Annotated in this window: 56 protein-coding genes (1 of these 56 only partly in view); 31 read left to right on the top strand and 25 right to left on the bottom strand. The window is 60.1% G+C overall.

What is annotated here, in order from left to right:
- Positions 1–190: 190 nt before the first annotated feature.
- Positions 191–400, bottom strand: a complete 210-nt coding sequence (locus N1078_RS11715; RefSeq protein ID WP_274088359.1) for a DUF3820 family protein — start codon at positions 398–400, stop codon at positions 191–193.
- A 156-nt stretch (positions 401–556) separates the two neighbouring features.
- Here N1078_RS11715 and N1078_RS11720 point away from each other — a divergent pair, with 156 nt between their 5' ends.
- Positions 557–928 (top strand): glutaredoxin family protein, encoded by a 372-nt coding sequence (locus tag N1078_RS11720; protein ID WP_274088360.1) that lies wholly within the window; start codon positions 557–559, stop codon positions 926–928.
- A 37-nt stretch (positions 929–965) separates the two neighbouring features.
- On the opposite strand, the gene N1078_RS11725 is transcribed toward N1078_RS11720, so the two are convergent.
- From N1078_RS11725 to N1078_RS11750, 6 genes are all read right to left on the bottom strand, one after another.
- Positions 966–1,289: a copper-binding protein gene (locus tag N1078_RS11725; RefSeq protein WP_274088361.1), complete on the bottom strand. Its 324-nt coding sequence runs from the start codon at positions 1,287–1,289 to the stop codon at positions 966–968.
- 27 nt (positions 1,290–1,316) lie between these two features.
- The gene (locus N1078_RS11730) at positions 1,317–1,817 is read right to left on the bottom strand and encodes a cupredoxin domain-containing protein (protein ID WP_274088362.1); all 501 of its coding nucleotides are present in this window, start codon (positions 1,815–1,817) and stop codon (positions 1,317–1,319) included.
- A gap of 84 nt (positions 1,818–1,901) precedes the next feature.
- Positions 1,902–3,314 carry a multicopper oxidase family protein gene (locus N1078_RS11735; RefSeq protein ID WP_274088363.1) on the bottom strand — a complete coding sequence of 471 codons (1,413 nt, stop codon included), beginning with the start codon at positions 3,312–3,314 and terminating at the stop codon, positions 1,902–1,904.
- Positions 3,315–3,330: 16 nt separating this feature from the next.
- Positions 3,331–4,734: a TolC family protein gene (locus N1078_RS11740; RefSeq protein WP_274088364.1), complete on the bottom strand. Its 1,404-nt coding sequence runs from the start codon at positions 4,732–4,734 to the stop codon at positions 3,331–3,333.
- Positions 4,727–5,062, bottom strand: coding sequence for a hypothetical protein (locus tag N1078_RS11745; RefSeq protein WP_274088365.1), 336 nt, complete (start codon positions 5,060–5,062; stop codon positions 4,727–4,729). Before N1078_RS11745 ends, N1078_RS11740 begins: the two co-directional genes overlap by 8 nt.
- A 121-nt stretch (positions 5,063–5,183) precedes the next feature.
- Positions 5,184–5,600 (bottom strand): hypothetical protein, encoded by a 417-nt coding sequence (locus N1078_RS11750; RefSeq protein ID WP_274088366.1) that lies wholly within the window; start codon positions 5,598–5,600, stop codon positions 5,184–5,186.
- A gap of 109 nt (positions 5,601–5,709) precedes the next feature.
- Here N1078_RS11750 and N1078_RS11755 point away from each other — a divergent pair, with 109 nt between their 5' ends.
- The gene (locus tag N1078_RS11755; RefSeq protein WP_274088367.1) at positions 5,710–6,111 is read left to right on the top strand and encodes a hypothetical protein; all 402 of its coding nucleotides are present in this window, start codon (positions 5,710–5,712) and stop codon (positions 6,109–6,111) included.
- Positions 6,112–6,192: 81 nt separating this feature from the next.
- Here the strand turns inward: N1078_RS11755 and N1078_RS11760 are convergent, their stop codons facing one another.
- Positions 6,193–6,690: a hypothetical protein gene (locus N1078_RS11760; RefSeq protein WP_274088368.1), complete on the bottom strand. Its 498-nt coding sequence runs from the start codon at positions 6,688–6,690 to the stop codon at positions 6,193–6,195.
- Between the two features lie 198 nt (positions 6,691–6,888).
- On the bottom strand, positions 6,889–7,803 hold the full coding sequence (locus N1078_RS11765; protein WP_274088369.1) for a LysR family transcriptional regulator: 915 nt from the start codon (positions 7,801–7,803) through the stop codon (positions 6,889–6,891).
- Positions 7,804–7,912: 109 nt separating this feature from the next.
- On the opposite strand from N1078_RS11765, the gene N1078_RS11770 reads away from it, so the two are divergent.
- The 4 genes from N1078_RS11770 to N1078_RS11785 are packed head-to-tail and all read left to right on the top strand — an operon-like array spanning position 7,913 to position 10,442.
- Positions 7,913–8,728 carry a DODA-type extradiol aromatic ring-opening family dioxygenase gene (locus N1078_RS11770; protein ID WP_274088370.1) on the top strand — a complete coding sequence of 272 codons (816 nt, stop codon included), beginning with the start codon at positions 7,913–7,915 and terminating at the stop codon, positions 8,726–8,728.
- An 18-nt stretch (positions 8,729–8,746) separates the two neighbouring features.
- Positions 8,747–9,541 carry an SDR family NAD(P)-dependent oxidoreductase gene (locus N1078_RS11775; protein ID WP_274088371.1) on the top strand — a complete coding sequence of 265 codons (795 nt, stop codon included), beginning with the start codon at positions 8,747–8,749 and terminating at the stop codon, positions 9,539–9,541.
- A gap of 58 nt (positions 9,542–9,599) precedes the next feature.
- Positions 9,600–9,890 (top strand): DUF2218 domain-containing protein, encoded by a 291-nt coding sequence (locus tag N1078_RS11780; RefSeq protein WP_274088372.1) that lies wholly within the window; start codon positions 9,600–9,602, stop codon positions 9,888–9,890.
- 27 nt (positions 9,891–9,917) lie between these two features.
- A complete protein-coding gene (locus N1078_RS11785) occupies positions 9,918–10,442 on the top strand; it encodes a cytochrome b (protein WP_274088373.1) in 525 nt (174 codons plus the stop codon).
- 469 nt (positions 10,443–10,911) lie between these two features.
- Here N1078_RS11785 and N1078_RS11795 read toward each other — a convergent pair whose 3' ends face one another.
- Positions 10,912–11,694, bottom strand: coding sequence for an IclR family transcriptional regulator (locus N1078_RS11795; protein WP_274088374.1), 783 nt, complete (start codon positions 11,692–11,694; stop codon positions 10,912–10,914).
- A gap of 238 nt (positions 11,695–11,932) precedes the next feature.
- Between N1078_RS11795 and N1078_RS11800 the strand changes: the two genes are divergently transcribed.
- From N1078_RS11800 to N1078_RS11810, 3 genes are read left to right on the top strand one after another with little or no spacing between them, the layout of a single operon-like run.
- A complete protein-coding gene (locus tag N1078_RS11800) occupies positions 11,933–13,081 on the top strand; it encodes an efflux RND transporter periplasmic adaptor subunit (RefSeq protein ID WP_274088375.1) in 1,149 nt (382 codons plus the stop codon).
- Between the two features lie 14 nt (positions 13,082–13,095).
- Complete coding sequence (locus N1078_RS11805) at positions 13,096–16,236, top strand: efflux RND transporter permease subunit (protein ID WP_274088376.1); 3,141 nt, start codon at positions 13,096–13,098, stop codon at positions 16,234–16,236.
- Positions 16,233–17,657, top strand: a complete 1,425-nt coding sequence (locus tag N1078_RS11810) for an efflux transporter outer membrane subunit (RefSeq protein WP_274088377.1) — start codon at positions 16,233–16,235, stop codon at positions 17,655–17,657. The genes N1078_RS11805 and N1078_RS11810 overlap by 4 nt, the downstream gene beginning before the upstream one ends.
- Positions 17,658–17,883: 226 nt before the next feature.
- Here N1078_RS11810 and N1078_RS11815 read toward each other — a convergent pair whose 3' ends face one another.
- Positions 17,884–18,501 carry a helix-turn-helix domain-containing protein gene (locus N1078_RS11815; RefSeq protein WP_274088378.1) on the bottom strand — a complete coding sequence of 206 codons (618 nt, stop codon included), beginning with the start codon at positions 18,499–18,501 and terminating at the stop codon, positions 17,884–17,886.
- Between the two features lie 133 nt (positions 18,502–18,634).
- Here N1078_RS11815 and N1078_RS11820 point away from each other — a divergent pair, with 133 nt between their 5' ends.
- Together N1078_RS11820 and N1078_RS11825 are read left to right on the top strand one after the other, a co-directional pair.
- Positions 18,635–19,585 (top strand): ornithine cyclodeaminase family protein, encoded by a 951-nt coding sequence (locus N1078_RS11820; protein WP_274088379.1) that lies wholly within the window; start codon positions 18,635–18,637, stop codon positions 19,583–19,585.
- A gap of 297 nt (positions 19,586–19,882) precedes the next feature.
- Entirely contained in the window at positions 19,883–21,214 is a 1,332-nt protein-coding gene (locus N1078_RS11825; protein WP_274088380.1) for an MFS transporter, read from the top strand.
- Positions 21,215–21,278: 64 nt separating this feature from the next.
- On the opposite strand, the gene N1078_RS11830 is transcribed toward N1078_RS11825, so the two are convergent.
- Complete coding sequence (locus tag N1078_RS11830) at positions 21,279–21,512, bottom strand: hypothetical protein (protein ID WP_274088381.1); 234 nt, start codon at positions 21,510–21,512, stop codon at positions 21,279–21,281.
- A gap of 73 nt (positions 21,513–21,585) precedes the next feature.
- Here N1078_RS11830 and N1078_RS11835 point away from each other — a divergent pair, with 73 nt between their 5' ends.
- Positions 21,586–23,250: a VRR-NUC domain-containing protein gene (locus tag N1078_RS11835; RefSeq protein WP_274088428.1), complete on the top strand. Its 1,665-nt coding sequence runs from the start codon at positions 21,586–21,588 to the stop codon at positions 23,248–23,250.
- Positions 23,247–25,541 carry an ATP-dependent DNA helicase gene (locus N1078_RS11840; protein ID WP_274088382.1) on the top strand — a complete coding sequence of 765 codons (2,295 nt, stop codon included), beginning with the start codon at positions 23,247–23,249 and terminating at the stop codon, positions 25,539–25,541. Before N1078_RS11835 ends, N1078_RS11840 begins: the two co-directional genes overlap by 4 nt.
- A 188-nt stretch (positions 25,542–25,729) precedes the next feature.
- Here the strand turns inward: N1078_RS11840 and N1078_RS11845 are convergent, their stop codons facing one another.
- From N1078_RS11845 to N1078_RS11855, 3 genes are all read right to left on the bottom strand, one after another.
- Complete coding sequence (locus N1078_RS11845) at positions 25,730–27,664, bottom strand: DEAD/DEAH box helicase (protein WP_274088383.1); 1,935 nt, start codon at positions 27,662–27,664, stop codon at positions 25,730–25,732.
- A gap of 116 nt (positions 27,665–27,780) precedes the next feature.
- Positions 27,781–28,383, bottom strand: a complete 603-nt coding sequence (locus N1078_RS11850; protein ID WP_274088384.1) for a glutathione S-transferase family protein — start codon at positions 28,381–28,383, stop codon at positions 27,781–27,783.
- A 29-nt stretch (positions 28,384–28,412) separates the two neighbouring features.
- On the bottom strand, positions 28,413–29,570 hold the full coding sequence (locus N1078_RS11855; protein WP_274088429.1) for an aminotransferase-like domain-containing protein: 1,158 nt from the start codon (positions 29,568–29,570) through the stop codon (positions 28,413–28,415).
- A gap of 94 nt (positions 29,571–29,664) precedes the next feature.
- Between N1078_RS11855 and N1078_RS11860 the strand changes: the two genes are divergently transcribed.
- The 3 genes from N1078_RS11860 (at position 29,665) to N1078_RS11870 (ending at position 32,076) form a co-directional block, all read left to right on the top strand.
- A complete protein-coding gene (locus N1078_RS11860; RefSeq protein WP_274088385.1) occupies positions 29,665–30,099 on the top strand; it encodes a MarR family winged helix-turn-helix transcriptional regulator in 435 nt (144 codons plus the stop codon).
- A gap of 169 nt (positions 30,100–30,268) precedes the next feature.
- Positions 30,269–30,880: a LysE family translocator gene (locus N1078_RS11865; RefSeq protein WP_274088386.1), complete on the top strand. Its 612-nt coding sequence runs from the start codon at positions 30,269–30,271 to the stop codon at positions 30,878–30,880.
- Complete coding sequence (locus tag N1078_RS11870) at positions 30,880–32,076, top strand: benzoate/H(+) symporter BenE family transporter (RefSeq protein WP_274088387.1); 1,197 nt, start codon at positions 30,880–30,882, stop codon at positions 32,074–32,076. The genes N1078_RS11865 and N1078_RS11870 overlap by 1 nt, the downstream gene beginning before the upstream one ends.
- A gap of 89 nt (positions 32,077–32,165) precedes the next feature.
- Here the strand turns inward: N1078_RS11870 and N1078_RS11875 are convergent, their stop codons facing one another.
- Entirely contained in the window at positions 32,166–33,056 is an 891-nt protein-coding gene (locus tag N1078_RS11875) for a LysR family transcriptional regulator (protein WP_274088388.1), read from the bottom strand.
- 190 nt (positions 33,057–33,246) lie between these two features.
- On the opposite strand from N1078_RS11875, the gene N1078_RS11880 reads away from it, so the two are divergent.
- Complete coding sequence (locus tag N1078_RS11880; protein WP_411912013.1) at positions 33,247–34,377, top strand: MFS transporter; 1,131 nt, start codon at positions 33,247–33,249, stop codon at positions 34,375–34,377.
- 26 nt (positions 34,378–34,403) lie between these two features.
- Positions 34,404–34,970: a cyclophilin-like fold protein gene (locus tag N1078_RS11885; RefSeq protein WP_411912012.1), complete on the top strand. Its 567-nt coding sequence runs from the start codon at positions 34,404–34,406 to the stop codon at positions 34,968–34,970.
- Between the two features lie 49 nt (positions 34,971–35,019).
- On the opposite strand, the gene N1078_RS11890 is transcribed toward N1078_RS11885, so the two are convergent.
- Entirely contained in the window at positions 35,020–35,952 is a 933-nt protein-coding gene (locus N1078_RS11890) for a LysR substrate-binding domain-containing protein (protein WP_274088390.1), read from the bottom strand.
- A gap of 108 nt (positions 35,953–36,060) precedes the next feature.
- On the opposite strand from N1078_RS11890, the gene N1078_RS11895 reads away from it, so the two are divergent.
- Positions 36,061–37,251, top strand: coding sequence for an MFS transporter (locus N1078_RS11895; protein WP_274088391.1), 1,191 nt, complete (start codon positions 36,061–36,063; stop codon positions 37,249–37,251).
- An 86-nt stretch (positions 37,252–37,337) separates the two neighbouring features.
- Here N1078_RS11895 and N1078_RS11900 read toward each other — a convergent pair whose 3' ends face one another.
- Positions 37,338–38,183, bottom strand: coding sequence for a PilZ domain-containing protein (locus N1078_RS11900; RefSeq protein WP_274088392.1), 846 nt, complete (start codon positions 38,181–38,183; stop codon positions 37,338–37,340).
- Positions 38,184–38,476: 293 nt separating this feature from the next.
- The gene (locus N1078_RS11905; RefSeq protein WP_274088393.1) at positions 38,477–39,040 is read right to left on the bottom strand and encodes a TetR/AcrR family transcriptional regulator; all 564 of its coding nucleotides are present in this window, start codon (positions 39,038–39,040) and stop codon (positions 38,477–38,479) included.
- Positions 39,041–39,265: 225 nt separating this feature from the next.
- Between N1078_RS11905 and N1078_RS11910 the strand changes: the two genes are divergently transcribed.
- The 6 genes from N1078_RS11910 (at position 39,266) to N1078_RS11935 (ending at position 42,829) form a co-directional block, all read left to right on the top strand.
- Entirely contained in the window at positions 39,266–39,691 is a 426-nt protein-coding gene (locus N1078_RS11910) for a hypothetical protein (RefSeq protein ID WP_274088394.1), read from the top strand.
- Entirely contained in the window at positions 39,627–40,019 is a 393-nt protein-coding gene (locus tag N1078_RS11915; protein ID WP_274088431.1) for an oxidoreductase, read from the top strand. The genes N1078_RS11910 and N1078_RS11915 overlap by 65 nt, the downstream gene beginning before the upstream one ends.
- Positions 40,020–40,083: 64 nt before the next feature.
- Positions 40,084–40,536: a hypothetical protein gene (locus N1078_RS11920; protein WP_274088395.1), complete on the top strand. Its 453-nt coding sequence runs from the start codon at positions 40,084–40,086 to the stop codon at positions 40,534–40,536.
- Between the two features lie 71 nt (positions 40,537–40,607).
- Positions 40,608–41,423, top strand: coding sequence for an oxidoreductase (locus tag N1078_RS11925; RefSeq protein WP_274088396.1), 816 nt, complete (start codon positions 40,608–40,610; stop codon positions 41,421–41,423).
- A 117-nt stretch (positions 41,424–41,540) separates the two neighbouring features.
- Positions 41,541–42,122, top strand: a complete 582-nt coding sequence (locus tag N1078_RS11930; RefSeq protein WP_274088397.1) for a 2-hydroxychromene-2-carboxylate isomerase — start codon at positions 41,541–41,543, stop codon at positions 42,120–42,122.
- Positions 42,123–42,127: 5 nt separating this feature from the next.
- Complete coding sequence (locus tag N1078_RS11935; RefSeq protein ID WP_274088398.1) at positions 42,128–42,829, top strand: SDR family NAD(P)-dependent oxidoreductase; 702 nt, start codon at positions 42,128–42,130, stop codon at positions 42,827–42,829.
- A 133-nt stretch (positions 42,830–42,962) separates the two neighbouring features.
- Here N1078_RS11935 and N1078_RS11940 read toward each other — a convergent pair whose 3' ends face one another.
- Entirely contained in the window at positions 42,963–44,039 is a 1,077-nt protein-coding gene (locus tag N1078_RS11940; RefSeq protein ID WP_274088432.1) for a 3-deoxy-7-phosphoheptulonate synthase, read from the bottom strand.
- A gap of 168 nt (positions 44,040–44,207) precedes the next feature.
- Complete coding sequence (locus tag N1078_RS11945) at positions 44,208–44,627, bottom strand: PilZ domain-containing protein (protein ID WP_274088399.1); 420 nt, start codon at positions 44,625–44,627, stop codon at positions 44,208–44,210.
- Positions 44,628–44,665: 38 nt separating this feature from the next.
- Between N1078_RS11945 and N1078_RS11950 the strand changes: the two genes are divergently transcribed.
- The 5 genes from N1078_RS11950 (at position 44,666) to cysB (ending at position 48,611) form a co-directional block, all read left to right on the top strand.
- Entirely contained in the window at positions 44,666–45,013 is a 348-nt protein-coding gene (locus N1078_RS11950; RefSeq protein WP_274088400.1) for a thioredoxin, read from the top strand.
- Positions 45,013–45,960 (top strand): putative 2-dehydropantoate 2-reductase, encoded by a 948-nt coding sequence (locus N1078_RS11955; RefSeq protein ID WP_274088401.1) that lies wholly within the window; start codon positions 45,013–45,015, stop codon positions 45,958–45,960. The genes N1078_RS11950 and N1078_RS11955 overlap by 1 nt, the downstream gene beginning before the upstream one ends.
- A 13-nt stretch (positions 45,961–45,973) precedes the next feature.
- Positions 45,974–46,879 carry a 5'-nucleotidase gene (locus N1078_RS11960; protein WP_274088402.1) on the top strand — a complete coding sequence of 302 codons (906 nt, stop codon included), beginning with the start codon at positions 45,974–45,976 and terminating at the stop codon, positions 46,877–46,879.
- A gap of 145 nt (positions 46,880–47,024) precedes the next feature.
- On the top strand, positions 47,025–47,525 hold the full coding sequence (locus N1078_RS11965; RefSeq protein WP_274088403.1) for a universal stress protein: 501 nt from the start codon (positions 47,025–47,027) through the stop codon (positions 47,523–47,525).
- A 111-nt stretch (positions 47,526–47,636) separates the two neighbouring features.
- The gene (gene cysB / locus N1078_RS11970; RefSeq protein WP_274088404.1) at positions 47,637–48,611 is read left to right on the top strand and encodes an HTH-type transcriptional regulator CysB; all 975 of its coding nucleotides are present in this window, start codon (positions 47,637–47,639) and stop codon (positions 48,609–48,611) included.
- 62 nt (positions 48,612–48,673) lie between these two features.
- Here the strand turns inward: cysB and N1078_RS11975 are convergent, their stop codons facing one another.
- The gene (locus tag N1078_RS11975) at positions 48,674–49,558 is read right to left on the bottom strand and encodes a bile acid:sodium symporter family protein (RefSeq protein WP_274088405.1); all 885 of its coding nucleotides are present in this window, start codon (positions 49,556–49,558) and stop codon (positions 48,674–48,676) included.
- A gap of 150 nt (positions 49,559–49,708) precedes the next feature.
- Positions 49,709–50,470, bottom strand: coding sequence for an SDR family oxidoreductase (locus N1078_RS11980; protein WP_274088406.1), 762 nt, complete (start codon positions 50,468–50,470; stop codon positions 49,709–49,711).
- A gap of 224 nt (positions 50,471–50,694) precedes the next feature.
- Between N1078_RS11980 and N1078_RS11985 the strand changes: the two genes are divergently transcribed.
- Positions 50,695–51,702, top strand: a complete 1,008-nt coding sequence (locus tag N1078_RS11985) for an NADP-dependent oxidoreductase (RefSeq protein ID WP_274088407.1) — start codon at positions 50,695–50,697, stop codon at positions 51,700–51,702.
- Between the two features lie 109 nt (positions 51,703–51,811).
- Here N1078_RS11985 and relA read toward each other — a convergent pair whose 3' ends face one another.
- Positions 51,812–54,052 carry a GTP diphosphokinase gene (relA, locus tag N1078_RS11990; RefSeq protein WP_274088408.1) on the bottom strand — a complete coding sequence of 747 codons (2,241 nt, stop codon included), beginning with the start codon at positions 54,050–54,052 and terminating at the stop codon, positions 51,812–51,814.
- A 161-nt stretch (positions 54,053–54,213) separates the two neighbouring features.
- On the bottom strand, positions 54,214–55,062 hold the 3' portion of the coding sequence (gene rlmD, locus N1078_RS11995; RefSeq protein ID WP_274088409.1) for a 23S rRNA (uracil(1939)-C(5))-methyltransferase RlmD. Its footprint extends 504 nt past the window's final position; 849 of the gene's 1,353 nt are visible here — the last part of the coding sequence; its start codon lies off the right edge, out of view; its stop codon occupies positions 54,214–54,216.

The raw sequence follows: 55,062 nt of genomic DNA on the forward strand, positions 1-55,062 counted from the left end.
CGAATCGTGTTGCGCGCCAACCCGGTGCGCTTGGCTATCTCATGCAGCGACAGCTTGTCGCGGAAATACATCCGGCGGATTTTGCCCATCATTTCCATACTGATCACCCTGTGTTCTCCTGCTCAAAAATTGAGCAGAAGCAGTTGAACACCTGGGTCAGTTTTCAGTCGGCAGAACAGCCTCTACTGGGTCAGTTTTCGGTCAGCGGCAACAAGCCTGACAAGCCGTTGTGATCAATCTCCTGCATCAGCGCCAACAAGCGGCCGATTTCACCCTGAGGGAACCCTTCGCGGGCGAACCAGTTAAGGTAATTACCAGGCAGGTCGGCGAGTAAGCGGCCTTTGTATTTGCCGAAGGGCATTTCACGGGTTACCAGCAACAGCAGATCTTCGGGCTTCATCAGTCACTCGCGAGGTGGCATGTGCGCACTCTGGTTGGGCGCGCATCAGGCCGCAAATTATGCCGTTCGGCTTAGACCCAGGCCAGCGCCTACGCCAGTGGCGCAAACTCGGGTAAGCTGCGCGCCCGTGTTTATCGACCCAAGGTTTGCCCCAGCATGATTATCAAGGCACTGCGCATCGGCCTCGGCCAGTTGATCATCTTCTTCGACTGGATCAGCCGTCCAGCCAAGCTCAAACGCACGCCAGAGGCTCAAGCGGCAGTTGAACAAAGCGCCGCCAATCTGGCGTTGTATCAATTCCATGCCTGCCCGTTCTGCGTAAAAACCCGCCGCACCCTGCACACACTCAATGTGCCGGTTGCTCTGCGTGACGCGAAGAACGACGCCCAAGCGCGCAGCGACCTGGAACAGCAAGGCGGCAAGATCAAAGTGCCGTGCCTGCGTATCGAAGAGAACGGCCAGAGCACCTGGCTGTACGAGTCCAAGGCAATCATCGCCTACCTTAACGAGCGCTTCGCCGCTGTCTGATCAGGTAATCGGGGCCGCAACGGCCCCGATTAATCCATTAAGGCTGCACAGCCTGTAACTCGCTTGCAACGAACTGGCTGCCCTGCTGCTGCGCAACAAAACTCACCTTGTCGCCGACCTTGAGCCCCTCAAGCTGAGCGGCGTCCTGCACCTTAAACACCATGGTCATCGGCGGCATGCCCAGGTTGGCCAGTGGGCCGTGGCGCAGCGTCACCTTCTGGTTGGCCGTATCAATTTTGCGTACTTCACCTTGGCTGGTGGCCGCCGCACTGCTAGTGGCGGGCGCGTCAGCTTGCTCGCTGGCCATGACAGGGCCGGCCAACAGGCTGGTTAGGGCGATAACACTGAGTCGTTTTTTCATCGTTAATCCTCTTGCTTGGTTAAAGGTTTATTCGGCCAACACGCGAATCTTGCCGACCATGCCAGCCTGGTAATGGCCGGCGATCAGGCAGGCGAAATCAAACTCACCGGCACGATTAAAGGTCCAGATGATTTCCCCGCCCTGGCCCGGCCCAACGTGGGCCATGTAAGGCTCGTCGTGCTGCATACCGGGAAATTTGGCCATCATCGCGGCGTGCGCATCCAGATCGGCCTGAGTGCCGAGCACAAACTCGTGCATTAACTGGCCCTCGTTGCGGTGCACAAAGCGGATGGTTTCGCCTTGTTTGATCTGCAACTGATCAGGGCTAAAGCGCATCTGATCGCTCATGCCAATCTTGATGGTGCGCGTGACCTGCTCACGATCACCGGCAATGCCCCAGGGCTTTTGCTCCTTAACCACCATCATGCTGTGCTGCATAGCATGCTGGTCGCTGTGAGCCAGCACCGCGCCACTGGCCAGTAAGCCAATCAGAGCCAGCGCCAAGGACAAAGGTTTTATCTGCTGCATTAATCCACTTCCTCTTAAGTACGAATTCGACTGGGCGCGGCTAAAGCAGTACACCGCCCGGCCCCGCCCACAAACTTTTGCGTCTCAATGTTCGGCATGGCTGCCGGGCTTACGCACCTGTACTTCAACCGGCTCAGCGAGCGGCTGTTTAAGCGGCATCGACTGCCCACCTGCGGCGGTTGAGCGCGCCGGTTTGGCCACCTCACCGGTCCACTCATACGCCACGCTGCCGGCGGGGTGTTTGAACCAGCCAGGGTCGCGGTAATCACCGGCCGGTTGGTCTTTGCGCACCTTAAGCATGGTGAACATGCCGCCCATTTCCACCGAACCGAAGGGGCCGTCACCGGTCATCATCGGCGCGGTGTTGGCCGGCAGCGGCATCTGCATTTCCGCCATATCAGCCATGCCGCGCTCACCCATCACCATGTAGTCAGGGATGATTTTGGCGATCTTGCGTGTCATTTCACGGTGGTCCACACCAATCAGCGTCGGCACGTCATGGCCCATGGCGTTCATGGTGTGGTGGCTCTTGTGACAATGAAACGCCCAGTCGCCCTCCTCGTCGGCGAGAAACTCGACCTGACGCATTTGCCCCACAGCGATGTCGGTGGTGACCTCCGGCCAACGCGCGCCCACAGGTGTCGGCCCACCATCGGTGCCGGTCACCTCGAACTCGTGGCCATGCAAATGGATGGGGTGATTGGTCATGGTCAGATTGCCGACACGCAGGCGCACCTTGTCGTTCTGCCGCACCACCAGCGGATCAATGCCGGGAAAAATGCGGCTGTTAAAGGTCCACAGGTTGAAGTCGAGCATGGTCATGATTTTTGGCGTGTAAGCGCCCGGCTCGATGTCATAGGCATTGAGCAAAAAGCAGAAATCCCGATCCACTTCGCTGATCAGCGGGTGATGGCCCTTGGGGTGGGTGACCCAAAAGCCCATCATGCCCATGGCCATTTGGGTCATTTCGTCGGCATGCGGGTGGTACATAAAGGTGCCGGGGCGGCGTGCTTCGAACTCGTAAACGAAGGTTTTCCCCACCGGAATCGCTGGCTGGGTCAAACCCGATACGCCGTCCATGCCATTGGGCAGACGCTGGCCATGCCAGTGGATGCTGGTGTGCTCGGGCAATTTGTTGGTGACGAAGATGCGCACCCGATCGCCCTCCACCACTTCAATAGTCGGTCCCGGCGATTGGCCGTTGTAGCCCCATAAATGGGCTTTGTAGCCGGGTGCCAACTCGCGCACCACAGGCTCGGCGACCAGGTGGAACTCCTTAACGCCGTTGTTCATGCGCCAAGGCAGCGTCCAGCCATTGAGGGTGACCACCGGGTTGTAAGGACGACCGTTTTGCGGTTGCAGCGGCGGCATGGTGTCGGCGCTGCTTTGCGAGACCGCCTCGGGAATGCTCGCCAGTGACACCCGGCTAACCGCCGTGGTGGCGACAGCGGCGGTAATGGCGCTGGCACCGAGGAAAAAATCACGTCGTGAAACCATGGGAATAAGTCCTTAATCAGTGCCCAGCGGGCTCGTCGGCAACGGCTGTGGTCGCCACAGTGGAGGGCAAGCTCGGCGCACCCTGCATGGCCATCTGCAAATCTGCGTTGACGATCCAGAAGTCGCGCTGCGCCTGCAGGTAACCATCGACCGCGAGGATCTGCTTGCGCGCATCAGCCAGTAGCTCAAAGGTGCTGATAAACATGCCGTTGTATTGCAGGACGTTTTCCTCGGCGATGCGCGCACGCAGCGGGAGCACCTCGTCGCGGTAATGCCGGGCAATGTCATGGCTGGCCTGGTAACCCAGATAAGCCTCGCGCACTTGCGAGCGCGCATTGATTGCCGTCTCGGCAGCACGGTTGAGCATTTGCCGGTACTGCGCCTCGGCCTTGGCCACCTTGGCCCCACTCCAGTCGAATAGCGGCAACTCGACGCTGATCTCGTAGCCACGCTGAGTCGGCTCCTGATTGGAGCGGTTATTCACCACACCCAGCTCCAGCACATTGATAAAGCGCGTGGTTTTGCTCAGCCCCAAGTTGCTGGCCAGACGCTCAGCATCCAGGCGCACGGCCTGAATATCCAAGCGCTGACTCATGGCCAGGCGCTCAACATCGGGCAATGGCTCGGCCGTTGCCGGCAATTCCGGCAGGCGTTCAGGTAAGCGAAAGTCGAGCTGCTCGCCCCACAACCCGAGCAAGCGGGTTAACTGCTCGCGCGTCTGCACCCGCGCCTGCTCGGCGCGGATCAGGTTAAGCCCGGCATCGGCATAGAAGCTTTGCTCCTGCGCCTGCTGCAGCAGGCTGTAATTGCCCACTGCCACCAAGCGCCGCACCAGCTCGGCACCCGCCTCCGCGGAGTCCACCACCTGCTGCATAAAACCCAGGCTTTCCTGCGCAGCCACCGCGCGGTACCAGGCTTTGCGCGTTTGCGTGGCCAACTCGAACAGTGCCAGGCTGGTCTGGCGTTGCATCTGTTCGAAGCGCTTGGCTTCCATACCCGAGGTCAGCGGCATGGCAATCAAGCGTGCCAGGTTGATATGCAACCCGCGCTCGTACTCCACCTCGCTGCCTTTTTCCAAGCGCCCGAAGGAGAAGCCAGGGTTAGGGATACGCCCCACCTGCACCCGCTCCGCTTCGCTAATACCCAGCGCATCGAAACTCGCCTGCAGGCCACGATTATTCAACAAGGCAACCTGCACCGCCGCCTCGACGCTAAGCGGCTGCGCGAGTAACTCACTCACCCGTTCGGCGACCTGGCTGCGTTGCTCGGGGGTTTTCACCCACGTCACCTGCTTGTCCAGTTGCTGGCCTGCCTGCTCGACTGCCGTGAAGCCACCATCCGGGGTAAAGCTTGCGCAACCACCGAGCAGCACAACAACGGCGCACAGCCCAGCCCGCACAACCTGTGAAAAATCACTCATGGGACATTCCTCCATGCTGGCTATGCGGGTTAGTCGCCGCTGGCTCAGCAGATGGCATGGCCGCGTTGTCGGCGGGCTGCTCCCAAGGCTCCTGCGCATAGGTACGCCAGCCGCCGATGCGAGCAACCCGCTCATTGGCCTCGGGCCAGTCACTCAGCGGTTGCTCACTAAAACCCTGGTAGGCCTTGAGCGGTGATTGATAGTGCAAGGCCGGTGTGACGGCCTCGCCATTGAGCGGGTCGGGCAGCTCAGCCCAGCTGCGCAGTGGCAGCATCAGCAACGCCAAGCAGATCAACGCCTGCCGGCGAATTAAGGGAAAACGCATCATCAAATACTCTCGCGTGCAACGGCGCGCCTGCGCAGAACAGGCGAACACCGGCGAATAGCTCAATACGCGTCGTACGGGCCATAGCAATCGCTACAGCGGGCAGATCAACGCGCGGTTTGGCTTAGGCGAGAAACAGGCGTGGGGGCCTATCGGGGGTTTCGGCGATAAAACCGACAAACTGCTGCAGACGAGCCAAGGACGGCTCAGCGGCATGTTGCGGCGGACTGGTGACGACAACGGCGCTCAACGCCACCGCACCGACACAAAAAGCGCAGAGGCTGCACAGACTGTTATCGCTGGTGGGGGCAGTATTACTGGTCTGGTCGTTGGTGTGATGCGCGCGGGTGGCAGAGGCCTCAGTAGCCTGAGTCATCTGCATCGCGCCCGGATGATGCGCAGCCATTTGCGGATCAACCTGGCCGGCTGCGCCGCTCTGCTGCGAAACCGCACATAACTGCATGCTTATGGCGGCCATGCTCTGCGCCGGGAGGGCGAGCATTAGCATCCAGATCAGGGCAGTACGCAGGGTTTTGGACATGGTGCGAGGTGGTCTTCAGCACAGGTGGTGAAGCGGATTATCCACCCAATGCATGATTTGTCTATGCCTCATATGGGCAAACGCCCACCCAGCTGGCTATGATCGGGCCATGACCAGCACCCCTCCGCTGCGCCAACCCTGCCCTCCCGGCGTCTGCGACTGCGGCCGCGAGCAGCTGTTGGATACATTAGGCAACGACTTGCGCATCCTGCTGCTGACCCGCGCAGAAGAAAAGCGCCTGTTTGAGCGGCTGGAAAACCTTGAAAGCCTGAGCGACCTGGAAAAGATGCAACGGCGGCTGCACGAACAACTCGGCATCCACCTGACAGTTGCACCGGGCTTTAACGAAGTACGCAGCATGCGCGGTATCGGCATCCATATCGCCGAGCTTCCAGGCCTGTGCCGCAAAACCCGCCAGGCCATCCCCACCGCCATCCGCCGCGGCCTGGAAAAACGCCCGGAAATTGCCTACAGCCTGCTCAACGCCCACGACCTGTTTCGCGACATTTGACCGCCTGCGCAAGAGCACGGCAGCGGCGACTCGTGCAGCTGTGTTTAACCGACGGTTCAACGCCGCTGTCGGTCTTATTTTTTAAGCGCGAGCGCCTGGAGTGCCGCGCGCATTCTTCTGCTGCAGGATCATCGACGCTTCGTTATAGGCATGCTGGAAGGTGTCGCCGCCGATCCACTCAACTGCCGTGTCTTCGTCTTCATCATGGAAGATCCCGCGATAGGTGATCAGCAGGCCCATCATAAAGTCGGTGGCGGCGTCTTCCGTTTCCTCAGCGACCACCAGCTCCAACACCGGGTATTGCAGGAACACCAAGCACATCGCCAGCAGGCTGATGCCTTCGGCGGCTTTCATCGTTTGGAACAGATCGTCGAAGTGCGCCGGGTCGAAGCCGTTCTCTTCGATGTCTTTGAAGTCGAAGGTGCTGAGGTCAATTTCGACATCATCGAACGGCTCGTTGATCAACGGATTGGCCAGCAGCGGATGCACCACATGGGCTTTGGACTGGCCCGAACGGTTCTGTTTAGCCTTGGCTTTAGCCCGCCGGGCACGTTTTTGCTGTTTATCTGGGGAAGCCATGGAGGCGAGGTCCTTGTACGGTGCAGCCATTGTTATGGCCCGGGGTAATCGGGCGCACAGTGTATTCAATCTTGGCGCGGGCGACGGGCAAAACGCATGGATTTATTTTCCGCGCTGAACCTGCGTAGCCGCCCCAAAGCCCAGCACAGTTACAGAGCCAGCCAATCGATGCGGTCGGGGCGTTTATCAATCAGCGGCTCATGCACGCGGCAATCCGGGGGCCTGAGCGAATGCCTCGGCAAGATAATCGATCATCAGGCGCACCTTGGCCGGCGGGCGACGGTCCTGCGGATAAACGGCATAAATCCCCCCAGGGGCATAAGGCGGATGGTCGAGCGGCAGGGCAATCAGTTGGCCGTGCTGTAGCGCGTCGGCCACGATAAAGTCCGGCTGATAAATCACCCCTTGGCCCGCCACCGCAGCGGCCAGCAGCACGTCGCCATTATTGGCAGCAAGATCACCCCTGATCGCCACGCGCACACTGCCATCGTGACCAAACGCCCATTCTTTGCCACCGGCCCAGGACGACAGGGTGTAACCCAGGCAATTATGCTGGGCCAGCTCGGCCACGCGGCGGGGCACGCCGTGGTCGTCGAGATAACGCGGCGCGGCACAAACCAACATCGCGCAATCACCCAACTTGCGTGCCCGCAATGGGCTGTCGGCCAATCGGCCGATACGCACGGCCAGGTCCCAGCCGCCATCAACCAGGTCTACCCGGCTGTCGGTCAGCCCCAGCTCGATATTCAGCGCCGGATGCCGCCGGTTAAAGGCCGGCAGCAACGGCGCGATGAAACGACTCCCGAACGACAGCGGCAGGCTCATGCGCAGCAAGCCGCGGGCCTCGACCCGTTGCGAGGCGACGCTGGCTTCGGCTTCGTCGATCTCGGGCAAAATGCGCAGGCAAGCCTCCAGGTAATCACCGCCGGCCTCGGTCAGGCTCAGGCGACGCGTGGTCCGGTGCAGCAGTTTGACCCCCAAGTGATCTTCTAGGGCATCCACATGTTTGGTGGCCATCGCCGGCGATATCCCCATCTGCCGGCCCGCAGCCGAAAAGCTGCCGGCGCTAATTGTCCGAACGAAGATGCGCATGCCAGTGACACGGTCGAGCATGTCTATTTCCTCCTATTAGCAGGAAGTGAACGCATTATTTGATGGATTATCAATGTAAATGATTCAAGCGATACTCTCTGCACCTGAATTAACCGTGCGGTAAGTGACCATGACCACTCACAACAACACCCGGATGCCGACGCTGTTCGTGCCCCATGGTGCGGGGCCTTGCTTCTTTATGGACTGGAGCCCGCCCACCGCATGGAACTGCATGGCCGACTTTCTGAAAAACCTGGCCGCCACCCTGCCCGCGCGCCCTACGGCCATCGTGATGGTCTCGGCTCACTGGCTGGAGCCGACATTCAGCGTGACCAGCGGCGCACAACCGGCACTGATTTACGACTACAACGGCTTCCCTGAGCATACCTACGAGCTGACCTACCCGGCCCCCGGTGCGCCCAACTTAGCGGCGCGTATCAGTGAGCTGCTCGGCCAGGCGCACCTGCCCGCGCAACAGCACCCCACGCGGGGCTTCGATCACGGCATGTTCATCCCGCTCAAATTGATGTTCCCGGGTGCCGACATTCCCGTGGTGCAACTGTCCCTGCGCCATGATTTAGACCCGCAAGTGCATCTGCACGCCGGACGCGCGCTGGCCTCGTTGCGCGACGAAGGCGTGCTGATCGTCGGCAGCGGCATGAGCTTCCACAACATGCGCGGTTATGGCGACCCACGTTTCGGGCCGATTTCCGAGACCTTCGACCGCTGGCTGGTCCAAGCGGTTGAGTCCCCGCCGTTGCAACGCGAGCAAGCACTGGTCGACTGGGCACAAGCGCCCTCGGCGCGGTTGTGCCATCCGCCGCGTGCCGAGGAGCACCTTTTGCCGCTGATGCTGGCGGCAGGCGCGGCCGGTGACGACGCCGGCCACTGCATCTTCACCGACCACGTGATGGAAACCGCACTGTCGGCCTTCCGTTTTGGCTAGTTTCAACAGGAGTTACCCATGATCATCAACCTTTCCGGCAAAACCGCGATTGTCACCGGCTCCACAGGGGGGATCGGCCTGGCCATTGCCAAGGGGCTGGCCGAAGCTGGCGCGAGCGTCGTCATCTGTGGCCGCCAACAGGACCACGTCGATGCCGCGCTGAACCAGCTACGCCCTACCCAGGCCGGCGCTCAAGCGCGCGGCGTGGTCGCCGACCTGGGCACCGCAGAGGGCTGCCAGGCGCTGATCCGTGCCGAGCCGCAGGCCGACATCCTGGTCAATAATTTGGGGGTTTACGGCGCCAAAGCGTTCTTCGACATCAGCGACGAGGACTGGGAGGATATCTTCCAGATCAACGTGCTGAGCGGCGTGCGTTTGGCCCGCCATTACGCCCTGGGCATGCAAGCGCGCGGCTGGGGGCGGATTCAGTTCATCTCCAGCGAATCCGCGCTAAACATTCCCAGCGAAATGCTCCACTACGGCGTCAGCAAGGCCGCCCTGCAAGGCCTTTCGCGCGGCCTGGCCAAGGTATTGGCCGGCAGCGGCGTGACCGTCAACACCATCCTGCCGGGGCCAACCCGTACCGAGGGCGCTATCGCCTTTATCGAAAACATGGCGCGCGAGCGCGGCGTGTCTGCGACAGAAATGGAAGCGCTGTTCCTCGTCGAAAATCGCCCATCGAGCCTGATCCGCCGCTTTGCCAGCCCCGAGGAAGTCGCCAACCTCTGCGTCTATGCCGCCTCGCCCCAGGCCAGCGCGACGACGGGTTCAGCCTTGCGGGTCGAAGGCGGTATCGTCGAAAGCATTGCCTGACATTCGCTCGCCTTCGTCGCGCAGCCGCCGACGAGGGCGAACCTAGAGGAGCTTTAGCATGTTGAGTTCTACTGCACAGATCACCACAAACAATCCGCAACGACTGATCACCCGCCTGTGTAAGCACTGGAGCCACAAGTTCCCGGTCAGCTTTGACGAGCAGCGCGGTGAAATTCAGCTTGGCCTGGGCCCCTGCGTGCTTGAAGCCCAGCAAGGCAGCTTGCATGTGCGCGTGCAGGCCGCTGACAGCGAGCAACTTTTGCGCCTGCAAACAATCGTAGGTGAGCATTTACAACGCATGGCGGACGCGCCGTTACCCGAATTTACCTGGGACCGGCAGGCGCCGTGACCTTACCCGTAGTACAAGGAGAGCAACATGAATGATTCAGCCCAGCGTTATGGCGGTATTTCTCGGCTTTTGCATTGGGCCATGGCCCTGTTGATCGGCTGGCAACTGCTCAAATTGGGCGACCGCATTAATGATGGTGAACATTGGATCGGCCAGACCCTGGTGCCCTGGCATGTTTCCATCGGCAGCCTGCTGCTGATACTGATCGGAGTGCGCTTGCTCTGGGCGCTGAGCCAGCGGCAACAACGTCCGCAGCCTGTCGGCCCAACTGCGCCGCTGGTCAAAGCCGGGCATGGCCTGCTCTATGCCAGCATGCTGCTGATGCCCCTCACCGGCCTGTGTGTGATGCTCGGCAACGGTTACGGCCTAAAGGTCTTTGGCGTACAACTGCTCGCCAAAACCGGCCTGAAAACCGACTGGCTGATCAGCCTCGGCAACCTGCACTCGCCACTGGCTTGGCTGTTGCTGGCACTGGTGGTGGGTCATATAGGTGCGGCGCTGTTTCACCACTTCATCAAGAAGGATGACACGCTCAAACGCATGGCCGGCTAAGCCAGCCAACACGCTTTTTGCGGGGCAGATAGCGGTTCAATACGTGAATGGTTGAGTGATGGTGAGCGCAGGGGTAACCCTAGGCGCTCACCATCAACAGTCGCTGAAGTGAAACCAGAGCGTGTAACCGCCCAAATAAACCCTGCTATGGGTTCCAAGAATCTCAGCGCAAGGAGCGACAAGCTCAACGCAACGCCGAACTCATGCGGCTAACCGGGCGTTTGATGCCCGCCCCCAAGACCATCACCAGCTTTCGACAAAACAGCAGCAACGCTATCGCGACGTCTGCCGTCAGTTGGTTTTAATCTGCCAGCCGTTGGGTATCCGCTCGCCATCGATGGCAGCGTGATCTGCGCAAGCGTGGTCTTGTAAAGAACATCACGAGAAACACGTCCCCCACACCCTCGCGCACTCTCTTTCGATTTTTGCTGTTTCAGCCGCAGTCTTTATGGCCGTATTCGGTTCGCCCTTACGACTTTGCCGGCGTGCACCCGATCGCCCGCTCGATATTGTGTTTGCACGCCAGCAGCGCCTGTTGGAATTGTTCGCTGCGCGACACCATGCGCGTCGAGGGGGCGACTATGGCAATGGTGTAGCGCCCCAGATAGGTATCCAGCAACACGGCAAAGGAACACAGCCCCTCGATGTACTCGCCCCGGTCAACCGCGAGCCCGCATGCCTTGATCTCCACCAGTTGCTCAAACAGCGCCTCGCGCGTCAGGGTCAAGGGGGTGAACACGGGCAAGGGATCGGGCAGTAAGGCGCGCACCGCCTCTTCGCTTAACTCGGCCAGCAATAGCTTGCCACTGGCGGTGGCGGTCGCTGGCGCGTTGATGCCGATGGGGAAGACCACGCGCAATTCGCGCTCGGCAACGATGCGATCCAGCACATAGGTTTTATCGCCGGCCAACGAAGACAGGCAAGTCGACTCCTGGAGCTGTTCCGAGAGCGCGATCAGGTGGGGCCTGACCAGCGAAATGATGTCCGTCTGCGCCTGATTGATCAGTTGTCCGAGCGCAGGACCGAGGCGAAAGCCGCCGCCAGGCCCCAACGCTTCGACGAGTAGCTCCTCTTCCAGGGCATTGATGATGCGCTGCACCGTCGAGCGCGGCAGGTCGACGACCTGAGCGATGGCGGCGAGGCTCAACCCTTGCGGGTGGTTGCCCAGGGCTCGCATCACGGCAGCCGCTCGGGCAATCACTTGAATGCCGACGTGCTTGCCGCCTTCGCTGGCTTGGTCAGTTTGCGTCATTGGGTCCTCTCTTATTCTGTGCCTACGCGCCATGCGTGCCGCCGCCATTGTCCAGCGGACCTGCCGTAGATGCCAGCTACAACGCTGACCGGCATCCCGACTGCCACACCTATACCGGACAGTAAGGGCGTACTTGCTCGACACCAGCCAGTTTTACCTTGATTGGGATTAACCGCATAGTGATACACTAAACCATATTGCGATACATGACCTTTGTGCGTTCCAAGGAGATAAACAGGTGAAACACTCAAAAGCACTGCGTGCGCGGCAGATACTTCCCCTGACGGCCCTGCTGCTGTTGGCCGGCTGCTCGGAAGGTGAACCGGTGGCCAGTGCCCCGCCAGCGCCTGAGGTTGGCGTGTATACCCTGCAGGCAAAGCCGCTGACCCTGACGACTGATTTACCGGGCCGGACCTCGGCCTACCGTATCGCCGAAGTTCGCCCGCAAGTCGCCGGTATCGTGCAGCAGCGCCTGTTCACCGAAGGCTCCGAGGTCAAGAAAGGCCAGCAGCTCTACCAGATCGACCCGCGCACCTATGAGGCCGTATTGTCTAGAGCAGAGGCCAACCTGGTGACTGCCCAGAACCTGGCCAGGCGTTACGAGCGCCTGCTCAAGACCAACGCGGTCAGCCGCCAGCAGTACGACGACGCCCTGGCAGCCTGGAAGCAGGCTCAGGCCGTGGCTCAGGTGGCGCGCATCGACGTGCAGTACACCAAGGTGCTGGCGCCGATTTCCGGGCGCATCGGTCGTTCTGCGGTCACCGAGGGCGCACTGGTAACCAACAGCCAGGCCCAGGAACTGTCCACCGTCACCCAACTCGATCCGATCTACGTCGACGTCAACCAGCCGGTCACCAAGCTGCTGGAGTTGCGCCGCGCGCTGGAGTCCGGGCGTTTGCAGCGTTCCGGCGAAGACCAGGCACAGGTCAGCCTGACGCTGGACGACGGCAGCGCTTACCCATTGCCGGGGACCCTGAAGTTCTCCGAAGTCAGCGTTGCCCCCACCACGGGTTCGGTGACCCTGCGCGCCGAGTTCCCCAACCCGGATCGCAAGCTGCTGCCTGGCATGTTTGTGCATGCGCTGCTCCAGGAAGGTACCCAGCAGGATGCGATTCTGGTGCCGCAGCAGGCGGTGAGCCGCGATACCCGTGGCGTACCCAGTGTCTGGGTGGTCAAGCCGGACAACAGCGTCGAGCGCCGTGAAGTCGAAACCCTGCGCACGGTTGGCAACGCCTGGTTGATTGGCAAGGGCGTAGCCGACGGCGAACGCGTGATCACCGAAGGCACCCAGCGCGCTCGCAACGGCATCACGGTCAAGCCGGTAGAGGCAACGAACGTCGAACTGGTTGCCGAGTTCGGCTCGAAATCCACTGCCGCGGCCAACTGAGGAGCTAGAGGTTCATGTCCCGTTTTTTTATTGACCGGCCGATCTTCGCCTGGGTGCTGGCCATCGTCGCCATGCTCGCGGGTGCGTTGTCGCTGGTAAACATGCCCATTAGCCAGTACCCGAATATCGCCGCCCCAGCAGTCGCCATCTCGGCCAACTACCCCGGCGCCTCGGCGCAGACGGTGCAAGACACCGTGGTGCAGGTCATTGAGCAGCAGCTCAGCGGCCTCGACGGTTTCCTCTACATGTCCGCCGAAAGCAGTTCCGACGGTAGCATGAGCATCATTGTGACCTTCGAGCAGGGCACGAATCCGGATATCGCCCAGGTCCAGGTGCAGAACAAACTGCAGCTGGCGACGCCCAGGCTGCCGGAGGAAGTGCAGCGCCAAGGCCTACGGGTGGTGAAGTACCAGAAGAACTTCTTTCTGATCATCGGCCTGCTGGACAACACCGGCAAGCTGGACAACTTCGACCTTGGCAACCTGATTTCTGCGCAGCTGCAGGATCCGATTTCGCGCATCAATGGCGTGGGCGACTTCCAAGTGTTCGGCTCACCGAATGCCATGCGCATCTGGCTCGACCCGGCCAAACTCAATAGCTATCAGCTGACCCCAGGCGATGTGGCTGCGGCTATTCGTGAGCAGAACGTACAGGTGTCGTCTGGCCAGCTCGGCGGCCTGCCGACCCGTCGCGGCGTGCAACTCAACGCCACCGTACTGGGCAAGACCCGCATGACCACGGCGGCGGAGTTCGAGGAAGTGCTCATTAAGGTCAAGGCCGATGGCGCGCAGGTTCGCGTGAAGGACGTGGCCCGCGTCGAGCTGGGTGCCGACAACTTCTCCATTTCCAGCAATTACAACGGCATCCCCTCAGCCGGTCTGGCCTTGCGCTTGGCCAGCGGCGGTAACCTGTTGGAAACCGTGGACGCGGTGAAAGCCGTGATGGAGCAGCAGAAAGCCTATCTGCCGGAAGGCGTCGAGGTGCTCTACCCCTACGACACCACGCCGGTGGTAGAAGCCTCGATCAGTTCAGTGGTCGCCACTATCGTGGAGGCTGTTGTCCTGGTGTTCCTGGTGATGTTCCTGTTCCTGCAGAATTTCCGCGCCACGCTGATTCCGACCCTGGCGGTGCCTGTTGTGCTGCTTGGCGCCTTCGCCTTGCTGCCCTACTTCGGCATCAGCATCAACGTGTTGACCATGTACGCCATGGTGTTGGCCATCGGCCTGCTGGTGGACGACGCCATTGTGGTGGTGGAAAACGTCGAGCGCCTGATGCACGAAGAAGGTCTGTCGCCACTGGAAGCCACACGCAAATCCATGGGGCAGATATCCGGCGCGCTGATCGGCATTGGCATGGTGCTGTCGGCGGTGTTCGTGCCCATGGCGTTCTTCGGCGGTTCAGCGGGCATCATCTATAAGCAGTTCGCCGTCACCATCGTCGTCTGCATGGGCCTATCCGTGCTGGTTGCGCTGATTTTCACCCCGGCGCTGTGTGCCACCATCCTCAGGTCGCCCAAGGGCGATGCCCATCACGAGAAAAAAGGCTTCTTCGGCTGGTTCAACCGTACCTTCGACCGCGGTACAGCGCGCTTCGAGCGCGGCGTCAGCGGCATGCTCAAGCACCGCGGACGCTACCTGCTGGCCTTCGCGCTGATCACCGCCGGCACGGGCTACCTGTTCAGCCAAATCCCCAAGGCCTTCCTGCCCAATGAAGACCAGGGCTTGATGATGGTCGAGGTGCGCATGCCGGTGAACGCGTCTGCCGAACGCACCGAAGCAGTACTGACGGAGGTTAAGGACTACCTGCTGGAAGAAGAGGCCGAACTGGTGAACTCGGCATTGACCGTCAACGGCTTCAACTTCGCGGGGCGCGGTCAGAACTCGGGCCTGGGCCTGGTCATGCTCAAGGACTGGAGCGAGCGTGGCGCTGAGGGCCAGGACGTGTTCAGCATGGCTGAGCGCGCCAACAAGCGCTTTGCGCAAATCAAGGACGCCACGGTGATGGCCTTCGTGCCACCGGCGATCCTGGAAATGGGCAACGCCATGGGCTTCGACCTTTACCTACAGGACAGTGCAAGCCTCGGCCACGAGGCGCTGATGGAGGCGCGTAATCAGTTCCTGCAGCTGGCCAACGAGCATCCGAAGCTGCGCGCGGTGCGGCCCAACGGCAAGGACGACGAGCCACAGTTCCAGGTCAACATTAACGATGAGAAAGCGCGGGCGCTGCAGGTCAGCATCGCGGCGATCAACGAAACCATGACCGCGGCTTGGGGCTCGATGTACGTCAACGACTTCATCGACGCCGGACGGGTCAAGCGCGTCTACATCCAGGGTGAGGACACTTCGCGCATCTCGCCGGAAGACTTCGACAAGTGGTACGTGCGCAATGCCCTCGGTGAGATGGTGCCGTTCTCGGCCTTCGCCAGCGGCGAGTGGGTGTTCGGCTCGCCCAAGCTGGAACGCTACGGCGGTATTTCCTCGGTGGAGATCCTCGGCGAGCCGATGCCCGGCTACAGCACCGGCGACGCGATGATCGCCATTGCCGAGATCATGCAGCAGCTGCCACCGGGCATCGGCTTGAGTTATACCGGCCTGTCTTACGAGGAAATCCAGACCGGCGACCAGGCTCCCATGCTTTACGCCTTGACCGTGCTGATCGTGTTCCTCTGCCTGGCCGCCCTCTATGAGAGCTGGTCGGTGCCGGTGTCGGTGATGTTGGTGGTGCCACTGGGCATCCTCGGTGCGGTGATCGCCACATTGGGGCGCGACCTGAACGCTGACGTGTACTTCCAGATCGGCCTGATGACCACCGTCGGTCTGGCGGCGAAGAACGCGATCCTGATCATCGAGTTCGCCAAGGAGCTTTACGAGAAGCAAGGTATGCCGCTGGCCCAAGCCGCCGTCGAAGCCGCCAAGCTGCGTTTGCGGCCGATCATCATGACGTCCCTGGCCTTCACCTTCGGCGTGCTGCCGATGGCACTCGCCACAGGTGCCGGTGCCGGCAGCCAGCACTCGGTCGCCACCGGCGTGGTCGGCGGGATGATCACTGCCACGGTGCTCGCGGTGTTCTTCGTACCGCTGTTCTACGTGGTGGTGGTCAAACTGTTCGAGGGCTTCAAGAAGGCGCCAGCGGTTACCGAAGGAGAATCCGTATGAGACTCAAGCCGCTGACTCTCGCAGTTGCCCTGGTGCTGGGCGGCTGCAGCCTGATTCCTGACTATGAGCGCCCCGAGGCGCCGATTGCGGCCGCCTGGCCGCAAGGTGCAGCCTATGGCACGGCCCAGGGGAACGGTAGCAGTGCCGCCGAACTGAGCTGGCAGGCGTTCTTCCGCGATCCGGCGTTGCGCCAGTTGATCGGCGTGGCGTTGCACAATAACCGCGACCTGCGCCAGGCGGCGCTTAACGTCGAGGCCTATCGAGCGCTGCACCGCATCCAGCGTTCCGAGCTGTTGCCAACTATCGACGCCGGTGCCGGCGGTCAGCGCCAGCGTCTGCCGGCGGACCTGTCGCCGACCGACACGGCGGGAATCCAGAGTCAGTACCAGGCGTCGCTTGGCGTCGCCTATGAGCTGGACGTCTTCGGCCGCATCCGTAGCCTCAGCCGTGCCGCACTGGAGGAATACCTGGCCACCGCAGAGGTGCAGCGCAGTGTGCACATCGCCCTGGTCGGCGATGTGGCCACCGCGTACTTCAGCTGGCGCAGCAACCAGACCCAGCTGGAGCTGACCGAGGCCACCCTGGAAAGCTACCGAGAGAGCCTGGCGCTGATCACATCCAGTGCCGAAGCGGGCACCGCCTCGGAGCTCGACGTACGCCAGGCGCGCACCCTGGTCGATCAAGCGCGTACACAGAAGGCGCTGTTCACCCGGCTTATCGCCGAAGATGGCAACGCCCTGCGCCTGCTGCTCGGCAGCGACATCCCGACGGACTTGCCCGAGAGCGACAAGCCTGGCATGGCGCTGCTTGCCGAATTCCCCGCCGGCCTGCCGGCAGACCTGCTGTTGCGCCGGCCGGATATCCGCGCAGCTGAACACCGCCTGCTGGCTGCCAACGCCAATATTGGCGCGGCGCGGGCGGCGTTCTTCCCCAGCATCAGTCTGACGGGTGCCGCGGGGACGGCCAGCAGTGAGTTGGACGGTCTGTTAGAAGGTGGCTCCGGCCTGTGGAGCTTTGCGCCACGGATCAACATCCCGCTCTTCACCGCCGGGCGGCTCAAAGCAAATCTCGACTACGCCGAGGTTCTCAAGGACATCAACGTTACCCGGTATGAGAAGAGCATCCAGGTCGCCTTCCGTGAGGTCGCAGACGGTTTGGCGGCGCGCGGCACCTTCGGCGAGCAGGTACAGGCACAGAGTGATCTGGTCGACAACAACCAGGCCTACTACCAACTGGCCCGCCAGCGTTACGACGAGGGAGTGGACACCTACTTCACCGTGCTCGATGCGCAGCGCGAACTCTTCGCCTCCCAGCGCCAACTGCTCAGCGACCACTTGCTTCAGCTAAACCGGGAAATCCAACTGTACAAAGCCCTGGGCGGTGGTTGGAGCCCGAGCGATACAGTCGCCACTGCCGACTGATTGGACACGGCCCCACCCTGGCGATTGTGAATTTCTCCAGGTTGGGGTCCTGTTAGTTCATCAGCGCGGCGGCAATGAGATAGACACAGGCCGTGTCACTTGATCAGTAATTGATAGTTTGATTAGGCAGATAAAGCCGGTGCACGTAGGTCAGCTTGAGCGACCGTCGGTCTTGAAGACGCTGCCGTCGACAGCGCAGGGAGTCGAGCACAAGGCCCCTGGCTCATTAACGCATGTTCGCATGGGAGCTGACCCACAAGACGGTTGCGTCCTCTTCTGTGCCAGAAACGCAGGCGTGCCCCATCCTACTGTCGAAATAACAAGAGTCCCCGGGGCTCATATGCAGAGGCTCGTAACCCTCTGTGTGCAGAATCACTTCACCGGTCAGCACAAAAAGTAGTTCTTCGCCGTCATGGCTCAGCAGTTTTGTGAATTCTGCGCGGTCATGCGCCCGCACTGTAGTGACCAATGGAATGAAGCGCTTATCCGCAAGGTCCGTGTGCAACATTTCATAGGTGTATTGATCGGTACGGTGAGCTACGCCTTGATGTCGACGGGTGACGCTTCGGCGGCCCAGAGGCGCGGCCTTGACGGTCGGACTGAAAAGCTCCCCGACCTCGACATTCAGCCCCAGCGCCAGTGCGGCAATCTTTTCGTAAGTCGGCGACAGCTGACCATTTTCGATCTTCGACAGCGCTGACGCAGAGATCCCGCAGCGCCGGCTTAATTGCTGAAGAGTCAGCTCAGCATTGCGCCGGAGTAATCGAAGTTTGGCTGCCAGCACGCTGCTGGAGAGCTCTGGGGCAGGCAGCGCCGGAGCGGGTTCGCGATTTTCTAAGGTCATGGCAGGTAATTAGCGCGCAGCAACCGTCGAGCCAAAGCAGTGGACGGGCATGTTGCTTTTGCGATATAAAATTTCCCATACGAAAAAAATAAGCAGGATAAGTAAAATGTCCTGATCCTGTGTGGAGCATAGCATGCGCGTCCTGACCAACACCCAAACAGCTGCTCAGCTGCCTTTCGACATTCTGATTCAAACACTTGAAAACTTTTTCAAGGAAGGCTGCGAGGTTCCGTTACGGCATAACCATGCCATATCCGGCAATACCGCCAGTGACAGTGGAATACTTCTGCTCATGCCTGCCTGGCAGCCGGGAAAGCGCCTCGGGGTTAAAACGGTCTCCATCTTCCCGAACAACAGCGCCCGTGGCCTGCCTGGGCTGCATTCGGTATTTATTCTTTACGACGCTGCAACTGGCGCGCCCTTGGCGATTTTGGATGGTGATGTGATCACCTCCCGACGCACTGCTGCAGCGTCGGCACTCGCGGCGAAATGGTTGAGCCGCCCGGATTCAAGCACGCTGTTGGTCGTCGGCGCTGGCAGGGTCGGCAGCCTGCTGCCCGACGCGTATCGCAGCGTACGGCCGATCGAACGTGTTTTGGTCTGGAATCGACTCAGCGAGTCCGCCGATACGCTGGTCGGCAATCTGCGCGAGCAAGGCATAGATGCACACGCGGTGAACAGCCTAGAAGACGCCGCGCAGGAAGCTGACATCATCACCTGCGCGACGTTGTCGACAGCGCCGCTGATCCAAGGCAAATGGCTGAAGCCGGGAGTGCACCTGGATTTGATCGGCGGTTTCACGCCGGCCATGCGTGAGAGCGATGATGAATGCATGCGCAAAGGCACGGTTTTCCTTGATACCACCGAGGCCTTGCTCAAAGCCGGGGACATTCTCGAGCCGATTGAAAGTGGTGCATTCAATGAGCAGCGGGTTGCTGCGACGTTGGAGCAGCTCTGCCGAGGCCAACATCCTGGGCGCACCTCTCGCTACGAAATCACCGTCTTTAAGGCTGTGGGTACCGCGTTGGAAGATCTAGCGGCCGCCTCACTGGCCTACGACGCATTCCAGGCAAACCCAGCATAAGAGTGATTAAACACGGGCTGATAAGGCAGGAGTTCACATGCCAAATCGACCAATAGCGCTGCCGCGCTTGGTGCCAGCTGCTTGCAATGATGCGATTCAGCTCTCGGCGGCGGATTTAGCCCCATATGCGGCCTTTTAAATCGTCCTCAGGCCATCGTTCATTGGCCTGCGCGTAGGCCAATGAACCCTTGAAATTCGCTTAAAAAGCGCATCAGCGGCAATGCCAGGGGCTACCTGGTGCTCTTTTGCGCTGTTTTAACGGTGCTCGCCGACATAAAACTAAAAACGGGAACTCACATGACGCAATCCAACACAACTCCAAACGCGTCCGATGGACGTCGCCGCGCCTTGGTCGCCAGCCTGACTGGCAGCTCGATCGAATGGTTCGACTACTTTCTCTATGGCACCGCCGCTGCCTTGGTCTTCAACAAGCTGTTTTTTCCCAATTTCGACCCAGTTGTTGGCCTGCTGCTGTCCTATTTGTCGTTTTCCCTGACCTTCTTCGTTCGGCCAATCGGCGGCGTGTTGTTTGCTCATATCGGCGACCGCATCGGCCGCAAGAAAACCCTCGTCATCACCTTGTCATTGATGGGCGGCGCCACAGTGCTGATCGGTTGCTTGCCAACCTATGATCACATCGGGGTGTGGGCGCCGATCTTGCTGATCAGCTTGCGCGTGATTCAGGGGCTAGGTATTGGGGGCGAGTGGGGAGGTGCATTGCTGCTGGCCTACGAATACGCGCCGCAAAAGCGTAAGGGCCTGTTCGGTAGCGTGCCGCAGGTGGGGGTCACCTTGGGCATGCTGCTGGCGACTATGGCCGTGGGCCTGATGACAATGCTGCCCGAGGAGGACTTCCTGTCCTGGGGCTGGCGTGTGCCGTTCCTGCTCAGTGCCGGCCTGGTGTTCCTTGGCCTGTGGATTCGCCATGGCCTGGATGAAACGCCGGACTTCAAAAAGGCCAAGGAGACAGGAAACGTCGCCAAGATGCCGCTGGTCGAAACCTTGCGTGATCATTGGCGCGAGGTACTGATTGCCATGGGCCTTAAGGTGGCTGAAACCGCACCGTTCTATATTTTCTCGACCTTCGTAGTCAGTTATGCCGTCACCACCCTGGATTACGCCAAGGGCAGTGTATTGACTGCCGTGATGATCGGCGCCGCTGTTGCCTCGATCATGATCCCGATCATGGGCTGGCTGTCCGACAAGATCGGTCGCAAAACCGTGTACATCAGCGGCATCCTGCTCATGGCGATGTGGGTCGTGCCGTACTTCATGCTGCTCGATACCAGAGCCACCTGGGCTCTGACTCTGGCTACCGTAGTCGCCGTCGGCATCCTCTGGGCACCGGTCACTGCCGTGTTGGGCACCATGAGCTCAGAGATCTTCTCGACTCGCGTGCGCTACACCGGCATTACCCTGGGGTATCAACTGGGTGCGGCATTGGCCGGTGGTACCGCGCCGCTGATCGCGACCTGGCTGCTCAGCCGTTACAACGGCAGCTGGCAGCCCGTGGCGATCTACCTGCTGGGCACAGTGGCGATCTCACTGATCGCCGTGCTGGCAGTCAAATCGTCATATAAAGAGGACGATGCAGCAGCGCCGGCCAACAGCGCCATGAAGCTGTCATAAGTTAAACGCATCGGGGCCCTTAGGGCCCCGAGTCGTATCTGCCCTTCCCACCCGCTAATCCCACTCAGATGGCCCTGAGCACAGCGCAAATCAGCAACTCGTCACCTTGCAGAAGGTAGCGCGGTGCAATGCGGGATTCCCCGCCTGCAGCACGAGCTGCCGGCCATCCTGAATCAGTCATCTGATAAAGGTGTCGCCACGGCATGGCGCGGTTGACCAGCAGTACATCGCCCTCAAAAATACCGATGCCCATCGTGCTCTTGCCACCTGCAAGGCGTGCGGCGCTGAAAGGCGGCATACTCTGCGTCCGCACCTTGCGCCCTAACCGTCCACGCTGAATGACCAGCCTGGCGAGACGCTGATACCTGATGATGCAAATAGCCACCGGCACCCCCATGCAGCTGCAAGACGACCCGCGTTTCTATTACCTGGCGAACTTCCGTCAAGCGTTGGCTTGGCTGCAAGAGCGCTATGCCGACTTGCTGAGCGAGCCCGAGTGCGCCTTCTTGCAGCAATTTTTAGCCGCGCCAAGAGCCGCCCAGGCGCTGCTGGTACGCATGATCATGCGCAAGGGCTCGCACTTTCGTGTGAGCAAGCTGGACTACGCTGAGATCGGCTGCAGCCGCTTGGCGGCAAAGCCACTGCTCGACGCCGGCTGGGTTCGACAGGACGCCGCGCTGTCGCTGGATGAGCTGTTCAGCCTGCTGCGCAAGGATGAAGTACTCGAACATCTGGGTGAGCGCGCGCAACAAAAAGCGCTGAGCAAAGGCGAGCTGCTGGAGCAACTGCGCGAGACCTACAGTGAGCCTCGCGCCTTCGCAGCGTGGTGCCCCGCCAGCGAGGATCAGGTGCTTAGCCTGACTGTCGATGCCTTGTGTGAACGCCTGCGTTTGATGTTTTTCGGCAACCTGCGTCAAGACTGGTCAGCGTTCGTGCTCGCCGAGCTCGGCATCTTCCGCTACGAGCCTGTGGCCCTGAGTGCTGAGTCGCGGGCCTTTCGCCACCGCGCAGATGTCGACTGCTACTTACAGCTGCAACGCAGCCGCGAACAGTTCGAGGCCGGCGAGCCGATCGATAACGTCCTGCAACAGATCAGCGCCCTGCTCTGCGACACGCCCTTCCTGGCCGCGCGACGGCACAAACTGCTGTTTCGCATGGGCCAGCAGTTGGAGCGCGAGGCCAATCTGGACGGTGCCTTGGCCTTTTATGCCGACTGCCGTTATGTCGGCGCCCGGCTGCGGCAGATTCGTGTGCTTGAGCGCCTGGGCCATCAAACGCAGGCCTACGCACTGGCCAAGCAGGCGGCCCACGCGCCGGAGAACGATGCCGAAGCGCAAGCTGTCGCCCGCGCCTTGGTGCGTCTGGCGCGCCAGTTAGGACAACCACAGCCGGATAAAGCCAAAACTGTCGCGCCGCAGCGGATCGATCTCTGCTTGCCAAAACCGGCAGCGCAGAGCGTCGAGTTCGCCGTCAAAGCGCACCTAAGCGAGCCTGACGGCCCGGTGCACTATGTCGAGAACAGCCTGATCTGTAGCTTGTTCGGGTTGCTGTGCTGGAAGGCCATCTTCGCCCCAGTGCCAGGGGCGTTCTTCCATCCGTTTCATACCGGCCCGGTTGACCTGCTCAGCACTGACTTTCACCCGCGCCGCGCCGAGGTCTTTGCTGAGTGTTTGGCGCACCTTGATACGCCGCACTACAAGCAGGTGATCCGGCAGAACTACGCAGACAAATTCGGCATCCAGTCGCCATTCGTATTCTGGGCAGCGCTCGATCCAGCCTTGTTGGAGCAAGCCCTCGACTGCCTGCCCGCCGCGCACTTGCTGGCATGGTTCAAGCGCTTGCTGCTCGACATCAAAGCCAACCGGGCCGGCATGCCTGACCTGATTCAACTGTGGCCAGCCGAACAGCGCTACCGGATGATTGAGGTCAAAGGCCCAGGCGACCGCTTGCAGGACAACCAACGCCGCTGGCTGGCCTTTTGCGCCGAGCACGGCATGCCGGTGGATGTGTGCTACGTGCAGTGGGCCGACGCGTGAACTACCAAGTTGCCGTGCGCGCGCTGTGCGAATTCACCGCCAAGGTCGGTGACCTGGATTTGCGCTTTACCCCCTCACCAACAGCCCAGGAAGGCATGACCGGCCACGCCATCGTGGTGGCTAGGCGCGGCCCAACCTATTACGCCGAGCTGCCGCTCAGTGGCGACTACCAAGGTTTGCACGTGCGCGGCCGGGCAGACGGCTACGACCCGGATGAAAACCGGCTTGAGGAAATCAAGACCCACCGCGGCGATATCAGCCGTATCCCCGAGAACCACCGTTTGCTGCATTGGGCGCAGGCCAAGGTCTACGGCTGGCTGCTGTGCCGCGAGCGCGACATGGCGGAGATCAACTTGGCGGTGGTCTACTTCAACGTCATCACCCAGCATGAAACAGCCTTTCACCTGACGCTCAGTGCTGATGAGTTGCGCGAGTTTTTTGAGCTGCAATGCAGCCGCTATATCCACTGGGCCGAATACGAGCGCGAACACCGCCGCCTGCGTGATGAGGCGCTAAAACGCCTGCGCTTTCCTCATGCCGAGTTTCGCAGTGGCCAGCGCCAGTTGGCCAACACCGTCTACCGCGCCGCGCGCGATGGCCACTGCCTGATGGCTCAGGCCACCACCGGCATCGGTAAAACCCTCGGCACCCTGTTTCCGCAGCTCAAGGCGTTTCCCGAACAGGAGCTGGACCGGCTGTTCTTTCTCACCGCGAAAACACCCGGCCGGCGCCTGGCTTTGGATGCCCTGGCCACCCTGCGTAGCCAGGAAGAGGCCATGCCGCTGCGGGTGCTGGAACATGTAGCCCGAGACAAAGCGTGCGAGCACCCGGACAAAGCCTGCCATGGCGACTCATGCCCCTTGGCCAAAGGCTTCTACGACCGTTTGCCAGAGGCGCGTAAGGCGGCACTCGAAGGCCAATGGCTGAGCCATGAAAGCGTGCGCAAAACCGCCCTGGCCCATCAGATCTGCCCCTATTACCTGAGCCAGGAACTCTGCCGTTGGTCCGATGTGGTGGTCTGTGATTACAACTACTACTTCGACATGGGCGGCCTGCTGTACGGCCTGACCCTGCTCAACGAATGGCGCATCACCCTGCTGGTGGATGAAGCCCACAACCTGATTGAACGCGCGCGCAGCATGTACACCGCCGAGCTCAATCAACTGCGTTTTGAGGCCGTAAGGCGCATTGCGCCGAGCGTGATGAAGGCACCGCTGGAGCGCATCAGTCGGCACTGGCGGCAGTTGGAGCGTGATCAAGAGGTGGCCTATCAGGTTTACCCGACCACCCCTGACCTGTTCATCATGGCGCTGCAAAAAGCGGTCAGCACCCTCACCGATCACCTGAGTGAGCAACCGGCGGGCAATGCCACTGAGTTGCTGCACTTCTACCTGGACGCCATGCTGTTCTGCCGCCTGGCCGAGGCTTTTGGGCCGCACTCGCTGTTCGATATCAGCCGTGACGACAACAACGGTCAGTCCGTATCGACCCTGTGCATTCGCAACATCGTCCCCGCGCCATTCCTGGCGCCTCGCTTCGCGGATGCCCACAGCTGCACGCTGTTTTCCGCCACCCTGAGCCCGGCGCACTACTACGCCGACCTGCTGGGCCTACCAGAAGAAACCCCGTGGATCGATGTGGAATCGCCCTTCAGTGCCGAGCAGCTGCACGTGCAAGCGGTCAGCAACCTCTCCACCCGCTATGCCCATCGCGACTTCTCATTGGCCCCGATTGCGGCATTAATGGCGCGCCAGTTTGCTGAGCAACCGGGCAATTACCTGGCGTTCTTCAGCAGCTATGCCTACCTGCAATCAGTACTGGATGCGTTTCGCGCAGCCCATCCGCAGATCCCGGTGTGGGTGCAATCACGGCAGATGGATGAAGCCGAACGCCAAGCCTTTCTCGAGCGGTTTTGCAGCAAGGGTCGCGGCATCGGCTTTGCCGTATTGGGCGGCGCATTTGGCGAAGGGATCGACCTGCCGGGGGATCGATTGATCGGGGCGTTTATTGCCACCCTCGGCCTGCCGCAGATCAATCCGGTCAATGAAGAAATCAAACAACGCATGGAAATCATGTTCGGCAGCAACAATGGCTACGACTACACCTACCTCTACCCTGGCCTGCAAAAAGTCGTACAGGCTGCCGGGCGAGTCATCCGCACCGTCAAAGACCAGGGCGTGGTCTACCTGATTGATGACCGCTTCAACCAACCCGCTGTGCGCAAGCTGCTGCCGACGTGGTGGAAAGTCCAACGCTGCCGTTTACCGCTGAACAACGATCAGCCTTCTTAGCCATGCGCAACGATTTACTCATCACCTGAAAATCTGTGCGTGAACCGCTGAAAACTGACCGGCGCGGCGAAGGCCAGGAACATGGATAACCACCCGATAACGCAACGTTCACCAGCCCTCTGGTAAACAGCCACGCTTACGCCTCGCGATCCTTAACGGCCAGCCGCCGCGACTGTTAAGGGTCGCAATCAACCTCGCCGCGCCAAGACTTGCGTTGCGCCCTGGGTTTTCTGGCAATACCAGAACACCCGGCTGACGCCGCGCGTGACCGCCACATAGGCCAGGCGTAGGCTTTCGTCCTGCATCGCCTGGTCGTAGCTGTTGCTGAAGAACCCGCAATAGGCATACAGCGCGTTGCGCAGCGGATGCGGCGTGGGCGGCATGCAATCATCGAGGATGATCGCCACTTCGGCCTGCAGGCCCTTGGCGCGGTGAATGGTGTAAGCCTTAACCGGTAACTTTTTGTCCAGCTGCGCGGTGATGGCTTTTAACGGCTCGTTGCGTCGGCTGAGCAGTAGCACCGCAGTGCGCTCACAACTATTGCGCTCAGCGGCATACGCGCATTGCTGCTGAATCTGTTTGAGCAGCTCCGGCAAACGCGCTTTGCTGTCAAACCGCTGGATCAGCCGCACACCGTGATCGCCCGGCTGCACAGGCTTGATCGCCTGGCTGGTTTTCGCCTGTTTGTGGCGCACGCTGCCGAGCAGCGCTTCGGCGTCGCGGATAATCGGTTCAACCGAGCGGTAGTTATTGGCCAGCGTCAGCACGGCGCTGTGTTTGGCGCGGCCCTTACCGGGAAAGTGCCGGTCGAAGTCGATAAACAGCTCCGGCGAACTGCCGCGCCAACCGTAGATCGACTGCCAGTCATCACCAATCGCCATCAAGCTGACGGCGCTGCTCTGCCCGCTTTGAGCACGCTGCACGGCTTGCAGCCACTGCACGATCTGCGGCGATATGTCCTGAAATTCGTCGATTAGCAAGTGACTAAAAGGGGCCAGCAACTCGGCGGAGATGCCCTGTCCGCCCGCGTTCAGCCGTGCAGTCAATTGCTTGAACGCCGTATTGAAGGTCATCAACCCCTGCTCTTGCAGGCCTCGATCAAAGTACGGCCAGAACAGCGCCAAGGCCTCACAGAACTCGCGCACCTGAGCCGAACCATTTAGCTCCTGTGGCTGCAAAGCGGCGACTTCAATAGCAATGCTCTCAGCAAATCCGGCCTGGACGTAGAAGGCCTCATACAGCGGCGCGGCGCTGAACTCGCCCTGTAACGTGAAGGCATCCAGCGGCGCCTTGGGCGGGCGTTTGCTGTCTGCCGGCGGCTGGGGTAACTGCAACAGGCTGTGCACCCGCTGGCGAAACACCTGCTGCTCGGCATAACACTGCTGGTAGGCCTGTTTCAGCAAACGCTGCTGCGCGGGGCGTAAACGGCTCGCCATCAGCGGGTTATCCAGCTCGCGGCCGGCCGCCTGCTTATCGTATAACTGCTCAAACCAGCGCGGGTTACCGAGTAGGCCTTTAGCCATGGCGCCCATGGACGAGTGGAAGGTGCGCACAGACTGCCGCGCCTGGGCCTCATCGAAGGGGTAGTTGAAAAACCCCAGCACCTTGAGCAACTGCTCGCGCAACTCGGCGCAAGACGCATTGGTGAAGGAAATCACCGTCAGTTGCTCCGGCTTGATGCCCAGATGGCAGAGCATAAACACCACCCGCAGCACCAGTGTGGTGGACTTGCCCGACCCGGCACCGGCGAAAATACGCGTCAGCGGATGATGGCTGAGGATCATCGCCCACTGCTCATCCGAAGGCGCACTGAGCAACCCGGCCTGCACCGCGCGCGCCACCTGCTCACGCATCGCCAGGCTCTGCGCGGCATCGACCGGCAACATGGCTGGCCCATAAATACCTGTGGTGCTGGCTTTGCTGGCAGTGCGGCGCGGTTTCGCCGGTGGCTTTGCAGTGCTTGATTTAGCTTTACCCGCGGCGGGCTTCTTTGCACGGGCGGTTGGCTTTTTTAATAAAGCCGTAGCTTCGCGGTCGGCACGCAGGTACGCCGTGGTGTGGGGGAAGTAGCGCGCCAGGGCAGCGGCGATGCGCCGCGTGTAGCGCTGAACAGCAGATGGCATCCGCGACCCAGTCATGTAGATAGATCGTTGAATGATAAGTGTTTTTTACACCGAACTGACGATGCTAGTTGGCGCACGGGCACAGCCCGTATACGCCAACTAACACCGCCAGAGGGTCAGTCGAGCATGCCGACGTAACGCGGATGGCTGGCCACCCGCGCCAACCATGTACGAATGGCGGGGAATGGCGTCAGGTCAAAGCCGCCTTCGTCCGCCACATGGGTGTAGGCATACAGGGCGATGTCGGCAATCGAGAAATCCTCGCCAACCAGATAGGAGGTGCGCTGCAGCTGCTTCTCCATCACCTTTAGCGCTTTGTAACCCAGCGCCTGACACGCCTCGTACTCTGCGCGGCGTGTATCCGGTAGCCCCTGATACAGCTTAATAAAGCGCGCCACCGCGACGTTGGGCTCATGGCTGTACTGCTCGAAAAACTGCCACTGCAGCACCTGAGTGCGCAGACGCGGCTCGGTTGGCAAAAACGCGCTGCCATCGGCAAGGAAGTTGAGAATGGCGTTGGATTCCCACAAACAGGTGCCGTCATCCAACTCCAGCACCGGGATCTTGCCGTTGGGGTTCTTGGCCAAAAACGCTTCGCTCTGGGTTTCGCCCTTGAGGATATCAATCGGTATCCACTCATAGGGCTGATCCAGCAGGTGCAGCATCAGTTTGACCTTGTAACAGTTGCCCGAACGGTAATCGCCGTAAACCTTGTACATATCACCCTCCTCTGACTAAACCTGTGCAACTAGCGTGCTTGCGCCTCACGGATCACGGCGGCCAAGCGTTTGAGCCCTTCATTCAGGCGCTCCGGTGCCACGTGACTGAAGTTCAGTCGCAGATGGCCAGGGTGAGCGTCGGGGTCGATAAAAAACGGTTCGCCTGGCATAAACGCCACGTTCTGCGCCAAGGCCGGGGCCAGCAGCGTGCGCGTGTCCAGCGGCTGCTTGAGGGTTAGCCAGAAAAACAGCCCGCCCTGGGGGATCTGCCAGTCGGCCAAGTCACTGAAATGCTCTTGCAGGACAGCCTGCATGGCATCACGACGGAGGCGATAAAAGTCGCGCAGCTCGGCCAGATGGCCACGGTATTTCTCGCTGCCCAGCCATTGCAGCGCCTGCCACTGGCCGATGCGGTTGGTGTGCAGATCCGCCGACTGCTTGAGGCGCAGCAAATAGGGGTACAGATCCGGCGTGGCAATCAGGTAGCCGACGCGCAGCCCTGGCAGCAGGGTTTTCGACACGGTGCCGGTGTAGATCCAGCTGGCCTTCTTGAGGCGGCTGACAATCGGCGTGGCGCTGCCGTCATCGAACACCAGTTCGCGGTATGGCTCATCTTCAATCAGGGTCACAGCAAACTCGTCGAGCAAAGCGGCAACAGCATCGCGCTTGGCTTCGCTGTAGCGCACGGCCGAAGGGTTTTGGAAGGTTGGGATCAGATAGGCGAACGCCGGTTTGTGATCCTGCAAACGTTGACGCAACGCCTCAAGCTGCGGGCCATCGGACTCCTGCGGCACGGCGATGCAGTCAGCACCGAACAGCTGGAAGGCTTGCAGCGCGGCGAGGTAGGTCGGCGCTTCAAGCAGCACTTCGGTACCCGGATCGATAAACAGCTTGCTGGCCAAATCCAGGGTTTGCTGCGAGCCGCTGACAATCAACACCTGGCTGGCATCGCATGGCACGCCCAAGGCACGCGCCTCGGCGGCAATCGCCTCGCGCAGGGCCGGCTCGCCTTCACTGGTACCGTACTGGCCCATGCTTGCCGGCATCGCGTCCCACTCGACCTTCGGTAGCATCGGCTCGGCGGGTAAGCCGCCGGCAAACGACATCACTTCCGGGCGCTGCGCCGCCGCCAGAATTTCACGAATAAGAGAGCTTTTTAGGCGGGCAACACGTTCGGAGAAGGCCATGGATACACCGGTAGCAAAGGCAAATAGAAATAGGTCAAACTGGTTGCCAGAAACTACGCCGACCACCGTATATACGTCAATAGGCTTGACCTTAATGATTGACTTCAAAAGCACAGCCACTCAGCAAATTGCCATGGAAGCCTTTTTCTCCGGCTATCAGGCTTTTACCGCCAAAGCAGATGAAATGCTGGCGCGCCGCGGTTTGTCGCGGGTGCATCACCGCATCCTGTTTTTTATCGCCAAGTACCCAGGCCTGAGCATGAAAGAACTGCTGGCTTATCTGGGCGTCAGCAAGCAGGCCTTGAATACCCCGCTGCGGCAGTTACTGGAAATGGGCTTGGTGCAGAGCCTTGCGGCCGCAGATGACAAACGCAAACGCCTGCTCGGCTTCACCGCCGAAGGCACCAAGCTGGAAAAAGCCCTGCGCCGCGAACAAACCAAGCTGCTGCAGCGCGTGCTGAATGAAGCAGGTGAGACGGCCGTCAGTGGTTGGTTGCTGGTCAACCAAACGTTGGGCAACAGTCGCTAATAAGTGGCGGGCGATGACTGATAGTTAGCGGCGCTGAGCAACTCACTAACTGTACCGTCGCCATAGACAAGCACAGTAAAACTGTACCGCTGATTGCCTGCGTCGCTGTACCGCGACGCTCTGCCCCTGCGCCCCTAGGCTGTCGAGCACTGCCTATGAGTGCTGCGCCATGACCCTCGAACTGCTACTCGCCTTTGTTGCGTTTGCCTTTGTCACATCAGTGACGCCTGGACCAAACAACATGATGCTGCTCGCCAGCGGGGTGAACTTCGGCCTGCGCCGCAGCCTGCCGCATATGTTCGGCATCAGCCTGGGCTTTATGTTGCTGGTGGCCGCTGTCGGTCTCGGCCTTGGCCAGTTGTTCGAACAAGTGCCGCTGCTGTACAGCGTGCTGCGCTACCTGGGCGCCGCCTACCTGCTGTACCTGGCCTGGAAAATCGCCAACTCGGGCGCCCCCGACCATCAGGCCAACGCAGCGGGCAAACCCTTTAGCTTTTTACAGGCGGCGGCCTTTCAGTGGGTCAACCCGAAAGCCTGGATCATGGCGATCGGCGCCATCACCACCTACACCCCGCAAGACAATTTCGTGGTCAGTGTACTGCTGATTGCCGCACTCTTTGCCTTGGTCAATTGCCCCAGCGTCGGCCTGTGGACCATCGCCGGCAGTATGCTGCGCAACTGGCTGAACAACGCCCGCGCCTTGCGTGTATTCAACATCGGCATGGCCCTATTGCTCGTGGCCTCGCTGTATCCCATCTTCGCTGACACCGGACTGCTCTGATGCACGACCTGCCGCAACCCCGCCTAAGGCCGCTGGCCGACACGTCCACCTCGGCAGTCGTCGCCGGTTTTATTGCCATGCTGACCGGTTACACCAGCTCGTTGGTGCTAATGTTCCAGGCCGGCCAAGCTGCCGGGCTGACAGACGGCCAGATTTCCTCATGGATCTGGTCGCTGTCGATTGGCATGGCGATCTGCTGCATTGGCCTGTCGCTGCGCTACCGCGCGCCGATCATGATTGCCTGGTCCACGCCGGGCGCCGCCTTGCTGATCACCAGCCTGCCGGGTGTGCCCTATGGCGAAGCCATTGGTGCCTACATCCTCGCCTCCGGGTTGATCGTGCTGATCGGCCTGACAGGCACCTTCGACCGTATCATGCGGCGCATTCCCGGCTCCCTGGCCGCCGCCCTGCTGGCCGGCGTGCTGTTCAAGATCGGCCTGGAAATCTGCGTGGCCGCCGAACAGCAACCGGTGCTGGTGCTGGCCATGCTGCTCGCCTACCTGCTGGGCAAACGCCTGCTGCCGCGTTATGCAGTACTCGCCGCGCTGATTGTTGGCAGCGTGCTGGCCGGAGTCTTCGGCCTGCTGAATTTCGAGCAGTTTGAACTGCAACTGGCGGTACCGGAATGGACCACACCGAGCTTTTCCCTAGCTGCGGCGATCAGCATCGGCATCCCGCTGTTTATTGTCGCCATGGCCTCACAGAACCTGCCGGGCATGGCCGTGCTGCGCGCCAACGGTTATGACGTTCCTGCCAGCCCATTGCTGACCACCACCGGGCTGACGTCAATGCTGCTGGCTCCGTTCGGCAGCCACGGCATCCATATGGCGGCCATTAGCGCGGCGATCTGCGCCGGCCCGGAAGCCCACGAAGACCCGAAAAAACGCTACACCGCCGCCATCTGGTGCGGGGTGTTCTACGGCATCGCCGGGATCTTCGGCGCCACCCTCGCCGCACTGTTTAGCGCGCTGCCGAAAGCCCTGATCCTGTCCATCGCCGCCCTGGCCCTGTTCGCCTCGATCATCGGCGGTTTGACCCAAGCCATGAGCGAGCCGAAAGAACGCGAAGCGGCGCTGATCACCTTTCTCGTGACGGCCTCGGGCATGACGTTGTTTTCAGTGGGTTCGGCCTTCTGGGGCATCGTCGCCGGCTTGCTGACCCTGGCCATTCTCAACTGGGGCAAGCAGGACGCGTAAGCGCATTGCCCACAACCCAGCCCCCATGTAAGTGGCAGCAGGCCCCACGGCTGACGCCTGCCTTTACTCGGGGCCGCTAAGCGCGGCCCCTAACCTTCACGCAGTGCACTGGATACCAGCGAAAATGCGGGTGAAGGTTGCCGCCTGCTGGGGTAATACAGGTAGTAGCCGGCGAATGGAGGGCACCAGTCTTCCAGTACGCGCATCAACCTGCCTTCCTGCAGATGGGGTTCAAACTCCTCCTCGGGTAAATAGGCAATGCCCAGCCCTGCCAATGCCGCCTCCACTATGTGCACCGAGGTATTGAAGGTGAGCTGCCCGGTTACGCGCACGTTCACCTGCTTGCCGCGGCGTTCAAAGTCCCACACGTAGAGCCCGCCTGATGTCTGCATGCGCTGGTTGATACAGCGATGGTCCATCAAGTCGTGCGGTTTTTTAGGGATGGCGCGCGAGGCAAAGTAAGCAGGCGTGGCGACGGCCGCCATCCGCAAGGGCGGGCCTATGGGCACGGCGATCATGTCTTTGTCGATGGTATCGCCCAACCGCACACCTGCATCAAAGCGGTCCGCGACGATATCCCGAAAGCCGTAATTGATGTCGAACTCGATTTCGATGTCCGGGTATTCGCGCAGCAACGGCGTGAGCTTGGGCATCAATGTTTTGCGCAGCACGTGATCGCCACAGGTGATGCGTACAGTCCCCGCAGGTTTGTCGCGCAACTCCGTCAGCTCATCCAGTTCCGCTTCGATTTCATCAAAGCGATGGCCGATGGCCTGCAGCAGCCGCTCGCCCGCGACCGTCGGCGAGACGCTGCGCGTGGTGCGTGTCAGCAACCTGATCTGCAAGCGTGCTTCCAGGCCGCTGATGGCCTGGCTTAACGCCGATTGGCTGATGCCCAGGATCGAGGCGGCGCGGGTAAAACTGCCTTCACGCGCCACGGTCACGAAAGACTGCAGATCGTTGAGGTTTCTTCTGACCATATGCCGACGCCTTGCAACTTATTAAGTAGCTGAGCTTATAGCCCCATTAAGCATTGATTAGCTAGTCAGCACAAAGGCCTTGCCTCACCATTCGCTTCATAATTTTGAATCAAGGTGAGGCCCAATGGCCGCTGTTTTCCCACTCGCTGAAGCACATGAACAACCCGCTCACTGGAGCGGCGTCTTTGCCATGACACTTTGCGTTTTCGCGCTGATCGCCTCGGAGTTCATGCCCGTCAGCCTGCTGACACCGATAGCCGTTGATCTGCACGTCAGCGAAGGACTCGTAGGCCAAGGCATCGCTATTTCCGGAGCCTTCGCGGTGCTGACCAGCTTGTCGATTGCCAAGCTGGCTGGCGCCCTCAACCGCAAGACGCTGTTGCTGGCGCTGACCGGTTTGATGGCGCTATCCGGTGCTGTGGTCGCGATAGCGCCAAACTACCTGACCTACATGGTTGGCCGCGCACTCATCGGCGTGGTCATCGGTGGTTTTTGGTCCATGTCCGTTGCAACGGCCATGCGCCTGGTGCCAGCCAACCACGTGCCCAAGGCCTTGGCCATCTTCAACGGCGGTAACGCGTTGGCGACGGTGATTGCCGCGCCACTGGGCAGCTATCTGGGGGCGCTCATGGGCTGGCGCGGCGCCTTTTTTTGCCTGGTACCGGTTGCGGCGATTGCCTTTATATGGCTATGGATCAGCCTGCCGAGCATGCCGGCGGGTGAGCGCACGCCGGGCGCTGCAAATATCTTCACGCTGTTAAAGCTGCGCGCCGTGGCGCTGGGCATGGCCGGATGCGCCGCCTTCTTCATGGGGCAGTTCACGCTGTTCACGTACCTGCGGCCGTACCTCGAAACCGTGACACAGGTGGACGTAACCACGTTGTCGCTGATCTTGCTGGTGATTGGCGCCGCCGGCTTCATCGGCACCCTGATTATCGGTGCGTTATTGCGGCATGGGCTGTTTCGAACACTCGTCACTATTCCCTTACTAATGGCCGCGATCGCCTTGGCGCTGATCCCCTTCGGCAGCTCGGTCGTTACCGTTGCGGGGCTGCTCGGGCTGTGGGGGCTGGTGGCTACAGCAGCGCCTGTCGGTTGGTGGAGCTGGATTGCCCAAGCCCTGCCTAAAAACGCTGAGGCCGGCGGCGGCCTGATGGTGGCCGTGATTCAGTTGGCCATTGCGCTGGGCTCCACAGTTGGCGGTTTACTGTTCGACAGTCGCGGCTACCAAAGTACATTCGTAACGAGCGCCGGCGTGCTTGTGCTGGCAGCGCTGCTTACTTTTTTAACCTCACGCGCGCCCATGCCGCGAGCAGCCTGAACCGCGCGCGAGAACAGAGACGCAACATGACCCTGATCCGCTGCAGCGCCCTGCTTCGAGTTATGCGCCTATTCGCCGCGGCAATCGGCCAGCGCCGAGTCTCGGCCCTGAAGCGCCTACACTGGTGGGGACTGCTGTATGCCATGCTGCTACTCGGCGGTTGCGAAGCCCACTCACACCCTGCATCTGGCTCACATGAAACAGCTGCGCAAGATGCCGCATCGGCGGCGTTGATACTGGAGAAACCCCGCATGTTTATGGCCGTCGGCGAGCATCGGTTCGCCATCACCTTGACCGACTCTGCGAGCGCCCGTGCATTTGCCGCGTTGCTGCCGTTGACGTTGGAGATGAGCGATCTCAACCACAATGAGAAATTCGCCAGCCTTCCTCAAGCGCAGCCCACTGATGCCAGTATTCCGGGAACGCTGCACAATGGCGACCTGATGTTGTATGGCGCCGACACGCTGGTGGTTTTCTACCTGCGCTTTAACTCGTCTTACGCCTATACGCGGCTTGGTCGTGTGGACGACCCGGCTGGTCTGTCTCAGGCGCTAGGTTCGCGGGATGTGCGGGTGGAGTTTTCCAACGACTAACGGCTGCGCATGGGTAGATTCACGCCAATGAATAACGTCATTCTTCTACTCACGCGGCGGGCCAGCGCCTCCCCGCAGGGGTGAGATTTGCTCCGAGGTAGGCGAGCAAGGCACTGACCTTGGGCATCGCTTCACGGCTCTTGAGCCATACCAGATTCATCGGCTGCCCTTCGGTGGAGAGGTGTGGCAACACTTCTACCAGGCTGCCATCGTTCAAATGCGCCTGAACCAGCCATGTAGGCAGCTGGGCGATGCCCAACCCGGCCAGCACGGCCATCACCTCCCCTTCCCCGTCACCGACGGCGATATGCGGGTGCATGATTCTGCGCTCCATATCACCCGGTTGACGCCCTTTGAAATACCACGGGATCGCCATCCCATCGTTCTGGCCGTAACCCACGCACAGGTGCCCGTCCAAGTCCGATTCTGCTTGGGGCATCCCGTAACGGCGCAGGTAATCCGGCGAGGCGCAAAAAATCAGCTTCGGCGTGCCGAAAAACTGGTGCCCAAGAGAGGCAGGCCATGCATCAGAACCGCCAATCCTGACAACGATATCGATGCCCTCATGTACCGGATCGACGTAACGATCGGAAAACGACACATGCGGTGATAACCGTGGGTGCTCTTTGACGAAATCAAGAATGAGCGGCAGTACATGCAGCCGCCCATAGGACGCCGGCAAATCAATCCGCACCTTGCCGTGCGGCTCGGTCTGAGTGGCGGTCAGCGCGACCTCGACCTCCTCCAGATCGGCAAGTACCGTCGTGCAGGTGCGGTAAAAGGTCTCCCCTGCTTCGGTGAGCGACACGCGACGCGTGGTGCGCTGAAACAAACGAATGCCCAGACGCGCCTCAAGGCGCCCAATGCTCTTGCTCACCGCGGAGCTGGTCAGGTGCAAGCGCTCAGCTGCGGCGGTAAAGCTGCCCAGATCGGCCACGATGACGAACACATCGATACCTTTTAAGCGCTCAGAAGAAAACATGGCGGCCCCAATTAATGAATTAAATTCCAATCACTTGGTAAAAACCAACCAAGATCAAGCGCTATTTCTCCAATAGGCTATGTGAAAACCTAGTTGGAGTTAAGTGTCATGCATTCCTCATCTGTCGCAGACGCGACGCTGTCCCCTGCCGAAACGTCGCGCTCAGGGCTGCAGATCCTGATCATGGCAGTCGCAGCCTTCATTATCGTCACCACCGAATTTCTGATTGTCGGTCTACTGCCTGCGTTGTCGCGAGAGCTGAACATCTCTATCGCCTTGGCTGGCCAGGTCGTGACCCTGTTCGCCTTTACCGTGATGGTGTTCGGGCCGCTACTCACCGCCAAACTGGCGCATGTGGAGCGCAAGAAACTCTTCACATTGATCCTCATGGTATTCGCCGCGTCCAACGTGCTGGCGGCGATCGCCACTAACATCTGGGTGTTGGCCCTGGCGCGCTTCATCCCGGCTCTGGCGCTGCCCGTGTTTTGGGGCACAGCCAGCGAGACGGCCGGGCAACTCGCAGGCCCTGGGCAATCAGGCAAGGCTGTTGGGCGCGTCTACCTAGGGATTACCGCCGCTCTGGTATTCGGCGTACCGCTCGGGACCCTGGCTGCTGATTCGGTCGGCTGGCGAGGCAGCTTCTGGATACTCGCCGCGATCTCGCTGCTGATTGGTGTGCTGATGCATGTGGTGATGCCTAAGTTACCGGTGTCTGCCAGCTCGCACCCTGACAACAAGCAGACGGCGATATTAGGCCAACCTCGCTTCCTGGCTCATTTGCTGTTGTCGATCCTGACCTTCACCGCGTTGTTCACCGCTTACACCTATTTAGCCGACATCCTTGAGCGCCTGGGCAACATTCCGGCTGGCCAGGTGGGCTGGTGGCTGATGGGCTTCGGCGCAGTCGGCATGCTCGGTAATCACCTGGCTGGCAGCATGGTCGACCGCAGGCCACTGGCCGCCATGGTGCTATTTTTAGTGCTGGCGGGCGCCGGTATGCTCGCCGCAGTTCCACTGGCCCCTCATCACATTGGGCTGATGGTTGCCCTGGTGGCATGGGGGATCGGCTATACGGCGCTGTTCGTGGTCTGCCAAGTGCGGGTTATGCAGGCCGGTGCGCAGGCTCAAGCCTTGGCCGCAACCATGAACATTTCCGCCGCCAACGCGGGCATCGGCTTGGGCGCGATTCTTGGCGGTATCGGCATTGAACGCTACGGCCTTGAATCAATCGGCGTCATCGCCGCCTTGATAGCCGCGTTGGCGATCGTCGTCACACTACTGTTGATGCGGCGCCAGTAATCACCTCGGCGGCAACCGCCCGAAAGGTTGCCGCCACTCGCGCACCTAAAAACCGCTGTGAGGGCGACCCACAGGCCGAGTCTTAATTACTGCGAGTCATCCTGGTTTTCAATCTGCGTACGCAAGGCGTTTTTAGCCGAGTTCAGGCGCACGCCCAAGCCATTGCTGCTAACGCGCACCGCGACCCCGCGTACTGCCGTCGACTCAGCTGGCAGGCCACTGACCTGCACGGTCAGCAACTCACCTTCGATGAAGGTCTTGTCGGCATCTTTTAGCTCGACAAAAACGCCCGTGTCGGAGATGTCTCTGGTCACGCCCGTCAACATGCCGCGCTGACCTTCGATTGTGACTGTCAGTTTGACGTTAGAGCGCAATGCCTTGCGGTGGGCTTTGGTCTGCGTAGCCTCTTTGCGCCACGCGTCTAACTGGCCACGTTGATCAATCAGTTGGTTTTGTAGTTGTGCCTCTACCCAGGCGGAGCGCGCGCTGTTATTGCTGGCTTGGGCGAGGTGTACTGCTCTATCGTTTTGCGCTATTGCAGTGAGCAGCTTTGAACGGGTATCCGGTGAGGTGGCTTTAGCGCCTGGGCTGTTCAGCAGAATTTCATTTTGCAGCTGCTCGATACGCTCTCTAATCATCGACAGTTTTTGCGCTGCTGCCGACATACTTGAGGACGAAAAAGGAACACCCAGCTTGAGGCGTAACTTGTCCGCAACAGTCAGTTTGGCTTGGGTTTCTTGCTCCAGCAGTTGCTGGCTCGCAAGTTCACTACGCAGTTGCTCACAGTACTCCACAGCGTCTTTGAGGGCAGCGAGGAAAACCTCATTAACGCGCTCGAGTTCTTGCTCAATCCAGCGTTGGTTAAGTTCGACTCTGAGCTGTTCAAGTCGCACAGCTTTGGTTGTATCGGCTGCGGAGCGATCTGTGGTCATAGATTCAACGCCATACATTCAGTCCATGTTTTTCGAGTATACCCGTTGAGTTGTAGACCCCAGCGGTTGACGCAACACTGAATCTCCCCCGGCTTTTACGTAGTGCGGATGGGCGTTGGCTGTCATGCGCGAAGGACAGCGTTGAGTCGATTTCTATCCCGAATAACCGCCAAAGCTAGGCCGCGCGTTAGAGCGGCAGGCTAAATGCCTATAACGTAGCGTAGCGTCATTACCGACACCCTAAAACAATCCATAAGTGTGATCTGTTGCCATCAATCAGGCGCTGTCGTGGCTTAACGCGAGTCAACATTCGCTGAGCGACAGCTCTCAAGAATTTCATCTGCCAGTGGGGAGTCGTCAGGGCAGGCCCGGGACAAAACCAGTGCGCCCAGAGCATGGGCAACGTTGTTAATCGCTCGGGCCCGCGCGTGCCGCAGTGCCTCAGCACTGCGCCCGTCCTCTGCGCCTTGCAGATCTGACAGCAGATTTTCGAGCCCCGCCGCAAAGGTCGCCTTGATCGCATCAGACTGCCGCGCCGCGTCACCGCTCAGCGCCGCAAGTGTGCAACCGCCACCGCGGTCGTCGCGGTGCTCGCGTGAGAGGTAGTGACGAAAAAAATCCGTCATATCCACGCCGTCCATCTGTGACTTCGTCTTGGCCACCCCACACGCAGCAGCCTCTGCCATCAACTCTGCCTTGGAGCCGAAGTGCCGGTAGAACCCGCCATGCGTGAGGCCGGCAGTCGCCATCAGCTCCGCCACACCGACACCGTCGTAGCCGCGCTCACGAAATAACGTGCAGGCCGTTTCGACGATGTGCGCTCGATTTGCCTCGACCTGCGCCTTTGTAACCTTCATGCCCTGCTCCCCTTTATGCCGACAACCACCCGGCAAGAATACATTGATGTTACTCATCATCAAAATGTTTGACTATTTTGATTATGACCGTAATCATAAACCCGCTCGCGTCAAAAAACGCCTCTCAATCGCGGCTTAGGTGATTGCAGAGCGCAGGTCTGGCGCGGCATAGACAAAGCGACTTACTAGCGAACTTTGCTCATTTTATTTTCAGGTAGCTCCCACATGTCCCAATCAGCTTCGTCCAACCCAAATTACCTGGCGCAACAGCTGCGTCTGCCCAACGGCAGCCTGTTGCGTAATCGCTTGGCCAAGGCGTCGATGAGTGAGGCGCTGGGCACCTACAACAACCGCCCCACCCAAGGGCTGGTCACGCTTTACCAGCGCTGGGCCGCTTCCGGTATTGGACTGATCCTGACTGGCAACGTGATGATCGATCGGCGGGCACTGGGTGAACCGGGCAACGTGGTGAACGAGGACGAAGCGGATTTGCCCATCCTGCAACAGTGGGCGCGCGCCGCCACCGATCAGTGGTGCCGCCATCTGGGTACAGCTCAACCACCCCGGCAAGCAATCGCCCAAAGGCCTGAACGCACGCAATATCGCACCATCGGCGGTGCCGTTTCGCGAGGACATGGCGGCGTTCTTTGAAACGCCCGAAGAAGCCACCCATGCCGAAATCCAGGAGATCATCTCGCGCTTCGGTCGTAGTGCCGCCATCTGCAAGAAAGCGGGTTTCAGCGGTATCGAAATCCATGGCGCGCATGGCTACCTGATCAACCAGTTCCTCTCCCCGCACCACAACCAGCGCACGGATCAATGGGGGGGCTCGCCGGAGAACCGCCGCCGCTTCTTGCTGGCCGTTTACGCCGAGATTCGCCGTCAGGTGGGCGATGACTTCCCAGTAGCGATCAAACTCAACTCCGCAGATTTCCAGCACGGCTGGTTTTACCGAAGAAGAGTCGCTGGCAACGATTAAAGCGCTGGTCGATGCCGGCATCGATCTGATCGAAATATCCGGCGGCACCTATGAAGCTCCTGCCATGAGCGGCGGGCTCCAAGAACAGAAAAAACCATCCACTGCAGCCCGTGAAGCCTACTTCCTCGAATTCGCCGAAAAAGTCCGCGCCACGGTGCACGTCCCGCTGATGCTCACCGGTGGTTTTCGCAGTGCCGCCGGCATGAATGCCGCGCTGGCTTCTGGCGCGGTAGATGTCATTGGCCTGGCGAGGCTGCTGGCAATCGACCCCGACGCACCGACCGCACTGCTGCAGGGAAAGGACAGCGCCCAGCAGGTGCACACCATCAAGACAGGCATCAAGCCGATCGACCGCATGGGGCTGATGGAGATTCTCTGGTACTCCCTGCAACTCAAGCGAATCGCCAAGGGCCGCGAGCCGCGCGCCAATGAAAGCGGCCTGCTGGCGTTCGTCAAATCGCTGGCCATGAGTAGCTGGGGCACCTATCGCACCCGACGCCTGCGCGCGCGCAACTAAGACTCGCGTTAAAACTGATCGTTGCTGCTCTATGAGTGGCTGCCACATATCCTGAAAATTAAGGTGCCGCTATGACATCCAACACTCCAGTCGCGCTGGTCACCGGCGCTTCATCCGGCATTGGCGCAGCCACCGCCAAACAACTCACGAAGGCCGGTTACAAGGTTTATGGCACCAGCAGGCGCGGCATCCAGGCCGCGCAAAGCAACATCACAATGCTGGCGCTCGATGTCACGGATGATGTGTCTGTATCAGCTGCGGTCAACGAACTGATCCAGCTTGAAGGGCGTATCGATCTGTTGGTGAACAATGCCGGTTTCGGCATTGCCCCTGCCGGTGCAGAAGAAAGCTCGCTCGAACAGGCCCAGGCGCTTTTCGACACAAACTTCTTTGGCATTGTGCGCATGACCCGCGCCGTAGTCCCGCACATGCGCCGCCAAGGCCGCGGCCGAATTATCAACATCGGCTCGATTCTGGGCGTCGTGCCCATGCCCTACATCGCACTCTATGCCGCAAGCAAACATGCCGTAGAAGGCTACTCGGAAGCGCTTGATCACGAGTTACGCACACGCGGCATTCGTGTCGCGGTCATCGAACCGGCTTTTACCAAGACCCAGTTCGAAGCGAACAACATCGAGCCCGATGCCAAGCTCGATGAGTACCACAACGTCCGCACGAGCCTCGCCAAGGTGTTCAGCCAATCGATGGCAAACGCCGATGATCCAGACGTTGTGGCCAAGGTCGTCGTAAAAGCGGCCAGCGCCGCGCGCCCTAAGCTGCGTTATACCGCAGGTGTAGCGGCTGGCCGTCTGAGCCTGCTACGCGCCTTCGCCCCGGCAGGAATTCTCGACGCTGGCATCCGTAAAAGCCTGCAACTTGAGGGGTAAATCGCTGGCAAAAAAACCTGAGCCACGCTCACCGCAAGGCACACCCGGAATCCACATTACGTCGCAAGCCCGGGAAGAAAGACTCGCGTTCTGATGCTCATCCACAGGAGTTCACACATGAAGCAAACCGTTGATTTTTTCTTTGATTTCGTAAGCCCCTATAGCTACCTGGCGTACAGCCAACTGGACAGCCTGCAGGCGGATGTCAGCCTGCGCCCCATACATGTGTTGAGCGTGATGAAAATGGTTGGCAATACGCCAACCACCGTCACCTGTGCAGCGAAAGGTCGCTACGCCGGCACCGACCTTGCGCGCTGGGCGCGCCGCTATGGCGTCGCGCTCAAGCGCCCTGACATGCGTGCCATGAACAACGCCGCCTGTGCGCGAGCAGTGCTTGCGGCGCCGTCCAGTGAGGCCGCACGGCAGATCACCAGCGCACTGTTTAATGCCTGCTGGCGGGACGGACAGACCCTGACCACAAGCGCTGAAGTGCTTGGTGTGCTTGAAGCGGCAGGCATCGAAACAGCGAGCCTAGCTGACCTGATCGATGCACAAGAAACCCTTGAGCGACTGGAAAAAAACAACCAGGAGGCGGCCGAGCGCGGCGTGTTTGGCGCACCGAGTTTTCTGCTCGGGGTGAACTTGTTCTTTGGTAATGATCGACTTGATTTTGTTCGCGAACATTTGGCGGGAGTGTAACCATTATGACTGCAGCTACTCAGCAACCCCTGGCGTTGATTACCGGTGTCGGCCCCGGCGTCGGCTCATCCCTGGTTCGTCGTTTCGCCGAAGGCGGTTATCGCGTGGCGATGATCGCTCGCGACTCGGCACGGCTGGCCGAACTTGAGGCCGAAGTGCCCGGCACCTTTGCCATGCCCTGTGATGTTACCGACGCCGGGGCACTCAAGCAGGTGCTTGAGCAGATTGGCGCACCGCAAGTGGTGGTGCACAACGCGGTCGGCGGCTCCTTTGCCCCCTTCCTCGAGACCAATCCAGAAACGCTGCGCCGCAACTTTGAAATCAACACCATGGCGCTGCTGAACCTGGCGCAAATGGTCGCCCCGGCGATGATCAAGGCTGGCGAAGGCGCCATCGTCGTCACGGGTAATACCTCGGCGCTGCGTGGCTCGCCCAACTTTGCCGGGTTCGCGCCAACCAAGGCCGCGCAACGCATTCTCGCTGAGTCGCTGGCCAGGGATCTGGGGCCAAAAGGCGTGCATGTGGCTTATCTGGTTATCGATGCGGTCATCGATGTGCCTTGGGCGCGCGAGATGCACAGCAAAGCGCCGGATAATTTCTTCATCCAACCCAAGAGCATCGCCGCTGAAGTCTTTCACTTGGCGCATCAGCCCAAGGATGCCTGGACCTTTATCTCCGAAGTGCGCCCCTACTGCGAAAAATGGTAAGGAGCGTAGGAAAGGCATCGATCGCCAGGATTTGCTTGCCCAAGGGGTGTAAAAGGCGTTTCGGTGCGGCTATCGCCACAAAAAACGGGCTTATGCATCACGCATAAGCCCGTTTTTATTGAAGCGGTTGTACTTAGCCGCGCTGACGCTTAGGCAACACGTCTTTGAGCTTGGCGTGCATGCCGCGCAGGGTTTTCTCGGTGGTGTCCCAGTCGATGCAGGCATCGGTGATGGAGACGCCGTACTTGAGCTGGCTCAGGTCCTTAGGAATCGACTGAGCGCCCCAGCCTAGGTGGCTTTCGACCATCAGGCCGACGATGGATTGGTTGCCTTCCAGAATCTGGTTGGCAACGTTGTCCATGACCAGTGGTTGCAGGGCCGGATCCTTGTTGGAGTTGGCGTGGCTGCAGTCGACCATAATGTTCGGACGGATGCCGGCTTTGGTCAGTTCCTGCTCACACACGGCCACACTCACCGAGTCGTAGTTCGGCTTGCCGTTGCCACCGCGCAGCACCACGTGACCGTAGGCATTGCCTTTGGTGGTGACGATGGAGACGCCACCTTCCTGGTTGATACCAAGGAAACGGTGCGGGCTGGAAACCGACTGCAGGGCGTTGATCGCTACCGTCAGGCCGCCATCAGTACCATTTTTGAAGCCAACCGAGGAGGACAAGCCGGAAGCCATTTCACGGTGGGTTTGCGATTCAGTGGTGCGCGCGCCAATGGCCGACCAGCTGATCAAATCCTGCAGGTACTGCGGGGAGATCGGGTCGAGGGCTTCGGTCGCGGTTGGCAGGCCCATTTCCGCCAGGTCACGCAGCAACTGGCGACCGATATGCAGACCGTCCTGAATCTTGAACGAGTCGTCCATAAATGGATCGTTGATCAGGCCTTTCCAGCCGACGGTGGTACGCGGCTTTTCGAAATACACGCGCATAACCAGATACAGGCTGTCCGACAGCTCAGCAGCCAGCGCCTTGAGGCGCTCGGCATACTCGTGGGCGGCCTTGATGTCGTGAATCGAGCACGGCCCGACCACCACAAACAGGCGGTGATCCTTGCCATCGAGAATATTGCGGATTACCTCACGCCCGCTGGCAACCGTGCGCAGGGCAGCGTCAGTCAGCGGAATTTCACGCTTGAGCTGTGCGGGGGTTATCAGGGTATCGTTGGAGGCAACGTTGAGGTCATCAATCGGTAAATCAGCCATCGTGCTATTCATCAGTAAGAGTCATCAGGTCACGGGTGCCGGCCGCCAGCGATCCCCGTGTGGCGGAGCACAGCAATAGGAGCACTGCGGGGAAGCCGAACCTTAGCGCGTAAAGGCACGGCTCGACAATGGGCTTGGCGGCTTGAGCCGTGCCGATGGTTGGATTGACTAATTCAAACTATCGCGGGAAAACTCGGCAGCGTGCTGGCTGATCCACTCTTGCGCCACGGCCTCAATCGATAAGCTACAGCCCTGCTGCTGCTCACATTGCTTGCGGTAGTGCTCGATGTGGCACACCTGTTCGACCATGCGGGCGCGAAACAAGGTGTCCTCATCAATAAAGGCGATACCCACCAGATAATGCTCACCCTGTTTACGGCACCATGCCACCAGCCCCGGGTAGCGCGCCTGCTCGCCGAACAGCGGGATGCGCATTTCAACAGCCGTGCCGCGGCGAAAAGCACGGCTGGAGTTGCAAGCCACGCCGCCGAGGCTGATATTGTTGAGCCGCTGTTTGGGCACACACGCCTGTTTGCGCAACACCAACTCCACCGGCATATCACTGGGATGACGCAGAAAGTGACGCATCGCTTACGACCTCAGATGCCATCAATTTGATATCAGACATGAGCAGTATAGTGACTGAACTGGAACTCACCGATTTAGATGCGGATCGTCACCTGCTCGACCTGCCCGGCACGTCATTGCTGATATTCACCAGCATAGGTTGTGCCAGTTGCCGTTGGGCGCGCCGTGAATTGGCCAAGCTGGACCTGCCCGTGCAGCGCCTGGCGTGGGTCGATGCGGGCAACAATGGCGGTTTGGTTACGCGTTACGAGGTCTTCCATCTGCCGGCCCTGTTTGCCGTGCGTGATGGCCAATTTTATGGCGCTGTGCAGGCTCGCTTGCTGAGCAGCGAATTAACCCTGGCGCTGGACACTGCCCTGTCGCGCCCCGCTGAGGAGCTTCCCTGATGACTGCAGCACCCCGTATCGGCATTATCGGCTGCGGCGCGATTGGCGGCTTTTATGGCCTGATGCTGGCCCGCGCCGGCTTTGATGTGCATTTTCTGCTGCGCAGTGAATTCACGGCTGTGGCCAGTGAAGGCCTGCGAGTCAACAGTGCTGTGCACGGCTCGCTGCATCTGGATAACGTGCAGGCGTACCCGTCGGTCACCGACATGCCGCCGTGCGACTGGCTGCTAGTCGCCGCCAAAACCACCAGCAACGCCGAACTGGCCCCGCTTATCAGCCAGGCGGCGGCGCCCGGCGCCAAGGTGGTGCTGATGCAAAACGGCCTGGATGTCGAAGACGAACTACGCCCGCTGTTACCCGACTCACTGCACCTGCTCGGCGGCCTTTGCTACATATACGCGCATCGCAGCGCGCCAGGTGTGGTTGAGCATCAGGCCCTGGGCGGCGTCAACCTTGGTTATCACTCAGGCCCGGCGCTGGATACAGAGAGTCGCCAGCTGATCCTTGAGCAAGGCACCGGCTTGTTTCAAACCGCAGGGCTGGCCTCCAAGGCGATGGCCGAGCTGAAGCAGGCGCGCTGGCAGAAGCTGGTGTGGAACGCGCCCTTCAACGGCCTGGCCGTACTGCTGAATAGCGGTACCAGCGCTCTGATGAGCAACGCCGAGAGCCGGGCCCTGATCGCCGCCCTCATGCAAGAGGTGGTAGAAGCTGCCAGCGCCTGTGGCTATCCACTGCCTGCGGAGTTTGCCGGTAAATTGCTGGCGGCCACCGAGCGCACACCGGACTATTTACCGAGCATGTACCACGACTTTGCCCTGCAACGCCCGCTGGAGGTGCACGCTATTTATGCCGTCCCCCTGGCCGCCGCTGCCAAGGTCGATTGCGCCATGCCACGCACCGAGATGCTCTACCAAAGCTTGCGTTATCTCGAACAACGCCAACCGTAAAACGGGAGCAGCCATGAGCAAGGGATTAGGCGACAAACTGGTACTGGCGATTTCCTCGCGGGCGCTTTTCGACCTGCGCGAAAGCCATCACATCTATGAAAGCCAGGGCGTTGCAGCTTATCGCCAATACCAGATTGAGCATGAGGACGAGATCCTCGCCCCTGGTGACGCCTTCCCTCTGGTCGAAAAGCTGTTGGCGCTCAATACCACCCTCAAGCAACAGCGGGTCGAGGTGATTCTGGTGTCGCGCAACAGTGCCGACACTGGGCTGCGGGCATTCAACTCGATCCAACACTATGGCCTGGGCATTTCCCGCGCCGCCTTTGTCGGCGGGCGCAGCCCGGACCCGTATCTCGCAGCATTCGGCTGCCAGCTGTTCCTCTCCACCCATGCTGAGGATGTGCGCAGCGCACTGCGCGCCGGCTTTGGTGCGGCGACCATTCTCTCCGGCGGTGCGCGGCGGGCAGCCAGCAATGAACTGCGCATTGCCTTCGATGGCGACGCGGTGTTGTTTTCTGATGAGTCCGAGCGGGTCTATCAGCAGGGTGGCCTGGAGGCCTTTCAGAGCCACGAACGCCAGTCGGCCCGTGAGCTGCTCGGCGGCGGCCCGTTCAAACCCTTCCTTGCGGCCCTGCATCGCTTGCAACAGGAGTTTCCTGAAGAGCAATGCCCGATTCGGACCGCCTTGGTCACCGCGCGCTCGGCCCCGGCCCATGAACGGGTGATCCGAACCTTGCGCGAGTGGAATATTCGCCTGGATGAATCCTACTTCCTCGGCGGTCTGGAGAAAGCCGCCATTCTGGAAACCTTCGGCGCCGATGTGTTCTTCGACGACCAGGCCGGGCACTGCGAAAAAGCCCGCGAAGTGGTCGCCACCGGGCATGTGCCGCATGGCATCAGCAACGAACCTCAGCCTTAACCCAGCCTTCTAAGCGGGGCACTGCGCCCCGCTGCCCCGCTTGCGCATATAACCATTCGTCCTCAAAACCCTGAGCTTCATTGACCTGCCAATTGCACTGCTAAGCTCAAATCGGGCCCGCCAGTCAGGCAGTCAAGGAGGCCGCATGATCCGTTCGATTCTCTATGCCACCGATCTGGGCCTCTACGCGCCTTATATATTGCAACACGCGCTGGAGCTGACCCGCTCCTTCAATGCCAACCTCTATGTGGTGCACGCTGTGGAGCCCATGGGCCTGTTTGCCGAGTCGGTGTTACAGACGTATCTGGATGAAGAGCGCCTCAAAGAACTGCGTGAAAACGGCCTGAGCACCGTGATGGCCAGCATCGAGCAGCGCGTGCTGGAAGGCTTTCGTGATGAAGTGGGCGAGACCTTGCATGACCTTGACCTGATCAAGGCGGTACGGGTGGTACAGGGTGATCCACCGCTGGTGATACTCGATGCCGCGCAGCAACTTGGCGTCGACCTGCTGGTCTTAGGTAGCCACAGCCACGGCACAGATATGGACATTCCACTGGGCCGTACCGCGTCCCGCCTGGTGCAGTTGGCCGAAGTACCGGTGTACCTGGTGCCGATGCTGCAGCACCGCAACCGAGGTGATCTTTAAAGAAGTGCAGCAGATTTTATTTTTTGGTCTAGTTTTAATGCTTAACTAATCATTATGGTTATATAAACGCCGACGACCTGAGCGGCTGTCTTTCTGCTTTGAGGGAATTTTATGAAGCTTCAGCAATTGCGCTACATCTGGGAAGTCGCGCATCACGACCTCAACGTTTCTGCCACGGCGCAAAGTCTCTACACCTCGCAGCCGGGCATCAGTAAGCAAATCCGCTTACTAGAAGACGAGCTGGGCGTGGAAGTATTCGCCCGCAGCGGTAAACACCTGACCCGCATCACCCCAGCCGGCGAGCGCATCATCAACACCGCCGGTGAGATCCTGCGCAAAGTTGAAAGCATCAAGCAGATTGCCCAGGAATTCTCCAACGAGAAAAAAGGCACCTTGTCGATTGCCACCACCCACACCCAGGCGCGCTACGCCCTGCCGCCGGTGATCAGCGCGTTTATCAAGCAGTACCCGGATGTATCCCTGCACATGCACCAGGGCACGCCGATGCAGATAGCCGAAATGGCCGCCGATGGCACGGTTGATTTCGCCATTGCCACCGAAGGCCTGGAGCTGTTCAACGACCTGATCATGATGCCCTGCTACCGCTGGAACCGCTGCGTGGTGGTGCCGCAGGGTCACCCACTGACCAAACTGCCGAAGCTGACCCTGGAAGCCCTGGCTGAGTATTCCATCGTCACCTACGTATTCGGTTTTACCGGCCGCTCCAAACTCGATGAAGCCTTCAGCCATCGCGGCCTGACGCCAAAAGTGGTGTTCACTGCCGCCGATGCCGACGTGATCAAGACCTATGTACGCCTGGGCCTCGGAGTCGGCATCGTGGCCAAGATGGCCGTCGATGCCACCCTTGATCCGGACTTGGTGGTGCTAGATGCCGGCGAGCTGTTTGAATCCAGCGTGACCAAAATCGGCTTCCGCCGTGGCACCTTCCTGCGTGGTTTTATGTGCGACTTTATCGAGAAGTTCGCCCCACACCTGACCCGCGATGTCATGGCCAAAGCCGTGCAATGCCACGGCAAGGCCGAGCTGGAAGAACTGTTTGAAGGCGTTGAACTGCCGCTGCACTAATCTCGCTTCAACAAAAAGCCGGTCGCGTGACCGGCTTTTTGTTGCCCGCGATAAACGGCCGGTCACTCGCCGCGCAGCAGTTCCTTGCCATGGGCGAAGTTCACCCACCAGCCAAACGCGGCGGCGGTAAAGAACATGATGATGCTGTAGATCGCCGCCGGGATCGACATGGTCGGGTTGTTCAGCAGCATCGGGCTGAGCGCCAGGGCAATCGCCAGGGTGCCGTTGTGGATGCCAATTTCCATACCGATGGCAATCGACTGGCGCAGGCTCAGCTTCATCAACCGTGGCACCCAATAGCCCACCGCCAGGCTGATCAAATTGAAGGCCAGCGCGGCGCCGCCCACCAGGGGCGCGTAGTCAACGAACGTCTGCCAGTCCTTAACCACAGCCAGCAAAATGATGATCAGCAAAAACAGCGCGGAGATGATTTTCACCGGCTTTTCCATGCGGGCGGCAAAACCTTCGAAACGGCTGCGAATCCACATGCCGATGGCCACAGGGCCGAGCACGATGGCAAACACCTGGACCACTTTGGTGAACTGCAACGGCAGCGCCTGATCGCCGTCCATAAAGTAGGCCAGCGATAAGTTAACGATCAGTGGCATGGTCAGCACCGCGACCACCGAATTGACTGCCGTGAGGGTGATATTCAGCGCCACATCACCGTGGGCCAAATGGCTGTAGAGATTCGCCGTGGTACCGCCTGGCGAGGCGGCCAGCAGCATCAAGCCAACGGCCAGGGCGGGTTCCAGGCCAAACGCTTTAGCCAAGAAGAAGCACACCAGTGGCAGCAGCACTAGCTGGCAGCTCAGGCCGATCAGCACCGGCTTGGGCAGTTTCACCACGCGGGCGAAATCCGCCAGAGTCAACGACAAGCCCAGGCCGAGCATGATGATGCCCAGGGCAACGGGAAGAAACAGGGTCAGTAACGGATCAGCAGTCATTATTGTTCTACTCCGGGATCGGGACAGCGCAACGATTCTGGCGAGCGCATGACGATGCTCGCAGTGACTTTAGCGGCCAATCAGCCGACCAGGGAACCCTATATGCAAAAAGGCGCCATAAAGGCACCTTTTTATCGCCACACCTGCAAATCAGATCGCCGTTGCACCACCATCCACGGCCAGCGCATGGCCGGTGGTAAAGGCTGCGTTATCGCAGCACAGGTAAAGCACGGCGGTGGCAACCTCTTCGACCTTACCGATGCGCCCGACCGGGTGCATGGCCGCTACGAATTCAGCCTTCTTCGGGTCGGTTTCATAGGCGCGGCGGAACATGTCAGTGTCTATTACTGCTGGGCAAACGGCGTTGACGCGGATTTTCTTCTTCGCATATTCCACCGCAGCGGACTTGGTCAGGCCAATCACTGCATGCTTGGACGCCGAGTAGATACTCATCTTCGGCGCCGCCCCCAGACCAGCTATCGACGCCGTGTTGACGATGGCGCCACCACCCTGGGCCAACAGCAAGGGAATCTGGTGCTTCATGCACAGCCACACACCTTTGACGTTAACGCCCATGATCGCGTCGTAGTCGCTTTCGCTACCGTCAGCCAGCTTGCCCTTCTCGATCTCGATGCCGGCATTGTTGAAGGCATAATCCAGGCGCCCATAAGCCTCCAGCGTAAACTCCATAAGCACCTTGACCTCGGCGTCACGGGTCACGTCGCAGCGAACAAACAGCGCATCGCCGCCGGCCTCACGGATCAACGCAACCGTACCCTCTCCGCCTGCCACATCGACATCGGACACCACCACTTGCAAACCTGCATTGGCGAATGCCAGTGCGGTAGCACGGCCAATACCAGCAGCACCACCAGTGACCAGGGCAACCCGGCCGGAAAAGCTCAAGCTCATCTGCGTGTCCTCGCAAGGAATAGAAACTGCGCCGAGTCTAATCAGCTGCCCACGCCCACGGCAGCACTATCAAGCGAGCGCTGAAGGCTCCATCCAAATGAGTGATTAACGCCCCAGGCTGCCTATCACGCGAATGGATAAACAACCATTCGTTGCCTGGGCACATCTTGCTCAACGCGGGCGTACGGGCTATCAACAGTCTTTCCGCTCAATGAGTACCCGCAATGACTGCCCCACTCAATCGTCAGTTCCTGCTTGCCCAACGCCCGGTTGGCCTGCCCAGCCGCGACACCTTCAGTTATGTAGAAACCAGCGTCGGCGAACCCGGCCCCGGACAAGTTCTGGTGAAAAACGCCTACCTGTCGCTGGACCCGGCCATGCGCGGCTGGATGAATGATGCCAAGTCCTACATCCCACCCGTCGGCATTGGCGAAGTCATGCGCGCCCTCGGTGTGGGGGAAGTCATCGCCTCGCATCACCCGGACTTTGCCGTAGGTGACCATGTCAACGGTGCACTTGGTGTGCAGGATTACTTCCTCGGTGAGCCCAAGGGCTTTTACAAGGTGGACCCCAAGCGCGCGCCTTTGCCGCTGTACCTGTCGGCGCTTGGCATGACCGGCATGACCGCCTACTTCGCCCTGCTTGATGTGGGCGCGCCGAAGGCGGGTGAAACCGTGGTGATCTCCGGTGCTGCCGGCGCCGTGGGCAGCGTGGCCGGGCAAATCGCCAAGCTCAAAGGTTGCCGCGTCGTCGGCATTGCTGGTGGCGCCGACAAGTGCAAATTTCTGATCGATGAGTTGGGCTTCGATGGCGCCATCGATTACAAAAATGAAGAGGTGATCGCCGGCCTCAAGCGCGAATGCCCGAAAGGCGTGGACGTGTATTTCGACAACGTCGGCGGCGACATTCTCGATGCAGTGCTTACCCGCCTGGCCTTCAAGGCGCGAGTAATCATTTGTGGCGCGATCAGCCAGTACAACAACAAGCAGGCGGTCAAAGGCCCGGCCAATTACCTCAACCTGCTGGTCAACAGCGCGCGCATGGAAGGCATGGTGGTGATGACCTATGCCCCACGCTTTGCCGAAGCGGCGGCGGAGATGGGCGGCTGGCTGGCCAGCGGCCAATTGAAGTCCAAGGAAGACATTGTCAGCGGTCTGCAAACCTTCCCGGAAACCCTGCTCAAGCTGTTTAGCGGCGAGAACTTCGGCAAGCTGGTGTTGAAAGTCGACTAACTGGCCGGCTTAAACAGCAAGGACTTTAGCCGTGCCCCCACAAGGTCGCGACTAAAGCCTTTGCATCAATTAGGCGCCGCAATGTCTGCGCCTAACCCGCCCTACCGGGTTAAGCCCGGTGACGACGCACTTCAATAATGTTTGGCAGGCGCGAGATACGTCCCAGTAGCCGCCCCAATGCATCCAACCCCGGAATTTCAACCGTGATGGACATCGAAGCGGTGTTGTCCTCTTTGTTCGAGCGGGTATTAAGCGCCAGCACATTGAGCTTTTCGTTGAGCAGCATCTGAGTCACGTCACGCAGTAGACCGGCGCGGTCATAGGCGCGAATGATGATGTCCACCGGGTAGGTTTGTACCGGCACCGGCCCCCAACCAACCTGGATGATCCGCTCCGGCTCACGCCCGGCCAGTTGCAGCACCGAGGCACAATCCTGGCGGTGGATACTCACCCCACGACCGAGGGTGATATAGCCGACAATTGGATCGCCGGGCAGCGGCTGGCAGCAACCCGCCATCTGCGTAAGCAGATTACCCACGCCCTGAATCTGGATATCACCACGCTTGCCGGGTTTGAAACCCAACGCCTTACGCGGGATCAGCTCTAACTGCTCGTTGACCCGATCGGGTTCAACCAGTTGCTGCGCCAGGTTGACCAATTGCGCCAGGCGCAAATCGCCCGCACCGAGCGACGCGAAAAGATCCTCACTGGTCTTCATATTGGCCTTGTCCGCCAATTTTTCAAAGTCTACGTGCGGCAGCGCCAGGCGCAGCAGTTCGCGCTCGAGCTGGGTTTTACCCGCCGCCACGTTCTGATCACGGTCTTGCAGTTTGAACCAGTGAACAATCTTCGCCCGCGCCCGCGAGGTGGTGATGTAACCGAGGTTGGAGTTCAACCAGTCGCGGCTCGGCGTGCCGTGCTTACTGGTGATGATCTCCACCTGCTCGCCGGTTTGCAGGCTGTAGTTGAGCGGCACAATGCGCCCGTTAATCTTCGCACCGCGGCAGTTATGGCCGATTTCGGTGTGCACCCGATAGGCAAAATCCAACGGCGTCGCGCCCTTGGGCAGGTCGATGGCGTGACCGTCCGGGGTGAACACGTAAACCCGGTCCGGCTCGATATCCACCCGCAGCTGTTCAGCCAGACCGCCGATATCGCCGAGTTCCTCATGCCATTCGAGCACCTGACGCAGCCAGGAAATCTTCTCCTCGTAATGGTTGGAGCCGGCCTTAACGTCAGTGCCCTTGTAGCGCCAGTGCGCGCACACCCCCAGCTCGGCTTCCTCGTGCATGGCCTGGGTGCGGATCTGCACCTCCAGCACCTTGCCCTCTGGGCCAAGCACGGCCGTGTGCAGCGAGCGGTAGCCGTTCTCTTTGGGGTTGGCGATGTAGTCGTCAAATTCCTTGGGAATATGCCGCCACAAGGTGTGCACGATACCCAGCGCGGTGTAGCAATCACGCACTTCAGGCACCAGCACCCGCACTGCGCGCACGTCATAAATCTGGTTGAACTGCAGCCCTTTGCGCTGCATTTTCCGCCAGATCGAATAAATATGTTTCACCCGGCCACTGATGTCGGCCTTGATTCCGGTGGTATCCAGCTCGCCACGCAGCTGGCCCATCACTTCATTGATGTAGTGCTCGCGGTCCAGACGGCGCTCGTGCAGCAGCTTGGCGATCTGCTTGTACTGCTCGGGTTCCAGATAGCGGAATGACAGGTCTTCGAGCTCCCACTTGATATGCCCGATACCTAAACGGTGGGCCAGCGGGGCGTAAATGTCGAAGACCTCGCGGGCCACACGTTGACGCTTCTCGTCGTCGGCCTCTTTCACCGCACGGATCGCGCAGGTGCGCTCGGCCAGCTTGATCAGCGCCACGCGCACATCATCGACCATCGCCACGAGCATCTTGCGCAGGTTTTCCACCTGGCCCTGGGAGCCCAGCACTAGAGAGTCACGCGGGTTCATCGAGGCGCTGATGGCAGCCATGCGCAGCACGCCTTCGACCAGCTTGGCCACCACCGGACCGAAGCGCTGATGGACCAGCGCTAACGGCACCTTGCCCTCACGCACGCAGCGGTAGATCACGGCAGCGACCAGGGAGTCCTGGTCGAGTTTGAGATCGGCGAGAATTTCGGCGATCTCCAGACCGGCGCGGAAACTCGACGCGCCCTCAGTCCATAAATTCTTCGCAGCATTGGCCTGCTGCTCAGCCGCGCGGGCGAACTCACACGCCTCACGCAGGGCGTCGCGATCCAATGCGGGGTCGACACTCAGTACATGTTCGAGCCATACCTCAAGATTGATACTGCCGTCATCGTTGATCGGCTGATGCGCTCTGACCTGAACCATCTTGCTTACCTTCCCTACAGTGCGTGATGTGCACACCGAACAGTCGCCAGCCTTCTATGGGCTGGTCGGTTTAACCACTTAAGGCGCAATCCCTGTGCACCCCTGCTGCATCGAAAGCGGTGCAGGCCATTGGGCCTACCACCCTCTCTCGCTGCGCCTATCTACGGCTTAACAAACAGCGCCATGGCTTCAACATGCGCGGTTTGCGGAAACATATCGAGGACACCGACCCGTTCGAGCTGATAGCCCTGCGCCAGTAATTCAGCGCTGTCACGGGCCAAGGTCGCCGGGTTACACGATACATACAACACCCGTTTAGCGCCCAGCGCGGTCATCTGCTTAACCACCTGTAACGCCCCATCGCGCGGTGGGTCCAGCAGCACCGCGGCGAACCCGCCCTGCGCCCAGCTAGCCTCGGCCAGCGGGTTGGACAGGTCGGCCTGGAAAAAGTGCGCGTTGCCCAGGTTATTCCTTTGGGCATTCAACGCGGCGCGCTCGACCATAGTCTGCACGCCCTCTACCGCTACAAGTTCACGCACCCGCTGGGCCAGCGGCAAGGCGAAATTACCCAGCCCGCAAAAAAGATCCAGCACCCGCTCATCGGCCTGCGGCGCGAGCCATTCCAGCGCCTGCGCAACCATGGCGTCGTTAACCGGCTGATTGACCTGCACAAAGTCCCCAGGCCGATAGGCCAGGTTGAGGTCGTAAGCGTCCAGGCGATAACTCAGTTGCTCCTGAGGATCCAACGGCTGCGGCTCTGCACTGCCCTGTAACCACAGCTGAGCCGCCTGCGCGGTGCAAAATGCCTGTAAGCGGTCGAGGTCAGCTTCACTCAGCGCTGCGGTATGCCGCACCAGCACAGCACTGCTGCTGCCACTGAACAACTCAACATGACCAATCGCCTGGGGTTTATCCAATTCACGCAATACCTGAGGTAACGCGCGCATGATCGGTTGCAAAGGCTGTACCAGTACCGGGCAGTCACTAATCGCGATGATGTCCTGACTGGC

This window comes from Pseudomonas sp. MIL19, assembly GCF_028680365.1.
GTDB lineage: Bacteria > Pseudomonadota > Gammaproteobacteria > Pseudomonadales > Pseudomonadaceae > Aquipseudomonas > Aquipseudomonas spirodelae.

Excerpts from the sequence above, each read along its gene's own strand:
- N1078_RS11715 (WP_274088359.1), bottom strand. The coding sequence starts at position 400 with ATGAAGCCCGAAGATCTGCTGTTGCTGGTAACCCGTGAAATGCCCTTC.
- N1078_RS11720 (WP_274088360.1), top strand. The coding sequence starts at position 557 with ATGATTATCAAGGCACTGCGCATCGGCCTCGGCCAGTTGATCATCTTC.
- N1078_RS11725 (WP_274088361.1), bottom strand. The coding sequence starts at position 1,289 with ATGAAAAAACGACTCAGTGTTATCGCCCTAACCAGCCTGTTGGCCGGC.
- N1078_RS11730 (WP_274088362.1), bottom strand. The coding sequence starts at position 1,817 with ATGCAGCAGATAAAACCTTTGTCCTTGGCGCTGGCTCTGATTGGCTTA.
- N1078_RS11735 (WP_274088363.1), bottom strand. The coding sequence starts at position 3,314 with ATGGTTTCACGACGTGATTTTTTCCTCGGTGCCAGCGCCATTACCGCC.
- N1078_RS11740 (WP_274088364.1), bottom strand. The coding sequence starts at position 4,734 with ATGAGTGATTTTTCACAGGTTGTGCGGGCTGGGCTGTGCGCCGTTGTT.
- N1078_RS11745 (WP_274088365.1), bottom strand. The coding sequence starts at position 5,062 with ATGATGCGTTTTCCCTTAATTCGCCGGCAGGCGTTGATCTGCTTGGCG.
- N1078_RS11750 (WP_274088366.1), bottom strand. The coding sequence starts at position 5,600 with ATGTCCAAAACCCTGCGTACTGCCCTGATCTGGATGCTAATGCTCGCC.
- N1078_RS11755 (WP_274088367.1), top strand. The coding sequence starts at position 5,710 with ATGACCAGCACCCCTCCGCTGCGCCAACCCTGCCCTCCCGGCGTCTGC.
- N1078_RS11760 (WP_274088368.1), bottom strand. The coding sequence starts at position 6,690 with ATGGCTTCCCCAGATAAACAGCAAAAACGTGCCCGGCGGGCTAAAGCC.
- N1078_RS11765 (WP_274088369.1), bottom strand. The coding sequence starts at position 7,803 with ATGCTCGACCGTGTCACTGGCATGCGCATCTTCGTTCGGACAATTAGC.
- N1078_RS11770 (WP_274088370.1), top strand. The coding sequence starts at position 7,913 with ATGACCACTCACAACAACACCCGGATGCCGACGCTGTTCGTGCCCCAT.
- N1078_RS11775 (WP_274088371.1), top strand. The coding sequence starts at position 8,747 with ATGATCATCAACCTTTCCGGCAAAACCGCGATTGTCACCGGCTCCACA.
- N1078_RS11780 (WP_274088372.1), top strand. The coding sequence starts at position 9,600 with ATGTTGAGTTCTACTGCACAGATCACCACAAACAATCCGCAACGACTG.
- N1078_RS11785 (WP_274088373.1), top strand. The coding sequence starts at position 9,918 with ATGAATGATTCAGCCCAGCGTTATGGCGGTATTTCTCGGCTTTTGCAT.
- N1078_RS11795 (WP_274088374.1), bottom strand. The coding sequence starts at position 11,694 with ATGACGCAAACTGACCAAGCCAGCGAAGGCGGCAAGCACGTCGGCATT.
- N1078_RS11805 (WP_274088376.1), top strand. The coding sequence starts at position 13,096 with ATGTCCCGTTTTTTTATTGACCGGCCGATCTTCGCCTGGGTGCTGGCC.
- N1078_RS11810 (WP_274088377.1), top strand. The coding sequence starts at position 16,233 with ATGAGACTCAAGCCGCTGACTCTCGCAGTTGCCCTGGTGCTGGGCGGC.
- N1078_RS11815 (WP_274088378.1), bottom strand. The coding sequence starts at position 18,501 with ATGACCTTAGAAAATCGCGAACCCGCTCCGGCGCTGCCTGCCCCAGAG.
- N1078_RS11820 (WP_274088379.1), top strand. The coding sequence starts at position 18,635 with ATGCGCGTCCTGACCAACACCCAAACAGCTGCTCAGCTGCCTTTCGAC.
- N1078_RS11825 (WP_274088380.1), top strand. The coding sequence starts at position 19,883 with ATGACGCAATCCAACACAACTCCAAACGCGTCCGATGGACGTCGCCGC.
- N1078_RS11830 (WP_274088381.1), bottom strand. The coding sequence starts at position 21,512 with ATGCCGCCTTTCAGCGCCGCACGCCTTGCAGGTGGCAAGAGCACGATG.
- N1078_RS11835 (WP_274088428.1), top strand. The coding sequence starts at position 21,586 with ATGCAAATAGCCACCGGCACCCCCATGCAGCTGCAAGACGACCCGCGT.
- N1078_RS11845 (WP_274088383.1), bottom strand. The coding sequence starts at position 27,664 with ATGCCATCTGCTGTTCAGCGCTACACGCGGCGCATCGCCGCTGCCCTG.
- N1078_RS11850 (WP_274088384.1), bottom strand. The coding sequence starts at position 28,383 with ATGTACAAGGTTTACGGCGATTACCGTTCGGGCAACTGTTACAAGGTC.
- N1078_RS11855 (WP_274088429.1), bottom strand. The coding sequence starts at position 29,570 with ATGGCCTTCTCCGAACGTGTTGCCCGCCTAAAAAGCTCTCTTATTCGT.
- N1078_RS11860 (WP_274088385.1), top strand. The coding sequence starts at position 29,665 with ATGATTGACTTCAAAAGCACAGCCACTCAGCAAATTGCCATGGAAGCC.
- N1078_RS11865 (WP_274088386.1), top strand. The coding sequence starts at position 30,269 with ATGACCCTCGAACTGCTACTCGCCTTTGTTGCGTTTGCCTTTGTCACA.
- N1078_RS11870 (WP_274088387.1), top strand. The coding sequence starts at position 30,880 with ATGCACGACCTGCCGCAACCCCGCCTAAGGCCGCTGGCCGACACGTCC.
- N1078_RS11875 (WP_274088388.1), bottom strand. The coding sequence starts at position 33,056 with ATGGTCAGAAGAAACCTCAACGATCTGCAGTCTTTCGTGACCGTGGCG.
- N1078_RS11880 (WP_411912013.1), top strand. The coding sequence starts at position 33,247 with ATGACACTTTGCGTTTTCGCGCTGATCGCCTCGGAGTTCATGCCCGTC.
- N1078_RS11885 (WP_411912012.1), top strand. The coding sequence starts at position 34,404 with ATGACCCTGATCCGCTGCAGCGCCCTGCTTCGAGTTATGCGCCTATTC.
- N1078_RS11890 (WP_274088390.1), bottom strand. The coding sequence starts at position 35,952 with ATGTTTTCTTCTGAGCGCTTAAAAGGTATCGATGTGTTCGTCATCGTG.
- N1078_RS11895 (WP_274088391.1), top strand. The coding sequence starts at position 36,061 with ATGCATTCCTCATCTGTCGCAGACGCGACGCTGTCCCCTGCCGAAACG.
- N1078_RS11900 (WP_274088392.1), bottom strand. The coding sequence starts at position 38,183 with ATGACCACAGATCGCTCCGCAGCCGATACAACCAAAGCTGTGCGACTT.
- N1078_RS11905 (WP_274088393.1), bottom strand. The coding sequence starts at position 39,040 with ATGAAGGTTACAAAGGCGCAGGTCGAGGCAAATCGAGCGCACATCGTC.
- N1078_RS11910 (WP_274088394.1), top strand. The coding sequence starts at position 39,266 with ATGTCCCAATCAGCTTCGTCCAACCCAAATTACCTGGCGCAACAGCTG.
- N1078_RS11920 (WP_274088395.1), top strand. The coding sequence starts at position 40,084 with ATGAGCGGCGGGCTCCAAGAACAGAAAAAACCATCCACTGCAGCCCGT.
- N1078_RS11925 (WP_274088396.1), top strand. The coding sequence starts at position 40,608 with ATGACATCCAACACTCCAGTCGCGCTGGTCACCGGCGCTTCATCCGGC.
- N1078_RS11930 (WP_274088397.1), top strand. The coding sequence starts at position 41,541 with ATGAAGCAAACCGTTGATTTTTTCTTTGATTTCGTAAGCCCCTATAGC.
- N1078_RS11935 (WP_274088398.1), top strand. The coding sequence starts at position 42,128 with ATGACTGCAGCTACTCAGCAACCCCTGGCGTTGATTACCGGTGTCGGC.
- N1078_RS11940 (WP_274088432.1), bottom strand. The coding sequence starts at position 44,039 with ATGGCTGATTTACCGATTGATGACCTCAACGTTGCCTCCAACGATACC.
- N1078_RS11945 (WP_274088399.1), bottom strand. The coding sequence starts at position 44,627 with ATGCGTCACTTTCTGCGTCATCCCAGTGATATGCCGGTGGAGTTGGTG.
- N1078_RS11950 (WP_274088400.1), top strand. The coding sequence starts at position 44,666 with ATGAGCAGTATAGTGACTGAACTGGAACTCACCGATTTAGATGCGGAT.
- N1078_RS11955 (WP_274088401.1), top strand. The coding sequence starts at position 45,013 with ATGACTGCAGCACCCCGTATCGGCATTATCGGCTGCGGCGCGATTGGC.
- N1078_RS11960 (WP_274088402.1), top strand. The coding sequence starts at position 45,974 with ATGAGCAAGGGATTAGGCGACAAACTGGTACTGGCGATTTCCTCGCGG.
- N1078_RS11965 (WP_274088403.1), top strand. The coding sequence starts at position 47,025 with ATGATCCGTTCGATTCTCTATGCCACCGATCTGGGCCTCTACGCGCCT.
- cysB (WP_274088404.1), top strand. The coding sequence starts at position 47,637 with ATGAAGCTTCAGCAATTGCGCTACATCTGGGAAGTCGCGCATCACGAC.
- N1078_RS11975 (WP_274088405.1), bottom strand. The coding sequence starts at position 49,558 with ATGACTGCTGATCCGTTACTGACCCTGTTTCTTCCCGTTGCCCTGGGC.
- N1078_RS11980 (WP_274088406.1), bottom strand. The coding sequence starts at position 50,470 with ATGAGCTTGAGCTTTTCCGGCCGGGTTGCCCTGGTCACTGGTGGTGCT.
- N1078_RS11985 (WP_274088407.1), top strand. The coding sequence starts at position 50,695 with ATGACTGCCCCACTCAATCGTCAGTTCCTGCTTGCCCAACGCCCGGTT.
- relA (WP_274088408.1), bottom strand. The coding sequence starts at position 54,052 with ATGGTTCAGGTCAGAGCGCATCAGCCGATCAACGATGACGGCAGTATC.